Annotated in this window: 50 protein-coding genes and 1 pseudogene (1 of these 51 running past the window's edge); 25 read left to right on the top strand and 26 right to left on the bottom strand. The window is 61.7% G+C overall.

Annotated features, from left to right (window positions below):
* Both holA and CFR71_RS07865 read left to right on the top strand, forming a co-directional pair.
* A protein-coding gene (holA, locus tag CFR71_RS07870; RefSeq protein ID WP_110529698.1) for a DNA polymerase III subunit delta crosses the window boundary here: on the top strand, positions 1-507 show its 3' end. Its footprint begins 519 nt before the window's first position; only the last 507 of its 1,026 coding nucleotides appear in the window; the start codon falls outside the window, past its left edge; the stop codon is at positions 505-507.
* Positions 508-1,338: 831 nt separating this feature from the next.
* Positions 1,339-1,746 carry a hypothetical protein gene (locus tag CFR71_RS07865; protein ID WP_110529696.1) on the top strand — a complete coding sequence of 136 codons (408 nt, stop codon included), beginning with the start codon at positions 1,339-1,341 and terminating at the stop codon, positions 1,744-1,746.
* A gap of 339 nt (positions 1,747-2,085) precedes the next feature.
* On the opposite strand, the gene CFR71_RS07860 is transcribed toward CFR71_RS07865, so the two are convergent.
* Positions 2,086-2,625: a PadR family transcriptional regulator gene (locus CFR71_RS07860; RefSeq protein WP_110529693.1), complete on the bottom strand. Its 540-nt coding sequence runs from the start codon at positions 2,623-2,625 to the stop codon at positions 2,086-2,088.
* On the opposite strand from CFR71_RS07860, the gene CFR71_RS16465 reads away from it, so the two are divergent.
* From CFR71_RS16465 to CFR71_RS07850, 3 genes are all read left to right on the top strand, one after another.
* A complete protein-coding gene (locus CFR71_RS16465) occupies positions 2,575-3,048 on the top strand; it encodes a hypothetical protein (protein ID WP_165832054.1) in 474 nt (157 codons plus the stop codon). The two genes, CFR71_RS07860 and CFR71_RS16465, sit on opposite strands and share 51 nt — an antisense overlap.
* A 104-nt stretch (positions 3,049-3,152) precedes the next feature.
* Positions 3,153-4,094: a CPBP family intramembrane glutamic endopeptidase gene (locus tag CFR71_RS07855; RefSeq protein WP_165832056.1), complete on the top strand. Its 942-nt coding sequence runs from the start codon at positions 3,153-3,155 to the stop codon at positions 4,092-4,094.
* A gap of 262 nt (positions 4,095-4,356) precedes the next feature.
* Complete coding sequence (locus CFR71_RS07850) at positions 4,357-5,814, top strand: phosphomannomutase (RefSeq protein ID WP_207781341.1); 1,458 nt, start codon at positions 4,357-4,359, stop codon at positions 5,812-5,814.
* 117 nt (positions 5,815-5,931) lie between these two features.
* On the opposite strand, the gene CFR71_RS07845 is transcribed toward CFR71_RS07850, so the two are convergent.
* The 3 genes from CFR71_RS07845 to CFR71_RS07835 all read right to left on the bottom strand — a co-directional run bounded on the left by CFR71_RS07845 (position 5,932) and on the right by CFR71_RS07835 (position 8,290).
* Entirely contained in the window at positions 5,932-6,954 is a 1,023-nt protein-coding gene (locus tag CFR71_RS07845) for an MYG1 family protein (protein ID WP_110529684.1), read from the bottom strand.
* 90 nt (positions 6,955-7,044) lie between these two features.
* Positions 7,045-7,608, bottom strand: coding sequence for a methylated-DNA--[protein]-cysteine S-methyltransferase (locus CFR71_RS07840; protein WP_110529680.1), 564 nt, complete (start codon positions 7,606-7,608; stop codon positions 7,045-7,047).
* A gap of 133 nt (positions 7,609-7,741) precedes the next feature.
* Positions 7,742-8,290: a Dps family protein gene (locus CFR71_RS07835; protein WP_110529899.1), complete on the bottom strand. Its 549-nt coding sequence runs from the start codon at positions 8,288-8,290 to the stop codon at positions 7,742-7,744.
* Between the two features lie 341 nt (positions 8,291-8,631).
* Here CFR71_RS07835 and CFR71_RS07825 point away from each other — a divergent pair, with 341 nt between their 5' ends.
* The gene (locus CFR71_RS07825) at positions 8,632-9,234 is read left to right on the top strand and encodes a cupin (protein ID WP_110529674.1); all 603 of its coding nucleotides are present in this window, start codon (positions 8,632-8,634) and stop codon (positions 9,232-9,234) included.
* Positions 9,235-9,250: 16 nt separating this feature from the next.
* On the opposite strand, the gene CFR71_RS07820 is transcribed toward CFR71_RS07825, so the two are convergent.
* Positions 9,251-10,162 (bottom strand): LysR family transcriptional regulator, encoded by a 912-nt coding sequence (locus CFR71_RS07820; protein ID WP_110529671.1) that lies wholly within the window; start codon positions 10,160-10,162, stop codon positions 9,251-9,253.
* Between the two features lie 160 nt (positions 10,163-10,322).
* On the opposite strand from CFR71_RS07820, the gene CFR71_RS07815 reads away from it, so the two are divergent.
* Positions 10,323-11,096: an SDR family oxidoreductase gene (locus CFR71_RS07815; RefSeq protein WP_110529897.1), complete on the top strand. Its 774-nt coding sequence runs from the start codon at positions 10,323-10,325 to the stop codon at positions 11,094-11,096.
* Here CFR71_RS07815 and CFR71_RS07810 read toward each other — a convergent pair.
* On the bottom strand, positions 11,081-11,293 hold the full coding sequence (locus CFR71_RS07810) for a hypothetical protein (protein ID WP_133251102.1): 213 nt from the start codon (positions 11,291-11,293) through the stop codon (positions 11,081-11,083). The two genes, CFR71_RS07815 and CFR71_RS07810, sit on opposite strands and share 16 nt — an antisense overlap.
* 21 nt (positions 11,294-11,314) lie before the next feature.
* Here CFR71_RS07810 and CFR71_RS16460 point away from each other — a divergent pair, with 21 nt between their 5' ends.
* On the top strand, positions 11,315-11,473 hold the full coding sequence (locus CFR71_RS16460; protein ID WP_165829175.1) for a hypothetical protein: 159 nt from the start codon (positions 11,315-11,317) through the stop codon (positions 11,471-11,473).
* Positions 11,474-11,674: 201 nt separating this feature from the next.
* On the opposite strand, the gene CFR71_RS07805 is transcribed toward CFR71_RS16460, so the two are convergent.
* Positions 11,675-12,163, bottom strand: a complete 489-nt coding sequence (locus CFR71_RS07805) for a Spy/CpxP family protein refolding chaperone (RefSeq protein ID WP_239019192.1) — start codon at positions 12,161-12,163, stop codon at positions 11,675-11,677.
* Positions 12,164-12,398: 235 nt separating this feature from the next.
* Here CFR71_RS07805 and CFR71_RS07800 point away from each other — a divergent pair, with 235 nt between their 5' ends.
* Positions 12,399-13,340 (top strand): nucleoside hydrolase, encoded by a 942-nt coding sequence (locus CFR71_RS07800; protein ID WP_110529662.1) that lies wholly within the window; start codon positions 12,399-12,401, stop codon positions 13,338-13,340.
* A gap of 34 nt (positions 13,341-13,374) precedes the next feature.
* On the opposite strand, the gene CFR71_RS07795 is transcribed toward CFR71_RS07800, so the two are convergent.
* The gene (locus tag CFR71_RS07795; protein ID WP_110529659.1) at positions 13,375-13,863 is read right to left on the bottom strand and encodes a GAF domain-containing protein; all 489 of its coding nucleotides are present in this window, start codon (positions 13,861-13,863) and stop codon (positions 13,375-13,377) included.
* 160 nt (positions 13,864-14,023) lie between these two features.
* Between CFR71_RS07795 and CFR71_RS07790 the strand changes: the two genes are divergently transcribed.
* Complete coding sequence (locus CFR71_RS07790; protein ID WP_110529656.1) at positions 14,024-14,935, top strand: glycosyl transferase; 912 nt, start codon at positions 14,024-14,026, stop codon at positions 14,933-14,935.
* Positions 14,936-15,109: 174 nt separating this feature from the next.
* Here the strand turns inward: CFR71_RS07790 and CFR71_RS07785 are convergent, their stop codons facing one another.
* From CFR71_RS07785 to CFR71_RS07780, 3 genes are read right to left on the bottom strand one after another with little or no spacing between them, the layout of a single operon-like run.
* On the bottom strand, positions 15,110-15,370 hold the full coding sequence (locus tag CFR71_RS07785; protein WP_110529653.1) for a hypothetical protein: 261 nt from the start codon (positions 15,368-15,370) through the stop codon (positions 15,110-15,112).
* Positions 15,371-15,420: 50 nt separating this feature from the next.
* Entirely contained in the window at positions 15,421-15,576 is a 156-nt protein-coding gene (locus CFR71_RS16455; RefSeq protein ID WP_165829174.1) for a hypothetical protein, read from the bottom strand.
* Positions 15,577-15,608: 32 nt separating this feature from the next.
* On the bottom strand, positions 15,609-15,887 hold the full coding sequence (locus CFR71_RS07780; RefSeq protein WP_110529650.1) for a hypothetical protein: 279 nt from the start codon (positions 15,885-15,887) through the stop codon (positions 15,609-15,611).
* 137 nt (positions 15,888-16,024) lie between these two features.
* Between CFR71_RS07780 and arfB the strand changes: the two genes are divergently transcribed.
* Positions 16,025-16,447, top strand: coding sequence for an alternative ribosome rescue aminoacyl-tRNA hydrolase ArfB (gene arfB / locus CFR71_RS07775; protein ID WP_110529647.1), 423 nt, complete (start codon positions 16,025-16,027; stop codon positions 16,445-16,447).
* 169 nt (positions 16,448-16,616) lie between these two features.
* Here the strand turns inward: arfB and CFR71_RS07770 are convergent, their stop codons facing one another.
* The 3 genes from CFR71_RS07770 to CFR71_RS07760 all read right to left on the bottom strand — a co-directional run bounded on the left by CFR71_RS07770 (position 16,617) and on the right by CFR71_RS07760 (position 22,363).
* A complete protein-coding gene (locus tag CFR71_RS07770) occupies positions 16,617-17,306 on the bottom strand; it encodes a Fe2+-dependent dioxygenase (RefSeq protein WP_110529894.1) in 690 nt (229 codons plus the stop codon).
* Between the two features lie 48 nt (positions 17,307-17,354).
* The gene (locus CFR71_RS07765; protein ID WP_110529644.1) at positions 17,355-19,814 is read right to left on the bottom strand and encodes a TonB-dependent receptor; all 2,460 of its coding nucleotides are present in this window, start codon (positions 19,812-19,814) and stop codon (positions 17,355-17,357) included.
* A 344-nt stretch (positions 19,815-20,158) separates the two neighbouring features.
* Entirely contained in the window at positions 20,159-22,363 is a 2,205-nt protein-coding gene (locus tag CFR71_RS07760; RefSeq protein ID WP_206057830.1) for a TonB-dependent receptor, read from the bottom strand.
* A gap of 193 nt (positions 22,364-22,556) precedes the next feature.
* On the opposite strand from CFR71_RS07760, the gene CFR71_RS07755 reads away from it, so the two are divergent.
* Genes CFR71_RS07755 through CFR71_RS07745 form a run of 3 tightly spaced genes read left to right on the top strand, consistent with a single transcriptional unit; the run spans position 22,557 to position 24,624 of the window.
* The gene (locus CFR71_RS07755) at positions 22,557-22,904 is read left to right on the top strand and encodes a hypothetical protein (RefSeq protein ID WP_110529636.1); all 348 of its coding nucleotides are present in this window, start codon (positions 22,557-22,559) and stop codon (positions 22,902-22,904) included.
* Positions 22,901-24,367 carry a PepSY-associated TM helix domain-containing protein gene (locus tag CFR71_RS07750; protein ID WP_110529633.1) on the top strand — a complete coding sequence of 489 codons (1,467 nt, stop codon included), beginning with the start codon at positions 22,901-22,903 and terminating at the stop codon, positions 24,365-24,367. Before CFR71_RS07755 ends, CFR71_RS07750 begins: the two co-directional genes overlap by 4 nt.
* Positions 24,364-24,624, top strand: coding sequence for a hypothetical protein (locus tag CFR71_RS07745; RefSeq protein ID WP_110529630.1), 261 nt, complete (start codon positions 24,364-24,366; stop codon positions 24,622-24,624). Before CFR71_RS07750 ends, CFR71_RS07745 begins: the two co-directional genes overlap by 4 nt.
* A gap of 105 nt (positions 24,625-24,729) precedes the next feature.
* Here CFR71_RS07745 and CFR71_RS07740 read toward each other — a convergent pair whose 3' ends face one another.
* The 6 genes from CFR71_RS07740 to CFR71_RS16125 all read right to left on the bottom strand — a co-directional run bounded on the left by CFR71_RS07740 (position 24,730) and on the right by CFR71_RS16125 (position 29,443).
* Positions 24,730-25,716 (bottom strand): ABC transporter ATP-binding protein, encoded by a 987-nt coding sequence (locus tag CFR71_RS07740; protein WP_239020306.1) that lies wholly within the window; start codon positions 25,714-25,716, stop codon positions 24,730-24,732.
* Positions 25,717-25,733: 17 nt separating this feature from the next.
* Complete coding sequence (locus tag CFR71_RS07735; RefSeq protein ID WP_408891741.1) at positions 25,734-26,810, bottom strand: ABC transporter ATP-binding protein; 1,077 nt, start codon at positions 26,808-26,810, stop codon at positions 25,734-25,736.
* Positions 26,800-27,774: an ABC transporter permease gene (locus tag CFR71_RS07730; protein WP_207781339.1), complete on the bottom strand. Its 975-nt coding sequence runs from the start codon at positions 27,772-27,774 to the stop codon at positions 26,800-26,802. Before CFR71_RS07730 ends, CFR71_RS07735 begins: the two co-directional genes overlap by 11 nt.
* 13 nt (positions 27,775-27,787) lie before the next feature.
* Positions 27,788-28,792, bottom strand: coding sequence for an ABC transporter permease (locus tag CFR71_RS07725; protein WP_110529879.1), 1,005 nt, complete (start codon positions 28,790-28,792; stop codon positions 27,788-27,790).
* Complete coding sequence (locus CFR71_RS07720; RefSeq protein ID WP_133251101.1) at positions 28,792-28,977, bottom strand: hypothetical protein; 186 nt, start codon at positions 28,975-28,977, stop codon at positions 28,792-28,794. Before CFR71_RS07720 ends, CFR71_RS07725 begins: the two co-directional genes overlap by 1 nt.
* Positions 28,978-29,182: 205 nt before the next feature.
* Positions 29,183-29,443: a hypothetical protein gene (locus CFR71_RS16125; RefSeq protein ID WP_133251100.1), complete on the bottom strand. Its 261-nt coding sequence runs from the start codon at positions 29,441-29,443 to the stop codon at positions 29,183-29,185.
* Between the two features lie 441 nt (positions 29,444-29,884).
* Between CFR71_RS16125 and CFR71_RS07715 the strand changes: the two genes are divergently transcribed.
* The 3 genes from CFR71_RS07715 to CFR71_RS16450 all read left to right on the top strand — a co-directional run bounded on the left by CFR71_RS07715 (position 29,885) and on the right by CFR71_RS16450 (position 35,830).
* Positions 29,885-31,825 (top strand): CocE/NonD family hydrolase, encoded by a 1,941-nt coding sequence (locus CFR71_RS07715; RefSeq protein ID WP_110529875.1) that lies wholly within the window; start codon positions 29,885-29,887, stop codon positions 31,823-31,825.
* Between the two features lie 434 nt (positions 31,826-32,259).
* Positions 32,260-35,490 (top strand): TonB-dependent receptor domain-containing protein, encoded by a 3,231-nt coding sequence (locus CFR71_RS07710; RefSeq protein WP_239019193.1) that lies wholly within the window; start codon positions 32,260-32,262, stop codon positions 35,488-35,490.
* Positions 35,491-35,668: 178 nt separating this feature from the next.
* Positions 35,669-35,830: a hypothetical protein gene (locus CFR71_RS16450; protein WP_165832055.1), complete on the top strand. Its 162-nt coding sequence runs from the start codon at positions 35,669-35,671 to the stop codon at positions 35,828-35,830.
* Positions 35,831-36,436: 606 nt separating this feature from the next.
* Here CFR71_RS16450 and CFR71_RS07700 read toward each other — a convergent pair.
* The 3 genes from CFR71_RS07700 to CFR71_RS07690 all read right to left on the bottom strand — a co-directional run bounded on the left by CFR71_RS07700 (position 36,437) and on the right by CFR71_RS07690 (position 40,139).
* Positions 36,437-38,014: a serine hydrolase gene (locus CFR71_RS07700; RefSeq protein WP_110529620.1), complete on the bottom strand. Its 1,578-nt coding sequence runs from the start codon at positions 38,012-38,014 to the stop codon at positions 36,437-36,439.
* Positions 38,015-38,191: 177 nt separating this feature from the next.
* The gene (locus tag CFR71_RS07695; protein ID WP_110529617.1) at positions 38,192-39,082 is read right to left on the bottom strand and encodes a LysR family transcriptional regulator; all 891 of its coding nucleotides are present in this window, start codon (positions 39,080-39,082) and stop codon (positions 38,192-38,194) included.
* 142 nt (positions 39,083-39,224) lie between these two features.
* Complete coding sequence (locus CFR71_RS07690) at positions 39,225-40,139, bottom strand: serine hydrolase (protein ID WP_239020305.1); 915 nt, start codon at positions 40,137-40,139, stop codon at positions 39,225-39,227.
* Positions 40,140-40,367: 228 nt separating this feature from the next.
* Between CFR71_RS07690 and CFR71_RS07685 the strand changes: the two genes are divergently transcribed.
* From CFR71_RS07685 to CFR71_RS07650, 8 genes are all read left to right on the top strand, one after another.
* Complete coding sequence (locus tag CFR71_RS07685) at positions 40,368-40,838, top strand: DUF2946 family protein (protein ID WP_110529867.1); 471 nt, start codon at positions 40,368-40,370, stop codon at positions 40,836-40,838.
* Positions 40,839-40,990: 152 nt separating this feature from the next.
* Positions 40,991-43,231, top strand: a complete 2,241-nt coding sequence (locus CFR71_RS07680) for a TonB-dependent siderophore receptor (protein WP_239019189.1) — start codon at positions 40,991-40,993, stop codon at positions 43,229-43,231.
* Complete coding sequence (locus tag CFR71_RS07675; RefSeq protein ID WP_110529611.1) at positions 43,218-44,924, top strand: ABC transporter ATP-binding protein/permease; 1,707 nt, start codon at positions 43,218-43,220, stop codon at positions 44,922-44,924. Before CFR71_RS07680 ends, CFR71_RS07675 begins: the two co-directional genes overlap by 14 nt.
* 168 nt (positions 44,925-45,092) lie before the next feature.
* Positions 45,093-46,313, top strand: a complete 1,221-nt coding sequence (locus tag CFR71_RS07670) for an FAD-dependent oxidoreductase (RefSeq protein WP_110529607.1) — start codon at positions 45,093-45,095, stop codon at positions 46,311-46,313.
* Positions 46,314-46,327: 14 nt separating this feature from the next.
* Positions 46,328-48,739 carry a penicillin acylase family protein gene (locus CFR71_RS07665; protein ID WP_110529604.1) on the top strand — a complete coding sequence of 804 codons (2,412 nt, stop codon included), beginning with the start codon at positions 46,328-46,330 and terminating at the stop codon, positions 48,737-48,739.
* On the top strand, positions 48,736-50,019 hold the full coding sequence (locus CFR71_RS07660) for a serine hydrolase domain-containing protein (RefSeq protein ID WP_239020304.1): 1,284 nt from the start codon (positions 48,736-48,738) through the stop codon (positions 50,017-50,019). Before CFR71_RS07665 ends, CFR71_RS07660 begins: the two co-directional genes overlap by 4 nt.
* Positions 50,019-52,175 carry an alpha/beta fold hydrolase gene (locus CFR71_RS07655; protein WP_110529601.1) on the top strand — a complete coding sequence of 719 codons (2,157 nt, stop codon included), beginning with the start codon at positions 50,019-50,021 and terminating at the stop codon, positions 52,173-52,175. The genes CFR71_RS07660 and CFR71_RS07655 overlap by 1 nt, the downstream gene beginning before the upstream one ends.
* Before the next feature lie 313 nt (positions 52,176-52,488).
* The gene (locus tag CFR71_RS07650) at positions 52,489-53,670 is read left to right on the top strand and encodes a zinc-dependent alcohol dehydrogenase (protein WP_110529598.1); all 1,182 of its coding nucleotides are present in this window, start codon (positions 52,489-52,491) and stop codon (positions 53,668-53,670) included.
* A 107-nt stretch (positions 53,671-53,777) separates the two neighbouring features.
* On the opposite strand, the gene CFR71_RS07645 is transcribed toward CFR71_RS07650, so the two are convergent.
* The 3 genes and pseudogenes from CFR71_RS07645 to CFR71_RS07635 form a co-directional block, all read right to left on the bottom strand.
* Positions 53,778-55,163 (bottom strand): putative bifunctional diguanylate cyclase/phosphodiesterase, encoded by a 1,386-nt coding sequence (locus CFR71_RS07645; protein WP_239020303.1) that lies wholly within the window; start codon positions 55,161-55,163, stop codon positions 53,778-53,780.
* A gap of 15 nt (positions 55,164-55,178) precedes the next feature.
* A complete protein-coding gene (locus CFR71_RS07640; protein WP_239019186.1) occupies positions 55,179-57,212 on the bottom strand; it encodes a putative bifunctional diguanylate cyclase/phosphodiesterase in 2,034 nt (677 codons plus the stop codon).
* Between the two features lie 303 nt (positions 57,213-57,515).
* Positions 57,516-57,671 (bottom strand): annotated as a pseudogene (locus tag CFR71_RS07635) (IS630 family transposase); the annotation flags it as partial.

Below are 57,671 nucleotides of genomic sequence, written 5' to 3'. Positions count from 1 at the left end.
ACACGCGCCGAAGTGGAAAAGCTGTTCCTTTTCGCCGGCGAAGGTGGGCGCCTGACGCTGGATGACGTCCGCGCCAGCATTGGCGACGCGGCCAGTGTCTCCCTCGAAGATGCGGCCTTTGCCGCGATGGTGGGGGAGCGTGCCGCGGCCGACCTTGCCATTGAACGCGCCATGACGACGGACCGCATGACACCGATTGCCGTCGCGCGCGCCCTTCTGTCGCATATCCATCGCCTGCGCCGGGTGCGTCTGGCGATGGATTCGGGACAGGGCCGCGCCGAAGCGATGGCCGGGTTGCGACCGCCGGTTTTCTTCAGGCGCGCGGACGCATTCGGCCGCGCCGTTTCATTATGGAGCGCCCCCGCCCTGATGCAGGCGGCGGAGCAGACACAGCAGCTTGAACTGGCGTGCAAGCAGACGGGAAGTCCCGACGTGATCCTGTGCAAGCGCCATATCGCGCAACTGACGGCGCAGGCACGGATAATGGCGCGCCAGCGCCGGGGATAGCCCATATTGCGGCTTGCCCCCGTTCCCCCGGTTCGCTACACAGAAGCGGTGTGTCCGCGTAGCTCAGCAGGATAGAGCACAGGATTCCTGGTTTCAAATTGGGCGTCACGATGGGAAACCGCGTGGCGGATCTGCTCAAATTCGGGGAACGCTCTGGCAACGATGCCGTGCCGATCCCGAGCCAAGTCCGGCCCCGCGCCGGAAAGGTGTAGAGACTGGATGGGCAGCACCTACCGATCCCCCGTGGGTCCATGGTGAAGGGACAGTCCAGACCACGAACGCCATCGCATGATGGCGGCGGCGAAAGTCGAAGTGGGATGAATCCTGGGGCCGTGGGTTCGAATCCCGCCGCGGACACCACCAGTTCCGACATGTTTCCGGAAAAGCGGCCTGTTGACGCGGCGTATTACCATACATCCCGCGATCAACCCCATGATGCCGTCCGTTATCCTGACATCCGATTGAAAAACCAAAAGTTTTTGGTGAAGCTTTTTGCAAAAAGCTTCGAAAGGCGTCGCCCAGAAACTTTTATTGTTCATTATAAATGGTTTGATTTGAGGCAGTCTCCAAGCCCGTACTGATCATGCAAGGAGAGCGGGATATCCAGGCAAACGTTGGGGTACCCCGGTCGAATGGCCGCTTTATGACCACGCACCAAAAGAACCGGACCGTTCACTTATTTACCAGGGCCACCTGCCCAATAGATGCGGCACATGGGCGACCGTCATAAAAAAGGCCCGGCGGAAAACCGGGCCTTTCGTCTGGAAGACGGGATCAGTTGGAGCTGGTGGAGCTGCTGCTGGAGCTGTTGTTCTGGTTCCAGCCACCGCCGTGACGGTCGCCACCACCATGACGGCCCCAACCACCACCGTTCTGGCCACCACCGTTCTGGCCGCCATCACCCTGGCCTTCGCCGCCGTCGCGGCCACCATGGCGACCCCAGCCGCCACCGTTCTGGCCACCATCACCCTGGCCCTCGCCACCGTCGCGGCCACCATGGCGACCCCAGCCACCACCGTTCTGGCCGCCATCACCCTGGCCTTCGCCACCGTCACGACCACCATGACGGCCCCAGCCACCGTTCTGGCCGCCGTCATTCTGGCCTTCGCCCCCACGCTCGCCATGATGATGGCCATGGCCGCGATGTTCGCCCTGCTCGCTACCCTGACTCTGGTCAGAAGACTGGGCATGAGCCGCCAGCGGGAGGGAGGCGCCAAGGGCGAGTGCAAACAAAATTGAACGCTTCATGATATATCCTTTAAATCGACCCACAATACGTTGTGCCAGATGACTGAAAATGTAAGGTCGAATAGTGTAACAAACAGAATCAGAATATCTTTCACGGTGACAGTAAAAACTTTCCGGATGATAGATATTCCATAAAATGCACCAGCTATCGTTTATTGATATTCCGGAACATAACTGCCCCCCGCACGGAAGATCCGCCACTTCCGGTTCATGATTTCCGGAAGAAATGGCTTCCTGCATGACAAATACATGACGGTTACAGGACCGCTCCCGGTCCGGATGCGCTTTAGCGCGCCCGGACCGGGCGTATATATCCGGAAGGGGTCTATTTCAGAGCTGGGCGATCGCCCGCGCGGCCTCATCCAGCAGGGCTGCGATCTTTTCCTCGGCGGCCGCATCAAGACCACCGTTGCGCAGCCTCAGGCGCAGTGCGGTACGCAGGTTTTCCATGCCGCGCATAACCGGCATCGGGACATCCCTGCGGCCACCCCTGCCCTCTGCGGCACCGGTCGCGGCACGGGCCAGGATTTCATCAAGGGCCGTGCGACTGGCCTCAAGGAACGCCTCGCCTTGTGGCGTGATGTGATAGTTCTTGCGGCCATCGGCCTCGACCGCGCGGGCATAGCCGGCCTCATCCAGCCATGTCAGCGTGGGATAGATCACGCCGGGGCTGGGGGCGTAACTGCCACCGAATTTTTCCTCGATCATGCGGATCAGCTCATACCCGTAGGTCGGCTTTTCCGCGATCAGCGAGAGGACCAGCAGCCGCATCTCGCCATAATCGAACAACCGGTGGCGTCCGCCCCGGCGGCCACCGCCATGGTGCCCACCGCGACCGTGATGGCGACGGGGCCCTTCGGCACCGCCCATGCCTTCGGGGGAGAAAGTCTGGCGGTGACGACCGCCTGCGTGTCTGTTTCTGTGTTTCATGATTACCGATATAAATCCCGATATATCGTAAGTCAAGATATATCGGGATATATTTTTTTCCTGCCCGCATCATGGGGGCCGGCACAGGCCGACGCACCGGGCCCAATCCTGTGCCGGGGTAGAAAAGAAACTTCTTTATCCGTTCGTTTTGACTGTCATTCAGACCATGACGCTGCATGCCAGAAGGTCACGTCAGAAATCGTCCAAGAAACATCCGGTATTTCAAACGGGTTTTTGGTGAAGATTTTTGCAAAAAGCTTCAAGGAACGCCGCCTTTTTAAAAAAGGCGGCACCCAAAAACTTTTATTATTTTTCACTAATGTCTTATTTCCAAACAATCCCCAACCGACCAGAGTGTTTTGAACGGCAACGATTTCACCGTGGAATCGCAGGCGAAAAGAATAAGGGGACAGGCATCTTCCCTTTCGGGTCAAAGGATGCGCCGCCTGACAAAAGGAACATTCAGCATGAGCAACCTGCGCTTTGCATGGCTCCCTGCCCCCCGAAGCTGGCTTGCGCTGCTGTTCATTGCCACGGTCTATATCGGATTCGACCACCTCGCATTCGTCATCGACAGACCGCTGGCCAGAGCACTCGACCTTCACACGACAGCCCAGGACGAAATGGAGCTGTTGCCCTATGCGTTGCTGATGGTGGTCAGGTTACTGATGGACCTGCCTGTCGTTGCTGGCGTCTGCGCGATCGTGCAATCCCCGATAGCCGGTTTTCCGCTGGTCGGTCCCCGGATGGGAAGGCTGGCGGCCACCGGACTGGCAATCGGCCTGATCGTCATGGTCGGCGCGATCCTTGCAATCATGGCGACAGGAAACGCCAGTGTCGCGATATCAGCACAATCTCCCCTGTCCGCCCTGTCATATGGCAGCGGCTGGCTGGTCTTTGACCTTATCGGCGCGACGGGCGAGGAACTGTTCGGGCGGGTCGCCGTCCTGCTGGTCGCGGAGCGCTTCGTCGGGCGTTACGGTGCGGCGATCGTCTCCGGGCTGATGTTTTCCGCCCTTCACCTCGGCAATCCCGGGGCAAGCCGGATCTGGCTTGCGCGCCTGTTCTTCCAGGGCGTGCTGCTGGCCTATGCGGTGTACCGGACAGGGTCGGTCTGGTGGTCCGTTGGCTATCATACCGGCTGGAACTGGGCGAGTGCGCCGCTATTCGGCGCGGCCGGCAGCGGCTATCTCGATCAGGGACATATTCTGGACTTCATGCCAACCGGGTCCAGCCTGATGACCGGGGGCGCGGTAGGGCCGGAAGGAAGCATATTCGCCTTCGTCGCCATGCTCTGCGCTTTCACGCTGCTCGTAGCCACGACCTCCGGCCGCAGTCACCCGCACGGCAGGGCCTTTGGGGGAGGGAGCGTCCCCGTTCAGAAAGCAGCGTTCCCTGAGGATTCGTGAAAACCCTTCGCCGGAAACGTTCTTATGACCGCAGGATGTTTCGTGCGCGATCCTTGGAACGGGCTGTGGCTGACAGGTAGAAATTCAGGAGATACGGACAGAACGGCTCCTCTGGATCGGAACACGCGCAAAGGGTCATCACCATGTGCATCTTTATAGAATGAAATGGATTTTCATAAATATGCCGTGTGGGAAGATGTGATAAAATCCCCCGCACGGCATAAGCAGGATGAAAGAAACGCTCATGAAAATAGCCCAATGGATGGAGCAGTCGGGTGTCGCCTTTGGCACCAGCGGTGCGCGCGGCCTTGTTTCCGCAATGAAGGATTCCGTCTGCTTCGCCTATACGGTGGGCTATCTCAGACATCTGGCGGGGCTTGGGGAATTCGCGCCGGGCACGCAGGTCGCGGTGGCGGGTGACCTGCGCCCCAGCACGCCGCGCATCCTGCGGGCCTGCGTCGCCGCCATCGAATACATGAAGGGGGTGCCGGTCTTCTGCGGTTATGTCCCGACCCCCGCGCTGTGCCTGCACGCCTTTGCGCGGGGTATTCCCTCGCTCATGGTCACGGGCAGCCATATCCCGGCCGACCGGAACGGGATCAAGTTCAACCGCGCGCGGGGGGAATTCCTCAAGACCGATGAAGCCGCCATGCGCGAACAGGACGTCGAACTTCCACAGGGATGGTTCGATGCGGATGGCGCGCTCACCGCGCCTGTCGAGCTTCCGGAAAAGACCGATGTCGTCCCCGATTTCGTCGCGCGTTACCGCGATTTTTTCGGGGCGGACGCCCTGTCGGGCCTGACGCTTGGCGTCTATCAGCATTCCGCCGTGGGACGCGACGTCCTTGTCGAAATCGTCGAGGCGCTGGGCGGCAAAGCCGTTCCGCTGGGCCGCAAGGACAGCTTCATTCCCGTCGATACCGAGGCGGTCCGCCCCGAGGATGCGAAGCTGGCGCGTGAATGGGCGGCCGACGGGAAGCTGGACGCCATCGTGACAACGGATGGGGATTCCGATCGTCCCCTGCTGGCGGATCGGGCCGGAAACTGGCTGCGTGGGGACGTTCTGGGCATTCTGGCCGCGCGTTTCCTTGACGCGGCTGCCGTCACCACCCCCGTCAGCAGCAATACCGCGCTGGAAAAATCCGGCTTTGCAAAGGATATCCGCCGCACCCGCATCGGCTCCCCCTTCGTCGTCGCCGCCATGACCGAGGCGGCGGATGCGGGATTCGTGCCCTCCGTCGGTTATGAAGCCAATGGCGGCTTCCTGCTTGCCAGTGATGTAAAGCGTGGGGAGCGGACACTTGCGGCCCTGCCCACGCGCGATTCCATCCTGCCGATGATCTGCGCGCTGGTCGCGGCCCGCAGGGAAGGAAAGGACCTCGCGGGCCTTGTCGCCACCCTGCCGCAGCGTTTCACGCTGAGCGACCGCCTGGTGGAAATGCCCACGGCCCGAAGCAGGGCCCATATCGAGAAGCTTGCCGAAAACCCGGCCCGGGGCGCCACGGCGCTCGGCTTTACGAAGTCCTGCGGCAACCTGTCCCACGTGGACCATACCGATGGCCTGCGCATGACATTCGACAGCGGGGAGGTCATTCACCTGCGCCCGTCCGGCAATGCCCCGGAACTGCGGGTGTATGTGGAGGCCGACAGTCCCGAACGCGCCGCTTCCCTGCTTGCCACCGGCATTGAGGCCGTCGGCGCCTGGCGCGACGCGTCGTAATGGCTGGCGCGATGCCTGTTCCCTGCGCTGACGGGGGCTGGCGTCGCGAAGTCCCCTGATCGCACGGATCAGGGGCAATCCCCCGATCCGCGCGATCAGGCCGGTCGGGGACTGATGTTACGCGCCCTTGAGGGACTCATCGATCTCCAGCGCCAGACACGCCATTTTCAGCGCGCCTTCGCGGCTTCCCGCGCCACAGATGAACCGCGCGGGATGGGCAAACACGGCGTCGGGCACGCCCGACACATTGGCGAGGGCCTCGCCTTCCAGTCCACGCCATGCCTCGGGCAATGAAACGCGCTGCCCGAAATCGCCACGGACGGGCGGGACCGCCTTTACGTTCCAGCGGCCCGATCCCGCCGGCGACACCACATAGACGACGGGCAGGTCATGCTCGAAAATCACCTTTTCGGTGGGCATGCCCGTATCCATCACCAGAATGCGCTTGTCCTGCGCCGCTTCATAAGCCGCGAGCACCCGGTCCGTCGCCTTGAGGCTGGCGCGCACGCGATCGACCGTGTTCACCAGATGCGATGCGACCGCCGCCGCCGCGTTCGCGAAACCCAGCGTCTCGCGCGCGCGGGCTTCCTGCGCGCCATACAGTTCGGCCGCGTCCCATGTCGGGCGGCAGGCCGACACGATATCCGCCAGCGACAGTTTCTCCAGCTTCACGACGCCATTGTCGTCCTGGTCGATCGGCAGGACCATCGACCGGTCAACGGCCTGCCAGATGGCCCCGGCCACGCTGTCCTCCACCGGGGTGCCAAGGATATTGCGGATCGCGGCGGTGCCGTAATCCTTCCACAGCAGGCCCGCCGCGCTGAAGGGCGTTCCGTCCTCGCGCAGGGGCTTGTCCTTCATGTGGTGGTCGTAACGTCCCTTTGCCGGGTCATAGACCCCGCCGACGTCAAACACGATGTCCGCTTCCCGGATGCGTTCGGGGGAACGCGTCCGTTCGAAGCCGAGCCTGTCCGGCGTCCCTTCGCCCAGCACGCGCCCGCGCAGGTCGCCACCGGGCGCCAGTGCGTAATGAAGGATGACGTAGCCCAGTGTCTCGTCAAGGTGGAAGTTCCCCGAATGGGTCAGAGCCCTGACGGGTGCGTTCCCGTCCCCAAGACCAACGGGGGTGTACTGTGACATGTGAAGACCTATCAACGAACAAGAATGGATTTCCAGCAGCGTCCCTCATGCCGCAAAGACCGCCACAAGACAATCAGCCCTGTCCGCGAATCAGCCGCATTCCTTCATGCCGGCCGCCTCGCGTTCCAGCAGCGCCTGCTTGCGCGCCACGCCCCAGCGATATCCCGACAGCGTGCCGTCGGTGCGTATGACACGATGGCACGGGATGGCAATCGCCAGCGCATTGGCCCCGCATGCCCGCCCCACCGCGCGCACGGCCCGTGGCGCGTCAAGCCGCCGCGCAATATCGGCATAGGTAAGGGTGCTGCCTGGCGGAATGGTGCGCAGGATATCCCAGACCCGCTGCTGAAAGGGGGTGCCGCGCATGTCGAGTGGCAGATCGGGCACGGGCGCGGCCCCGTCGCCCATCGCATCGACATACGCGCCGACGCGCTCCAGATACAGGCGGGCCTGTGGGTCATCGTCCGTCAGTTCGACACCGGCAAAGCGGGCCCGCAGGTCATGGGACAGCGTATCGGCGTCATCGCCCATCATGATGGCCACGACCCCCCGTTCCCCCGACACCAGCCCCAGCATGCCAAGCGTGCATGGCGCCATGGCCATGCCAAGGCGTTCGCTCCCGGCTGAAACGCCCCGTAAGCGCGCATCCGTCATGAATCCCTCCCCTCGCCTCGCGACAGCATCGGGATGGATCCATGGCCCGACGGCTGGCGCGACAGGTGTCCATCCTAGACGCAATTATCCCCGGCCACGACAGGTATCGGCGTGAGAATTCTGAGAGCAGGGATCAGCTATTGCTGCCAAATGCCGGACGCGTCGCCTCGAACAGGAACCATGTGCGGCGTTCGGTTTCGTCAATCCACACTTCCAGCAGGCTGGCCGTGGCGACGTCATTGCCTTCGTCGCACAGGGCATGAACCGCCCGCATGCGGGTAGTCAGCGCCAGATTGTCCTCCCGCAGTTCGGCCAGCATGTCTTCGGGCGTCACATATTCGGCGTCATTGTCCGCAACCTTCGTCAGGCGGCTGATCTCGCCAATGGAATGCAGCGTGGTGCCCCCGATCTTGCGCGCGCGTTCGGCCATAGGGTCGGTCATCGCAAAAATCTGGTCGCCCTGTTCATCCAGCAGCAGGTGATAGTCGCGGAAATGGCGGCCACTCATATGCCAGTGAAAATTCTTCGTCTTGATGTAAAGGGCGAAAACATCGGCCAGGGTCTCCTTCAGCCCGGCGGCGATATTCCTTACCGCATCCTGTTTCAGGTCCGTCGGCGTGCCGAGATAGGTCCGCACATGGGCCTCGCCTGCCTTCATCGCGGCCGTCTTGCTGCCTGTCATCGCAATCTCCATCAATGTTACGGTCTTTGTGGGATACGCAGGGCCCCGATATTTCCGCCACGTCCCGCGCGGGCATGCGTGGGAACAGGCGGGATGGAACTTCCCTTTCGTTCCATGAACGGGAAAAATCCTTTGTCAGGGCCGGGTTCCGGGGGGAACGTCATGTCGGGGAAACGCCATGCGGGGGCTGACGGTTCCCCCTGATGCAACCGCCCGCGCCGGCAGGCGTCGATATCCATGAACGCCCCGCAGGGAATATCCCCCGAATATCTCCGGATATCCCCCGTGAAACGGCCCCGGCCCATCGCACTTGGCCCATTGCATCGGAAAGGAATGTCACAATGACCCTGCAACGTCGGCAGTTCCAGGCAATTCTGGGCATGCTGGGGCTGGTGCTGTGTGGCAGCAGCGTCCGCATGGCACGCGGGGCCACCAGCCGGAACAGCCCCGATTCCTTCATGCTGCCGCCCAATGGCTGGGTTCCGAACAATGCGCACCTGCCGGTCCTGCATTACCGCAATGGCTTTCCCACCCATGGCAGCGACCCGGCATCGGGGATGGAGGCGCTGTTTACCGCCAATGGCTGGCCCCCGCGCTGGCGATGGGGGGTTTACGATTTCCACCACTATCACAGCACCGCGCATGAGGTTCTGGGAATAGCAACAGGGTCCGCGCAACTGCGCCTTGGCGGCCCGGATGCCCGTCTGGTCACGGTACGCGCGGGCGATGTCGTCGTCCTGCCGGCCGGCACCGGCCATAAGAACGAGGGGTCGAGCGATGATTTCCTGGTGGTGGGGGCCTATCCCCCCGATCAGGATTTCGACCTGCAGCGCGGCCCGATCCCGCCTGCTGCGATCACGATCATGAATCGCCTGCCATTTCCCCCGACCGACCCGGTGCAGGGCCGGGATGGCGCGCTGCCCCGCCTGTGGCGGACGGGATGATACCACGCGTTGGCCTTCATCCCGCCGGCGGCCGGACGCATCCGCGCAACACCTCCTCCAGCCAGTCGGCGAAAACCTGCATCTTGCGTGAAAGATGCCTGCGATGGGGATAGAGCAGCGTCATGGGCAATGGCGGGGCGCACCACTGCGACAGCACCTCCACCAGTTCGCCACGGCGCAGGAGGTCAGCCACGTCATAGGCGGGAATCTGTATCAGCCCCAGCCCGGCAAGACAGCAGGCAATGAACGCCTCGGCGCTGTTGACGGTCACGCGGCCGGACATGGGCAGTGTGCGCGGCATGCCGCCTTCCATCCATTCCCATGCCTCGACCCGCGCGGTGGAGGGCGACGCGTAACGGACGGCCATGTGCCGCGTCAGGTCGGCAGGCACCCGCGGCACGCCATGGCGTGCCAGATAGGCGGGAGAGGCCACATTGACCAGCGGCAGTTCGCCCAGCGCGCGCGCGATCAGTCCGGAATCCTCCAGCGGGCCGATCCGCAGGACACAGTCCACGCCATCTTCCACCAGGTTGACGGCCCTGTCAGTCACGCCAAGCTCGATATCGATGCCCGGATAACGGTCCAGGAATTCCGGCAGCATGGGCGCCACCAGCAACCTGCCGATCCGGCCGGGCAGATTGACGCGCAGCAGGCCGCGCGGGGTGTTCGCGTCCTGCCGGAACAGGTTTTCGGCCTCCTCCACATCCGCGATCAGGCGCAGGCAATGTTCATAGAACGCCATGCCATCGGCCGTGGGCGTGACGGAACGGGTCGTGCGGGCCAGCAGGCGGACACCCAGCCGCCCCTCCAGTTCCTGAATGGCGGTGGAAACCGTCGATCGCGGCAGCTTCAGCGTCCCGGCCGCGCGGGTGAAGCTTGTCGTCTCCACCACGCGGGCAAAAACGCGGAACAGGTCGATCCGGTCCATTTCCTTTATCCCTCCCGATCACCGACATGGCGATTTGTTCGTTATCTACGACATATGTTGTCGGAAAAGGCTCCTTTATGTGGATATCGCAAATGATATCTTTCGTTCATGACATCCGTCACCAGCGGGTCAGCATCGGAAACGAATGAAAGGCACCATCATGGCCAACCACCGCATTCACGGAAAAACCGTCCTGATCGCGGGGGGCGCCAAGAACCTGGGCGGACTGATCGCGCGTGATCTGGCGGCGCATGGCGCAAAGGCCATCGCCATCCATTACAACAGTGCCTCCACCAAGGCCGAAGCCGACAGGACGCTCAGCGACCTCAAGGCTGTGGGCGTGCAGGCCGTGGCGTTTCAGGCTGACCTGACCACGGCCGCCGCCACTGCAAAACTGTTTTCGGATGCGGTCAATGCCATCGGACGCCCCGACATCGCCATCAACACGGTGGGCAAGGTCCTGAAAAAACCCATCAGCGAGACCAGCGAAGCCGAATTCGACGAAATGTTCGCGGTCAATACCAAGGCAGCCTATTTCTTCATCAAGGAAGCGGGCATCCACCTCAATGACAATGGCAAGCTGCTGACGCTCGTCACCTCGCTGCTGGGGGCCTATACGCCGTTTTATTCCACCTATGCCGGGTCGAAGGCGGCGGTGGAACATTTCACCCGCGCGGCGTCAAAGGAGTACGGGGCACGCGGCATTTCGGTCAATGCCATTGGCCCCGGCCCCATGGACACGCCGTTTTTCTATGGACAGGAATCGAAAGAGGCCGTCGCCTATCACAAGACAGCCGCCGCCCTGTCCGCGTTCAGCAGGACCGGCCTGACCGATATCGAGGATATTGCACCGCATGTCCGCTTCCTGGTGTCCGAAGGATGGTGGATGACCGGGCAGACCATCCTCGTCAACGGTGGCTACACCACCAAATAGGCATCCCTGTCCCCCGCGCCCGTGACCTGCGGGCGCGGGGCCCCTTTCGGGGCGAGCGGGACTCCCGTCCTGACTTCCATCAGCACCACTGCAATGGAGCGCACGCCTGCGGACCATGCGGTGGTGCTGGCGCGTACGCCACCATATTTGCGCATCCCGATCAGGCCCTTTGTCCTGTCACGGCCTGCAAAGCACATCAGCAAACGGATTTATGTGTCATGTTCGATAATATCATGAATATCGACCCAACCGTGCCCCTGAATGGCTTTCGGGGCATTGCCGGGCATGAACCGCCCTTCGCGGTCCGCCCCCGAACAGGTGGCCGACCTTCGGCCGAGATGTTCCTGATCGGGCCGCTGCCTTATTCCAGACGGTAGAATACAGCGCCTGCCATCCCTTCGGGGTGCCCTTCCTGCCTCCACTCCCTGTCGGCGTGGCCTATGGGATGAATGGCGGGATCATCATCCATGGCCGGACGCAGGGCCAGCAAACAGAAATGGCGCCGGTTGGGGACAACCGGCGCCACTGTCAGGTGGGAAGCGGAACCCTGCGGCCCGTTTCCCGATGCTGGGAGATGGTTATTTCTGCGGCGCGGGGGGCGCCATCAGGGCATGGAGCTGTTCATGCAGGGCATCGATCTTGTCCTGACGGTCCTTGATCTGCGCCAGCTGTTCCGGTGTCAGGATATCGTGGATCTTGACTTCCATCTCCAGACGCCGTGCCTCGCGCTTCTGGCGCAGGGCATCCAGCTGCTGCTCGATCGAGGTCAGGCTGGCCTGATCGACCGTGCCGGGGGTGGACAGCACGGTGCGCAGCTGCGTGCGCAGGGTGTGTTCCTGTTCCATGTCGGCATGGAAATCAGGATGCGGGCCATGCATCAGCGCCGCCAGTTTCTTGTGCTGGGCGGCGGTCAGGGTAATCCCGCGCAGCGACAGGATATGCGGGCCATGGTGGTGACCGCCCCCGCCCCCACCGCACCCTTCGCCCGGCGGGGGAGCATCGTGCGCCAGCGCCGCGTGACCCGCAGTTCCGGCGAGACCGGTCATGACGGCAGCGGCAAGAAGCATTTTCTTCATCATTTCTGACTGAGTCCTGAATATTAAAATGATGTAATCAGCGTCATGTCATGCGCCTTACATTTACGGTTATATGAAATACCACCCGTCAGAATACGGCATCTGTTCTACGAATTGTAACATGTATATTTCGACATGAACCAGCATGTCTGGATAACGTCATTTCTGGCGCCTGCAATAAATATGTCATAGTGTGATTACAGTAGTTACGAGGCACGCGGACCACATGACAGCGCACAGGATCATCATCGATACCGACCCCGGCGTGGATGACGCGATCGCCATCATGCTGGCGCTGGCGTCCGACAGGCTGAAGGTGGAGGCCCTGGTCACCGTCGCGGGCAACGTGACGGTTGAACAGACCGCGCGGAACGCATGCATGATCCTTGAACTGGCGCAACGCACGGACATACCCGTCCATGCCGGATGCGCGCGCCCGATCGGACATACCCGCGTCAGCGCCAGCCACGTCCATGGAGTCACGGGCATGGATGGCCCCGACCTGCCGGCCCCCACGATGCCGGTCCAGCCCCGCCACGGGGTCGATTACCTGATCGATGCCATCCGTGACGCCCCGCGACACAGCCTGCACCTTGTCATGCTTGGTCCCATGACAAACCTCGCGATGGCCCTGATAAAGGCGCCGGATATCGCTGCACGCCTGCGCGGGGTGGTGGCGATGGGCGGCGCGCGGTGCGAAGGGGGCAACATCACCCCAAGCGCCGAATTCAACTTCTACGCCGATCCCGAGGCCGCCGATATCGTCCTGCGCAGCGGCATCGCCCTGACGCTGCTGCCCCTCGACGTCACGCACCAGTGCCTGACGACGCCCGCGCGCCTTGCGCGGCTACGTGCGCTGCCGGGCCGGTGCGCATCGGCGGCTGTCGCCATGCTGGAGGCATCGGGACGCTTTGACCTGAACAAATACGGGTGGGCAGGCGCGCCCCTGCATGACCCGTGCACCATTGCATGGCTGCTGCAGCCGGACCTGTTCGCCGGGCGGCAGGTCAACGTCTCGATCTCGCTACATGACCCGCTGACGCGCGGCATGTCCGTGGTGGACTGGTGGGATACGACGGACAGGCCCGCCAACGCCCTGTTCATGCACGATGCGAACGCGGACGGGTTTTACGACCTGCTGACGCGCCACCTTGCCCGCCTGCCCTGATGCTCCCCTGCCCGCGCAGACATAGGGCAAGGCATCAGGGCGTCGCGTCACCACAGGCACGGACATACAGGGACGCCACCTGCTCAATCAGCTTCGCATGCGCAGGGGTAAAGCGCGCGACATGGGGACTGTCGATATCAATCACCCCCAGTACCTGTCCCGCCCGCATGATCGGCACCACGATTTCCGAACGCGACGCCGCATCGCACGCGATATGGCCTTCGAACTGATGGACATCCGGCACCACGATGGTCGCGCGCTGCCGGGCCGCCGTGCCGCAGACCCCTTTTCCCATATCGATGCGGGTACAGGCCACGCGCCCCTGGAACGGTCCCAGCACCAGCTGCCCGCCGCGCAGGAAATAGAAACCGGCCCAGTTGATATCCGCCAGCCCCTCGAACAGGATGGCCGCGATATTCGCGGCATTGGCGATCGGATCGCCCTCCCCTTCCATGACGGCGGCGATGGACGGGACGATATCGTCTTCCCCCAGGCGGGCGGATGTCCCTGTTTGAACTGTCATCAGTGCGGTTCCTGTCATAATCATGCACGCCCGGCAGGATAGCCGGAGGCGCGGGGATGGGCCAGCAGGGGACGGCCCGTTTCCCTGCCCGGAAGATGCCTGTATGCTGATCCTGTCCGTCCTGTCATGACCGGCCGGCGGGCAAGGCAGGAGTACCGGGTTGCGCAAGGTTATCGTCACGGGATGTGACAGCGGCTATTTCCCCCTGGTCATCGAACTGATCCAGTCGATCGGAAACCGGACGGACGCGGCCTTATGCGTCCTTGATGCCGGGCTGACTCCGCAGCAGGCGCGCACGCTCCACGATCTGGGGGTGATGGTCCGCATCCCCCATGTCCCGGACTGCGCGCCGTCATGGCGGGTGCGCCGTCGCCCCACCCTTGCCATCAACCTGTCCAAGCTGTGGCTGGACCGCCTGTTGCCGCAGTTCGACCTGATCCTCTGGATTGATGCCGACGCATGGGTGCAGGACATCGCCGCCATCGAACATATGTTCGACGCCGCGCGCGGGGGCGGGATCGCCATTGTTCCTGAAATCGGCGCGAAAATCGCGGACCTGTTCGCGGTCCGCTGGATCTGCCCCGGCTGGATGCAGGTCCGTTCATTCCTGTACAAGAACGCGCGCAAGGCCCGCCTGCCATTTGCCATACGGCGGCGGATCGGGGCCAAGCCACTGCTGAATTCCGGGGTGATGTGCATCCACCGCGACGCGGCCATCTGGCCGGTACTGCGCAAATGGCAGGACACCATCATACGCCGTGGCGGCGCGCTGTTCACGCAGGACCAGCTCAGTATTGCGCTTGCGGTCTATATCGACGGCGCCAGTGTCGTCTTCCTCGACAATTCGCACAATTATATCGGGCCATGGCTGCTTGATGAGGAACGCGGCAGCCTCGTCAACCTGTTCTATCCCCATGACCCGGTGGGAATCGTCCACCTTGTCTCGCAGGCGCGGCTGAGGGAATCGCTGTCCAATACCCTGACCGTCCCGACGCTGTCGGGCGGGCAGGCGGCCGTCAACCTGCGGTTTGGCGGGATGCGGGCCTTTCGCGAGACGTCCCTTACTGGCTGAATGCCGCGCGGAGGATTGGATCTACCTGAAAAGACAGGCCCGATAATGCCCTGAAATCATAAAAGTTTCTGGTGAAGCTTTTTATAAAAAGTTTCATAAGACGTCGCCTTTTTAAAAAAAGGCGACACCCAAAAACTTCTATTTTTTATCAGGAGGCTGTTTGCAGGCTGCCCCTTACGACGCTGCCTTGTCCTTGATGGCCTTGTCCTTGAGCACCGTATCCGCCGCATCGCGCAGCTGACGCGCCAGATGCCGCGCCTGTTCGGGATGAAGGGCGGTCACCACGCGGCGGTCGCCGGATTTGAGGTGTTCGGGGGAAGTCGCCATGAAAAGGTCGAGGATCACCACGGAATCCTGCACCGCCTCCGCGCCGCAGCTTACGGTCGGATAGACGACGACATTGCCGCTGGAATCTTTTGTGTTTTCGTCAGACATGGATGTCCTGTCCCTGGAGTTGAAGGTGGGATTGGGAATTGAAGGAGGCTTCAGCGCACGCGCTTTTTCTGGGCCTGTTCCTGACGGAGCTGCGCGCTCTGCGCCTGGATGGTTTTCTGCGCCGCGGCCAGCGCGTCCCTGAGCCGCGCCAGCTCGGCCTTCAGTGCGGCGATTTCAGCGCGCAGGGCGGGGGGATGATCGTCCATTCGTCACAACCTTTGCATACGGGAAGGGGGCGCTATTGGGTGGCAAACCGCGAACGTACCTGATCGAACAGCGCACGGGCCGCCATATCCTTCGGATCGGTATGTTCCATCAGGTGACGCATGCGCGCGGCGATGTCTTCGGCATGCACCGTGCCGGAATCAACCAGCATCTGCATCAGCTCCATGATGACAAGCTGCTGCGCGGCGATCATCTTGACCACCGGCATCACCTTCTTCTGCGCGGACTGTTCCGCCGCCTGCGCCAGAAGCTGCTGCAGCTGTTCGGTTTCACTGTCGGTAACCTGTTCCATGTGTTCCTCCCGCCATGTTCTTGGTTATTCACATGGTGGTCGTATCCACGTCGGCGGGCAATGCCCGTCATGCGGGGAAGGTATCCGCAAACCGAACATCTGTCCCACATGATGGCGGGAATATGCTACACGCGGCCATGGCGTACCATGTCCTTCCCGATCTTGTTATCCATGACGATGATATTGTCGTGACCTATATCCATGCCTCCGGCCCGGGGGGACAGAATGTCAACAAGGTCGCGACCGCGGCCCAGATCCGTTTTGATGCCGCGCGTTGCGCCACGCTGACCTCACGCCTGCGCGCGCGGCTGCGGCTGCTGGCTGGCAGCCGCATGACACGCGATGGCGTCGTCATCCTGACGGCGCAGCGCTTCCGCAGCCAGTCCCGCAACCGCGAGGATGCGATCGAACGCCTGCTGGACCTCCTGCGGCAGGCCGCGCATGTGCCCACCCGCCGGATCGCCACCCGTCCCTCCCGCACGCAGCGCCGTCGCCGCATGGATGACAAATCCCGCCGCGCGCGGATCAAGCAGGGACGCGGCCGCCCGTTGGCGGAATGAAGCCTGCCCGCTGGGCAAGGTCGTGAAGATACTCCCCGGGAAGCTTTTTCCCGAAAACGTCAGGGGAACGCCGCCTTATTTAGACAAAAGGCGGCACCCAGAAACTTCTGTTATCCTATCGACATATTTTACAGACCCTGCCAAGGGGTGCGTTCAAGCAGGCCCGATGTCACAGGATGCACCACTGCCGCATCAGGTTGTGATAGATGTTGGTCAGCCCCAGCACGGACGGGTCATGATCGCCCAGCCGTTCACGCAACGTGATGGTCTGCAGGTCCAGATCGAAAAGGATGCGCCGTCGCGTTTCATCGGCGACCATTGACTGTGACCAGAAAAAGGCCGCAAGGCGCGACCCGCGGGTCACGGGGGTCACGCGGTGCAGGACCGTGGTGGCATACAGGACCAGATCGCCCGCCGGCAGCTTGATGGCCTGTTCCCCGCCCGGTTCGGACATGATGAGTTCGCCGCCGTCATATTCGTCCGGGTCGGACAGGAACAGCGTGGATGACACGTCCGTGCGGATGCGGGTATGGATGCCGCCGGCGAAAATCCCCCGGATCGCATTATCGACATGCGCGCCAAAGGACATCCCGACGTCATAACGGTTGAACAGCGGCGGACTGACCCGGTATGGCAGCACGGCGCTGTTGAACGTTGCATTACGGCCCAGCGCCTTGAGCACGATTTCCCCCAGTTCACGACAGGCGGGGGAATCCTGCGGCAACTGGCGGTTGTTCTTGCTTTTGGCGGACTGCTGCCCCGCCGTTTCCCGTCCGTCGGTCCATTGCGCCGTCCGCAGCGCCGTCTGGCACCGCGACAGTTCATCTGCATTCAGCAATGCGGGCACGTGCAGCAGCATTCCACTTATCCCCGTGTCGGCCGGGCCCGTGCGATACGGGCCCATCCCTCAGTATTGGGCGGACAGATTAAACAGGAAGGACCGCCCGATGGAAGGCGTCACGCGGTTGGAAAACAGGCTGCCGTAATTCAGGCGGTTGTCGAGGTTGTATCCATTCATCGCCACCTTCCAGTGATTGTTGAAACGATGCGACACCATCGCGTCGAATTCCACCGTAGCGGGCGCGCGCGCCGTGTTGGCCTGATCCAGCCATACGCCCTGCCGCCATGTCAGGCCACCGCCGATCGTCATGTTCCAGGGCCGGCGCGGGGCGATTTCATAGGATGTCCACGCGGTCGCCTGGTTATGGGGCACGTACTGGATCTGTCCCCCCTGCTTGGAAGATGCCGATCCTGCCTTGGTGATCGTGGGGTCATACAGCGCATACGTGCCATAGAACATCCAGTTGGGCAGGATGTTGCCCGAAATGCTCAGCTCCAGCCCTTGGTTACGTTCCTGATCACTTGTGGCGCTGATGTCGCCGGTGGAGGGATCGGTCTGGATCGAATTGCTCTTGTCCAGGCGGAACAGCGCGGCCGTCATGCCGATCCGGTCGTGAAAAGCGCTGTATTTCGCGCCAATTTCATAAAGAGAGCTACGTTCCGGCGCCGCACTCTGGTTCTTGGCGTTCATCGGTTCGGAACTGTTGGTGACATACATGCTCAGCGGCGTGGTGGATTGCGACCAGTTGAAATAGACCATCAGGTTGCTGCGCGGCGTGTACATGACGCTGACGCTGGGATTGAAGGTGGTTTCGTCCTGCCCGTAATGCACGTCGGGATATTTCGCCGTATCGCCGCCCGTAGCACTGTAATGGCTGTTCCAGTTATCCCAGCGGAAACCCGCCTTGACCGAAAGGTAATCCGTCAGCCAGACCTGATCGGACAGGAAGAAGCCGACATCAAGGGCATCGCTGTCCTTGTAACACTTCTTGCCAACACCACTGATGTTCACAAGGCGGTCGGGATACTGGTTGCAGTCGCCCAGCGTCAGGCCGGGCACGTACATCGACGGGCTGAGCAGGCTGGTGCTGGGGCGGTTGCTGCCATAGGCATAGTTCTGGCGATGGTCGGTCACATATTCGATGTCGAAACCGCCGATGATTTCATGCCGGATGCGCCCGGTGCGGAAACGCGCGATCCCTGAAAAGACATCCTGTATGGACCAGTCGCTCTGCCGGTAGGGCTCTGGCCCACCCACGCCGCCATTACGCGCGACCTGCGCTGCGGCAGGGTTGGCGGAAAACAAATCGGCATTACAGGTTGCCGACGGCACACTGCCATTCATCAGGTTGTTGTTATACGCAGTCGTACCCGCCGCCATGGACGAACATGCCTCCTGCGAGGCGGAGAAATACCGGTGATAGATCCCGCCGCGCATGTCGTTGTAAAGCGTCAGGATCGGGCTGACCTTTGCCGTCAGGCGGCCGGTGATCATGTCATCGCTGGTATTGTCCTGGTCATAGGTCGTACCATACCAGTTGGTACGCTTTACCCCGTATTCCGTTGCAGGCAGGCCAACCGCCGCCCCCGGCTTGTAGACGACGGGCACGCCGTAATCGGGGATGCGGTTATCGTTCTGATGGAAATATTCCAGAACGAATGACACCTTTTTCCCAAGGCCAAAGGCAATGGAGGGCGCGATGCCCCAGCGATGGGAATAGATGTAGTCGCGGCCGACGACATTGTTTTCATTTCCCATGCCGGTCAGGCGAAAGGCGATGCTGTTGGTCAGCTGCTGGTTGATATCCAGCGTGCCGCGATAATAGGACCCGCTGCCGCCCGAGAAATTCGCCTGATAGAAATTGCCCAGCTGCGGGCTCTTGGTCACGATGTTGATCGCGCCGCCCGTCGTGCCATTGCCGAAAACCTCCGACGACGGCCCCTTGATGACCGAAACATGGTCGTAATCGAAACTGTCGCGGGTATAGACACCAAAATCACGCAGCCCGTTTTCATAGATGTCGTTCTGCGCCTGAAACCCACGGATAAGGAACTGGTCCCCCGCCATGCCGCCCTCGCCCTCGCCGACCGAGGCCGTGATGCCCGGCACGTTTTTCAGCGCCTCATCAAGGGATTTGACGTTCTGCTGCTGCATCAGGACCTGCGGCACGACGTTGATGCTCTGTGGCGTATGCATCGCGTCGTGCGGCATGCGGCTCAGCCCGACCGACTGCTTCAGCGCATTCATCGGCGATGCCGTCACCGTGGTGTAATCGTGCCGGTGATCGGAAATGATCCCCGACGCATCTTCCTGCGCGGCCGCGTCCCGGGATGCCGTGTCATGGGGCGTCGTGGTGGTGGCCGCAGCCCTGGCCTTTCCTGCCGACGTCGTGGGGGACGTGCCTGACTGCTGCACGACAGTGGGGGTTTCTTCCCCCGTGGCGGCGGCATGCGCCCCGGACGAACAGGCAAGCGCCAGCGTCGCTGTTGCAACGGAAAATGGTCGGAGACGGCGGGGTGGGATCATGGGGGGTCATCTTTTGTAGTTGCGACTGATTCTTATTTCTCCCATTAATGAAACTGATTTTGATTCGCAATATCAAACGGGCGAATTTTTGGACAATCCGCCTTCTTCGCGTCCCTGTGACGTTTTTGCCGCATGGGAAAAGGCATGAAGGATGCCGTCCCGCCGGACAGGCGATCCCGCGCGGCAACGGCCCGTATGCCGCGACACGAACCCGTTGATCTGGATATTCCCTGAAAATGGCAAACGTTTCTGGGCGCCGCCTTTTTCAAAAAGGCGGCGTTCCCTGAAGCCTTTCAGGTAAAAAACTTCACCCGGAACTTCTCCATGATGTCAGCAGCCAGCCCTTACAGATCGGCGGTAAAGGAGAACTTGAACGTCCTTGGCAGGCCTTCAAGCAGGTAGCCGTTGAAAGAAGACGACCAGTACCGGGTATTCGCAAGGTTATCGACGCCAAAGCGCAGCGTCAGGGGCTTGTGGTCGGCAACGAAGGTATAGCGCGCCGCCAGGTCAAAGCGCGTCCAGACCGGCAGGTGCATCGTATTGGACGTATTGACCATCTGCTTGCCCGTGTTGACGACGCGCCCCACGACCGTCGCGCCCTTCAGGAACGGCAGGTCATATTCCAGATTTCCGTTGATGGTATAATTGGGAATCCCGATCGCGGTATGTCCGTTCTGCAGCCCGCCCGCCGTGCGTCGCAGGTCCGCGTCGATGACCGTGCCGCCACCGTTAAAGCGCAGGCCCGGCAGGATTTCGCCATTGATGTTCAGTTCGATGCCACGGTTGCGCTGCAGCCCGTCCTCGACAAAGATCGACTGGCCCGTATTGCCGATGGCCTGCGAATATGAATTGGGCTGCGAGATTTCGTAAACGGCAAGGGACGCGCTGAAACGCCGGGTTTCATACTTGGCGCCCACCTCGTACTGGGTGGATTTGTAGGGGGCGAAAATCTGTCCCTGGTTGATCGTATCCGCCGGCGCGGTCTGTCCCTGCGACAGGCCCTCGATCCGGTTGAAATACAGCGCAGTCTGTCGCGTGGGATGGATCACCAGCCCGACCACGGGGGTAATGGCGTCCTGATCGTAATGGGAATTGATGGCGCCACGGCCCGATGCGGCGTAATCATATCCGTTGATCAGCATGTTCTGGTAACGAAATCCCCCCGTCAGGGCGACGCGGTCGTGAAAGAACGACATCGTGTCGGAAAAGAACAGGCTGTACAGCCGCGTGCGGTTGATGGGCTGCGGATTGGCGACGTCCCCGCCGCTAAAGGTATTGGCAAGCGGCGAGATGTAGGGCGTGTTGTAGATATTCGTCGTGGCCGAGGTCAGCGCCATGGAATAGGCGGTATCGGCTTCTTCCCACAATGAGGATCCGCCTGCATTGATTTCATGCCTGACGGGGCCGGTCCTGAAATGCGCCCGCACGCCCGCGCGCGTGCTTTCGTTCGTCTGGTTATAGGGCACGTACATGCTGCCGATGGTCGCCGCCCCGGTGATCGCATCGGTAACCGTCGGGTTTGCGTATTCGCCCTTCTCGTTCCCGCCAAGGCCACCGAACGCGCCATAGACCGTGATATGCCTGGAAAAGTCATGTTCGATATTGAGCATGCCGAAAATGTAGTTCAGGTCGTTATAGGCCCAGCGTTGCCCGAAATTGTGCGACGGCGCCGCCGCGCGCGGCACCGAGGTCACGCCCGGGCCAAGGAAGATGGCCGGCCGCCCCCCGTTGACGCCCTGATTCTGGTAATTCATGTCCAGCGAAATGCGGGTGTCGTCATTATGCCAGTCGAAATCGGCCCCCACGGCGGCGGAATGGCGGTATTCATGATCGATCGAATCCTCGCCATCCTGTCCCGCGACATTCAGGCGAAAGCCGAAGGCCTTGTCCCGCCCGAAACGACGGCCGAAATCCACGCTCCCTCCGCCCAGGGCATTGCTGGTGTAATCACCCGTCACGCGGGTAATCGGGGTCTTGGTCGCGTGCTTGAACATCAGGTTGATGTTGCCGCCGATGGCAGACCCGCTGGGCGCCGCGCCATTGAGGAACGCGCTGGCCCCGTTGAGCACCTGCACCTGATCATATAGCTGCGGCGAGACAAGCTGCCGCGGCGTGATGCCGTACAGCCCGTTGATCGCCACGTCATCGCCATCGACGGGAAACCCGCGGATCACGAACATCTCCGAAAAGTTGCCATAGCCATAGGTCGTGCGCACGGACGGGTCGTTTTCCAGCACCTGCCCCAGCGTCTGCGACTGCTGGTTGAGGATCAGGCTGGAGCTGTAGCTGCGGATGTTGAAGGGCACATCAAGCCCCTTCTTGTTCCCCAACGCCCCGAGCTGGCCGCCGCTTGTCACCTCCATCTGGTTACGGCGGCTGGCGGTGACGATGATTTTCTCGTCCTTCGCCTGCGCGTCGGCCTGTTCCGGCCCGGAAGCTTTCTGTGGCCCGGGGGTTTTCCGTGACCCGGGGGCTTGCTGCGTTCCGGTCCTTTCATCGTCCGCGGCGAATACCGGCGCCATCGGCGAAAGGCTTCCCATGACGATCATGACCGCCAGCGCCACGACAGTCTTCCGGCGGACAGGGATCTGGCATGCACATAACATTACGAAAAGCCTTCGGATAAAAGCGGTTGGGGAGTGGGTGATATACGCAAATGCGATTAAATCGCAACATCCGGCCCGGCATCGCCGTATTTTTTTCGCATCCGGCGACATTCTGTGGCATGAAGAGCACATGCAAATGCGTCGCATTTATTTCTCAATATGTAACAGAAGACCGCAACTGACGCGCGACAGGGCGAAACGCCCCCCCACCCCTGCCATTGGCAGGGTCCGCGCCCTGTCGATCAGTTGCCTGCTTTCCTATCTGGTCGCGCACCTGCTGGTGATGGATATCGGCCGGATGGTTGCGCGCCATGGGAACGGGACGCTTCCCCCGGATGCGACGCAGCTGGGTTACATGATCGCCATTGGCTGCCTGCCCCTGCTGATCCTGACCTGTTTCGGGATGTGGGTGCGTTATCGCGGGATCATCGCCGTCGGGATACTGGGCGCGGTCGCCGCCCTTGCCGGAACGGCCCTGCCATGACGCGCGAAACCCTGCGCACACGCATGGGATGGCTGCATGCCTGGGTGGGATTCGTGTGCGGGCTGGCCCTCGTCTGCATCTTCGCCACCGGTACGCTTGCCGTTTTCGATACGGAAATCACCCGGTGGATGCAGCCTGAAATCCCGGCCCTTGCCAACGCGCAGCCCACCGACATCGCCCTGGACAGGGCCAGCCGGATGGTGCGTGACCAGCAGGCGCGTGGCATGCCAGCCTTTCTGGTCCTGCCCTCCGCGCGTTCGTCCGTGCTGGAAATCCTGCATTACGACGGCCATGAATTTGTCGGCGACATCCTTGACCCGCGAACGGGGGCGACAATCCCCGCGCGCGCCACGGCAGGGGGCAAGTTCTTCTACGACTTCCATTATTCCCTGCGCGGTGGAGGCGTGATTGGCGTCGGCCTGGTCAATGTCCTTGGCACGGGACTGCTGGTTGCGGTGGGGGCGGGCATCGTGATCCACCTGCGCGCGCTGCTGCCGGATCTGGTCATGCTGCGCCTGTCGGTCTCGCGCATCCGGTCATGGCTGGACGCGCATCTGCTGGCCGGTGTCCTGTTCCTGCCCTTTACCGTCATGATGGGCTATACCGGCGTCCTTGTTCATGCCGACAGGATCCTTCCGGCCACGCCGCTGGCAACGATTTTCCGGCATGACGCCGCCCCGGCGCGTCTGCCCGCCTCCCCGCCGGCCCTGTCGCCCGTGCCGCCCTTGCGGCCCCTGCTGGAAACCGCGCGCCTGCGCCTTGGCGGACGGGACTGTGGCTTCATCCTGTTTTCGCCCGATCGCCTTGGCATCTTCGCCAGCGATGCCTCAAGCCCGTTCATGACGCGCGACCATGTGGATTTCGGCCTGCCTGACGGGCGGGTGCTGGGTACGACGATTACGCGCGGACCTGTCGCGACAACCCTGCAACTGATGCACGGCCTGCATTACGCGCGTTTCCTCCCGCTTTCCCTACGCTGGCTGTATTTCTTATCCGGCCTGTGTTCGACAGCGGCGATTGCAAGCGGCATGGTGCTGTTCCTGATGAAACGCCGCCGCAAATCAGGCCATCGCGCGGCTTTCCGCATTGCCGAAGGGCTGTGCATCGCCACGATAACGGGCCTGCCGGTCGGCATCCTGTCCTTCCTGTGGGGCAACCGCCTGCTGCCCGCGACCCTGACCGGTCGGGAAATGCTTGAAATAGACGTGTTCTTTTTCATCTGGGCCGTCTGCGGGCTGCATGGAATTATCCGGTCATGCACCACGTCACCCCTGTCGGGATGGCGTGAACAGCTTGTGGCGACAGCGGCGCTGGGATGTGGCCTGCCGCTGCTCGATGCCGTGGGCGACGCGACCGCGTGGCGGCAGTGGTCCGGCATCCACGCGGGTATTGATGGCATGGGGGCGCTGTTTGGCGTGGTCGCGGCCTGCGTGGCGCGTCACATGAAGGACAGGGCCGCATGACGATCCTCATATCCCTGCTGTCATGGACTATTGCCCTGTCCTGCCATGCGTGGCTTCAACCCGCGCGGTATCACCTGCCGCCGGTATCTCGCCCCATCCAGATCGCGATGCGGATCGTGCGCGTGATCGCCCCCATGCTTGCGCTGGGCGTGGCGCTGACCGCCGGTCCGGTGGCGGGCGTGCTTGTCTGGTGCGCGACGTTTTCCATCGCGGGAATGGCTGTCGCCATCGTGGTGGAACGGCTTGCGCATCACTGACGATGGCTCTGGTGAAGCTTTTTGCGGAAAGCTTCGCAAGACGCCGCCTTTTTGAAAAAAGGCGGCACCCAAAAACTTTTACCGTCTTTTACCAACGGGCAACAGCTACGCCGGGCCATCCAGCGGGAAATGACAGGCCACCTCATGCCCCTGCCGCACCGGACGCAGCACGGGTTCGTCCACACGGCAGCGATCCTGTGCATAAGGGCAGCGCGTATGGAACCGGCAGCCTGACGGACGCGCGACCGGGCTGGGGATATCCCCCCGCAGGGGGATCGCGCGCATGCCCCCCACAATGGGCCGCGGCACGGCAGCGGTCAGCGCGGCGGTATAGGGGTGGGCCGGATGGTGCAGCACACTGTCCGTTTCCCCCAGTTCGACAACCGCCCCCAGATACATCACCGCCACGCGCGTGGAAATCTGGCGCACCACCGCAAGGTCATGCGCCACGAAGACATAGGTCAGCCCCAGTCGCGCCTGAAGATCGACGAACAGGTTGACAATCTGCGCCTGCACCGACACGTCCAGCGCCGAAACGGGTTCATCCGCCACCACCAGCCGCGGCGACAGGGCCAGCGCACGGGCGATATTGATACGCTGGCGCTGTCCCCCGGAAAATTCATGGGCGTAACGCTCCAGCGCCGTGCGTGGCAGGCTGACCAGTTCCATCAGTTCATGCAGCCGCGCGGTAATGGTCGCGGCCGATCGCCTGCGCCCATCGGCATCGGGATGCACGCGCAGCGGCTCCGCCAGCAGGTCGCCAATGCGACGCCGGGGATTGAGCGACGCATAGGAATCCTGAAACACCATCTGCATGCGCTGGCGCAACGGACGCATGGCACGTTCGTTCAGCGAGGTGATATCACGCCCCTCGAACAGGATCCGGCCTGACGAGACATCCATCAGGCGCAGCAGGCAGCGCCCGAGGGTGGATTTGCCACATCCCGATTCCCCCACCAGCCCGAGCACTTCCCCCGGCATGACGGAAAGGGAGACGCCATCCACCGCCCTGAGCATCTGGCCACGGGACAGGCGATAGGCCTTGCGCAGGTCCCGCACCTCCATCAGCGGAGCGGCCGTCCCCTGCGTCATGCGGGATGGATCCGCGTTCATGCCGGCCCCTGCTGCGGGGTGGAAGGCGACGGGCATCGCGGCGGCAGGGGCCGGCCCTCCGTCGGCAGGACGCATGCGGCGGCCTGGCCCGGCCCGACCGGCACCAGTGGCGGCGGCGCGGGGCGGCAGCGTTCATGCACGTATCGGCAACGCGGGCCAAAGGCGCACCCGACCGGCCGTTCAAAGGGGGCAGGCGGCACGCCGGCGATGGTCGGCAGCCGTTCGGGGCGCGGCCCGTCCAGCGGCGGTATGGAATCAAGCAGCGCCGCCGTATAGGGGTGCCCCGGCCGCGCGAACAGCGCCCCTGTCGGCCCGGTTTCGGCGACGCGCCCCGAATACAGCACCAGCGTGCTGTCACAGGTTTCCGCCACCACCCCCATGTCATGCGTGATCAGCAGGACCGAGGAACCGTGCCTGCCGCGCAGGGCGCGGACAAGTTCAAGGATCTGCGCCTGCACCGTGACGTCAAGCGCCGTGGTCGGCTCATCCGCGATCAGCAGGACGGGATTGCACGACAGCGCCATGGCGATCATCGCGCGCTGGCGCAGCCCGCCCGAAAGCTGGTGCGGGTAACATCCGGCCGTGCGGACCGGGTCGGGCACCCCCATTTCCCCCAGCAGGCGCACCGTGCGGGCACGGGCCTGCCTGCGTGAAATCCGCTCATGCGCGCGGATCTGCTCATCAATCTGCCATCCGATGGTATAGACCGGGGTAAAGGCCGTCATCGGATCCTGGAAAATCATGGCGATCTGCCCCCCGCGCAGGCGGCGCAGCTCCCTGGGCGCAAGGCCCACAAGTTCCTGCCCGCGAAACAGGGCGGATCCGGCAATCCGCACGCCCGGACTGTCGATCAGGCCCATCAGCGCCATGGCCGTCACGGACTTGCCCGACCCCGATTCCCCCACCAGTCCAAGGATCTCACGCTCCTCCAGGGTGAAGGAGACATGTTCGACAATCGGGATCATCCGTCCCGCCGAAGGGAAGCTGACACACAGGTCACGCACCTCCAGCAGAGGCGCGCGGGCGGAGCCATTGCCGGACATCGCATCAGGGGACATCCTGCTACCGGGCATCGCGCATCCGTGGGTCCAGAAAGACATGGATGACATCGACCACCGCGTTGGCGATCACCACGAACACTGCCGAATACATGACGCACGCCATGATGACCGGCAGGTCGAGGTTGTTGAGCGCCTGATAGGTCAGGTGCCCCACGCCTGGCAGGCCGAACACGACCTCCGTCAGCAATGCGCCGCCGCCCACCAGCTGCGCGAAGTCCAGCCCGAAGAGGGAGACGAAGGTAATCATGGACATCCGCACCCCATGCCACAGCAGGATACGCACGGGCGACAGCCCCTTGGCGCGGGCGGTGCGCATGAAATCCTCGCCCGACAGCGCCACCAGATCGGCGCGCAGGACGCGGCTGTAGATGCCGATGAACATGACCGCCAGCACGATCCACGGGATGACCAGCGCGCGGAACCATCCCAGCGGGCTTTCCCCGAACGGCACGTATCCCAGTCCCGGCACCCATGAAAACAGCCATGTATCGTGATACCGGCTTTGCGTGACAAGGTTGGTCACCTGCCCCAGCCAGAAGACCGGCATGGAAATCCCCACCAGTCCCAGCATCATGAGACCGCGATCCACCCATGTATCCTTCATCGCCGCGGCCAGCGTGCCCATGATGATGGATGCCACGACCCAGATCACCGCCGCCCCACAGACCAGCGACGCCGTCACCGGGGCCGCGCGCGCGATTTCAGGGACCACCAGTTCGCCCCGGTCCACATAGGAGGCAAGGTCGCGCGTGATGAACAGCTTTTTCATCATCGTTGCGTACTGCACCGGCAGGGACCGGTCGAAGCCGTATTCCCTGCGTACTTTTTCCATGACCTGGGCCGAGGCGTTGCGTCCCGCGATCCGGGCGGTGGGATCGGCGCCCGGCGTCGCGAAGAACACCATGAACACCAGCGCCGAAATCCCGAACAGCACGAACACCGTCTGCCCCAGCCGGCGCAGCAGGGCGCCCATCATGACCGCGTCCCCATCATGACGAACGCCGCCCGGCGTCGCGCACGTCCAGCGCGTCACGCAGCCCGTCGCCAAGGATATTGAGCGCCAGCACGACCACCACGATGGCAAGCCCCGGCGCCACCGCCACCATGGGACGGGTATAGATCAGCCCCTCCCCGTCCTGAATGATGGTCCCCCACGATGCCGCCGGCGCCTGCACCCCCAGCGAAAGGAAGGACAGCGCGCTTTCGGCCAGCAGCGACAGCGCCATCAGCAGCGGTCCCAGCATCACCAGCGTGGTGGTGACATTGGGCAGGATGTCGCGCAGGACAATGCGCCAGCGCGGCACCCCCAGGCAGCGCGCGGCCGTGACGAATTCCGCCCCCCGCAACGCCATGACCCGCCCCCGGATGGGTCGCGCGGCATAAGGCATGTAAACCAGCGCGATGATGAAGACAGGGATGAACAGGCTGTCCGCCCGCACGACAAAGGGCCCCAGCACCAACCCGTGGCTCACGGTGACGATGGAAAGGGAAATGGCGAACAGATAGACCGGGACCGCCCACATGATATCCATCATGCGCGACAGCACGGCATCCACGATGCCCCCCGAAAAACCGGCGATGATCCCCGTCGTCGCGGCCAGCACAAGGCACAGCACCGCGGCACAGGACGAGATCAGCAGCGAATTGCGCCCCCCGTACAGCAGCCGTGAGGCCAGGTCGCGCCCCTGGCTGTCGGCCCCCAGCAGGTAGGAAGCCCGCCATGTGGGGCCGATGGGGCTGAGCCCGAGGTGAAGGGGATTGTCATTGGGCTGCATGATGTCCACCTCGCGTCCGTCAAGCATGACGCTGCCCGCCACGTTGGAGACGAATGGATCGGTCCGCGCGACATCGCGGGCATATAGCGGCGCCAGCAGGCAGGCGAGCGTCACGAGCAGCAGCGTCGCCAGCGCGATCATGGCCGAACGGTTGCGCCCGAGCGCGCGGATCGCCTGCCGCCACGGTCCCGGCGGCGGAGAGGACGCCATGCCCGCCATCACCATCCCCGCATGCGCGGCCCGGGCGCGCGGCAGGGCGCGTCATGCCCCGGACGGACGGGAAGCTGGCGGGTATCCTTCATGACAGCAAAGGGCACGGCGGCCTCATTCCGGTTGATGTCATCGCCCGCATGGCGCCATGGGCTTTCCGTAATGGGGGCGCCTGACGTCCATGTGACGTGCATGCGGGCATCAGGGCCAGGATGGCAATGGTCGGACAGGGTGGTCACATTGCCGGAATAAAGGCGGATGCCCAAACATGCAAAGCCCGCGTGCCACACCCCCCTTTGCCCACTTCGCCTGACGTGATCCCTGTCCCATGGCCCGGACATCGCGGCCGGAGCAGGACGATTTTCATTCTTTCCATGCGTCATCTTCGACAAACCGGAATCATCCCATCTTTTCCCGGGTAGTATATGAAAACAGCTCGCTGATGAAAAATAACAGAGTTTTCCGGATGCTGCCTTCTTTCAAAAATCCGGCATTCATGGACGCTTCCTGCAGCAGGCCTTGCCGAACCTCCTCCATGATGCGCGGGACGCTGGCATGGATACCTTCTGAAACGGCCCCTTCGGGATCAGGGAAGGTTTTTCCAATACGCGCCTGCGTGTCTTGGCGGACACGGACACATGACGGACACTCTGGGGTCAAAGGCGCGTTTTCATTCCATGCATTATTGTTCCTGCCCCTTAAACAAAGGTTATGGGTGGACCACCTTTTGATAATTGACGACAATACATGCGTGAAACGATAATCCGGCCTGCCTCCATCTCGACATGGAATGCTTCCGCACCGGAAATCCGGGTGCAACGAAGAGGGAGCACCAACTTATGTCATCCCCATACCATCCGCGGCATGACGCGACCCTGCTGGCGGGGACGTGGTGTCGTGAAAGCATGAAACCGTCGGGCCGGTGCCGGAAATCCCCCATGACTGCGATGTTCGGGATCCGGTGACGCCATCCCTCCCGATACAGCCCGGCGGAAGATCGGGGGGCTTTTCGTGCTTCCTCAGATAAAGGACAATTCCGCTTCCCCGGCCGTTCTGCCGGTACGTGACGGAATTTCCGTGGCATGGATCCAGAAAAAGAAAATGCAGAAATCCCTTCTCCTTACGGCCTGTCTTCTCCTCTCCTGCGCATCGGCCATGGCGTCTCCCGCGCCAGAGGGAATCCCGGCCGACATGCCACAGGATTTCCACGCAAGCGACAGCAGCTTTGACTATGTCCGCCGCAATGTCATGATCCCGATGCGCGACGGGAAAAAGCTGCATACGGTCATCATGATCCCCAAGGGCGCGCATGGCGCCCCCATATTGCTGACCCGCACGCCATACAACGCGGATGAAATGGTCACGCACAATATCAGCGGGCATATGCGCTCCGCCCTGCAGGGGTATGACAACATGCCCGACGTGATCGCGGATGGCGGCTATATCCGTGTCATTCAGGACGTGCGCGGCAAATACGGTTCCGAGGGCAGCTACGTCATGAATCGCCCCCTGCGCGGCCCGCTGAACAAAAGCACGGTCGATCATGCGACCGACACGTGGGACACCATTGAATGGCTTGTCCACAATGTTCATGAAAGCAACGGGAAAGTGGGCATCATCGGCGTATCCTATGACGGGTTTACGTCCATGATGGCGCTGTTCAACCCGCATCCCGCGCTGCGTGCCGTCGTGCCCATGAATCCCATGATCGACGGATGGCGTGGGGATGACTGGTTCCATAACGGCGCCTTCCGCCAGCAGATGCTGCCCTACATCTATGATCAGGACGCCACCCGGAGCAACACCGCCAAATGGTGGAGCAGCTATCACGATGATTACAACCTCTACCTCGACGCCGTTTCCGCCGGTGCGCTGGGCAAAAGCCACGGCATGGACCAGATCGGATTTTTCAGGCAGATCCTTGCCCATCCCGCCTATGATTCCTTCTGGCAGGACATGGCGGTGGACCGGCAGATCGCCGGATATGGGCTGAAGGTCCCCACCCTGCTGGTCCACAGCCTGTGGGACCAGGAAGACATCGTCGGCGCGATCGGCACCTATTACGCGCTTCATGACAGGGCGGATTCCCGCGACAACCTTTTCCTTGTCATGGGGCCATGGAACCATGGCGGGGAAATCCGGCAGGCCAGCACGATGGGCGCGGTGCGGCTCGGCTCCGACACCGGGGCCTATTTCCGCACCCGGATCCTTGAACCCTTCCTGGCCCATTACCTGAAGGACGACAGTTCCGTCCCGCTGCCCGCGCATGTGACCGCCTTTCGCTCCGGCAGGAACGAATGGGAATCCGCCGACAGCCTGCCGTCACAGGCCTGCAGCCCCTGCACGACGCTCTATCTGGGGGCGGGGCACACGCTCGGCCTGACAAAAGCCGACAGCGCAGCAGGAACGGAGGAATATGTGTCGGACCCGTCGCGTCCGGTGCCCTACCTGCCGCGCACCATTGAACCGATCGCCCATACGCCCGTTTCCGCATGGCCAAACTGGCTGGCGAGCGACCAGAGGGAGGCCTCCGGCCGCACGGATGTCGCGACCTTCACGTCCCCTGTCCTGACGGCGCCGCTGGATATCCAGGGACTGCCCGTCGTCCATCTTACGGCCTCCACCACGGGCACGGACGGGGATTTCGTCGTCAAGCTCATCGACGTGTATCCCGATGAGGTTCCCGAACAGCCTGAGATGGGCGGATACCAGTTGATGGTCAGCGCGGACATCCTGCGCGGCCGTTATCGCAGGAGCATCGAGCATCCCGAACCGATCCCGGCCAATACGCCGCAGCTTTACAGCTTTGCCCTGCCGGTCGCCAACCACACCTTCCTGCCCGGCCATCGGGTCATGATACAGGTGCAGTCAAGCTGGTTTCCCCTTTATGACCGTAATCCGCAGACCTATGTGGACAATATCTTCCTTGCCCCGCCAGCGGCCTACAGGCCCGCGAAAATCAGCATAGATCTTGCCAACAGCTGGATCGATGTCCATTCGACCTCATCGGCGGCCAATCCCTTCGCCTCCCCCCGGCCCTGATGGCAGGCGGGATCCGCCTGAAACGCGAAGGCTGATCCGTCCCGGGACGCACGGTCCCGGGATGCGCGCATTTCCCGCCATTTCCCAGAAATGCGGCGGATCCCATGCAATCGACCCGAAAATCCGGCCCGCCACGCCGTCATGCCAACCCGCCGGCATCGTGGATTTTTCCTATCTGCAAAGATTTCCCCTGCTTTCCTTTCCATCTCGATCAGGTGATCTCTAAACCACAGGTTAATTCTTCCGCATGTTTTAGAAATCGACAAAAGACCACTCGGAATGGGATCGTAATGAAGGCGAGGTAGACCTGTGTTGGTGGCGATGATTTGCCAGCGGTCGCCGTGGTGAAATGCGGAGTTTTAGAAATGAGCACTGGCCTTCCATCTATTCGAAGGAAACGTAGGGACGTTCCATCCAGACCAAGCTTGAAAACGGTGCTGCTGATTGGCGCGGCAGTGACAATTGCGGGCTGGAGCATCGATAGTACAGAGGCTGCCACCAGCTCCACATCCCATGGCTCTGTCGTTCCGGCCAAGAGCAAGAAGAAAAAAAGCACCTCGACCTCCAGGACCGCCACCTCCTCGTCCACCACCCAGACGACATCGGGCACGGCGGGCACCGCGGGTACCATCACGGCCACCGGCCAGACGACGACCACGACAACCCAGAACGCCACCACGATCCAGCAGGCATCGTCGAGCACCGCGGCCGCCGGCCGGAGCGAAGACATCACCGTCACCGGCACCCGTCTGTCGCAGACGCGGCTCAGTAACGTCACGGCGGGCACCACGCTGGATGCCAAACAGCTCCAGGCACGTGGATATTCCAACCTGGGCCTGGCGCTGCTGCGTGAAAACCCGGCATTTTCCGTCCCGTCCAACAGCCCCGTCGGATCGCAGGGATCATGGGGCGCGGGACAGACCTTCAGCGGCCTGCTGGCCCTGGGTGACCAGCGCACCCTGACACTTATCGACGGCATGCGCATGGTCGGCGGCGCCACGGCGTCGCTGTATGGCGCGGGCAGCGGTTCGCAGGTGGACGTCGGCACCATCCCGACCTCGCTGGTGAAAAAGATCGACACGCGTTACGGCGGCGCGGGCGCGGCCTATGGCGCCGATGCCGTGGCGGGTGTCGTCAACTATCAGCTTGACGATCATTTCAAGGGCATTGATTTCAACGCGCAGGGCGACTGGACCCAGAAGCTCGACGGGGGACAGGAAAAGGTCTACCTGAAATACGGCACGGGTTTTGACCATGACAAGGGCGGCATCGTCTTTGACGTGGAATATCGCAACGCGGATGGCCTGGTTTACAATGACCGTGCCAAAAGCATCGGCAGTGAGGCCGAGACCTATCTGTGGCCGGCGCTGACCAGCAATTCCCCCTATTATTACACGCTGACCAAGAACGAACGTTTCAGCCAGCTGAGCGCAACCGGCATTCCGCTTGTCAATGGTGAGCTGAATCCTTCCTATTTCGGGCAGGCATCCGGCGGCATCGCGGCACCCGGCGGGGGCGTCCTGCAGTTCAGCAAGGACGGCAAATCCCTTATCCCGCTGACGGGAACGGTCACGCGCAGTAATTATTACACCGCAGGCGGCAATGGCCTGTCCTTTGAAAATTATGACCAGCTTTATACGCCGCAGACGTCGCTGAACCTGACGACGCTGGGACATTATGACTTCAACCGCCACCTGCATGCCACATGGCAGGGCTGGTACCAGCGTGGCGAGGCCAAGAGCTCCGTCAACCAGGGGCTGTACTATTCCGCCACGTTCGAAGGCGATCCGCTGACGCGGGCCAACTTTGACGCCGATCCGCAGGATTACGTCAACGGTAACCTGGTCTTAAGCACGGCCAACCCGTACCTGACCTCGGCCGAGCGGACAACCATCGTCAATTCCCTCAAGGCCGCCGGACAGCCGACGGATACGTTCTACCTGTCGCGTGCCAACCAGGATTTCGGGGAAGGCGCGTTTACCACCACAAACCAGATGTATCGTTTCCAGGGCGGCCTGAACGGTGATTTCGAGGCGGTGGGCCGTCGCTTCGACTGGAGCGTGAAGGGCGAATACAGCGAGTATCTGAGCAACACCAGAACCCTGATGGTGGACACGAACAACCTGATCAACGCGCTTGATGCCGTGACGCTGCCCAACGGCACCATTGGCTGCGCGCCGGGTTATGTCAATTCCACTGCCAAGACCCGCAGCGAGACCTGCGCGCCCCTCGATGTCTTCGGGCGCAACCAGGAAAGTGCCGCGGCGCTGAAATACATCACGTCATGGGTCAACCCCAGCAACACCAACAAGCAGCTCGACGTACAGGCGGAAATTCACAGTACCGTTGTCAAGCTGCCCGCAGGCAATGTCCGGTGGGACCTTGGTTACGAACATCGCTGGGAATCCTATAACTTCGATGCAGGCAGCATCCTGAACGGTGAAGTGCTGTCCGATGGCAGCCGCCGTCAGTATGGTGATGAAATCCCCACCCCGAACACCAACGGGGCTTACGGCACGCACGAAGTCTTCGGGGAACTCGATGTTCCGATCGTGTCACCGGAAATGCATGTGCCGGGTGCCTATCATATCTCGGCCACGGCAAACGGACGCTACATCCACAACAGCATGACCGGCAGCTACTGGACCTATATGTTCGGTGGCAGCTGGTGGCCCACCCGGGATTTCGGCTTTAGCGGAAATTACGCACAGTCCGTTCGTAACCCGTCCGTAACCGAACTGTTCTCCCCGACAAGCCGCGTCAACAGCATGGCAAGCGACCCGTGCGCCCAGGAAGATATCGCCAACGGCCCCAATCCAGCCGTTCGTGCCGCCAACTGCGCCAAACAGGGCATTCCGAAGGGATTTGTCTCCAACATCGTCAACTATGGCATTTACGGAACGGATGGCGGCAATTCGCACCTGCAGAACGAAGTCTCCCACAGCTATACCGGTTCGCTTCACTTCATGCCGCATTTCGTCCCCGGCCTGCAGGTGGACGCTTCCTTTGTTGACGTGACGATCAGCAATGAAATCGAGGATCTGGGCATCAGCGACATCATGAGCGCCTGCTACGATTCAAGCTCGTTCCCCAACAAGTACTGCAGCATGTTCACCCGCGACCCGACCACCCACCAGGTCACGAACTATCAGGAAGGCTTCGTCAATATCGCCAACCAGCATATGCAGGCCCTTGAAGGGAAACTGAACTACTTCATCCCGATGTCGCGCTTCGGACAGCGGTTTGCCGACTGGGGATCGTTCAATATCGGCGTGAACTATAACCACTATGTCAAGAATACCCAGACGTTCCTCGGCACGACCTATCCCGAGGTTGGCAGCACCAGTTCGCCCAAGGATTCCTTCACGGCCAACCTGGATTATGTGCGTGGCCCGCTTTTCGTGCAGTGGCAGACCATCTATTACGGTCCGTCCAAGTTTAACGTGACGGCCAGCCAGTACGCGGAAACGTTTAACAGCCGTCCGGACTTCTTCTACTTCAACACGACGATTGGCTATAAAATCACGAAGAACCTTAACCTCAACTTCATGATGAACAATGTTTTCAATGCGCTTCCCAAAGGCGTGGGAACGGTGGGCCTGACACGTTACTATGACGTCATCCTGGGCCGTTCCTTCGAATTCTCGGCCGGGGTTCACTTCTGATTTTCAAGACAGGCGGTCCGGCTTCCTGAATACTGCCGGACCGTATTCCCCATCATTACAGAAAACCGTGCCCGCCACTGGAAAGATTCCGGTGGCGGGCACTGTCATATCCGGCCTGGAAATCATCCCCCGTCTCCTGCTTTGTGACCCCAATATCCGGTCAGGAGCAGGCGGGAAAATGCCCGATATTCCCGCCCATGTTCAATGCCACGACGAAGAAGAGGCGGAAAATCAGGCATGCGCTCCCCCAACACCCATGACCTGCCTGTGGTGTATCACCCTGCGCGACCCGCTTATTGCCTGTGACATGTCGCGCAAATCCCGAGAAAGTTTTTGGTGAAGCTTTTTTCAAAAAGCTTCGAAAGACGCCGCCTTTTTGAAAAAAGGCGTCACCCAAAAACTTTTATCATTTTCATCAACGGATTGTTTTCAGATGACATGGCCACCGAAAGGGTTTCACGGGCCTGCCGACCCTCCATCCTGAATTCCGGCCGGATGGACAGGAACCTCTGCAAACATGTCCCACGTCCACAAAAAGATTGTCCATCATCCGCCAGAAGGAGTTGATGAGACAGCTTGTGATGGATGAAATGATTATTCGGGGCACTGACACAATGCCAACCATATCGCGCTGTCAGCGCGGATCAGGCAGTCCTGTGCCTGTAAAAGTCAGGAAAGCGACAGGATCGGATATCCTGCATGACCTTATCCATGGGACCAGCAATCAGGCAGGGACACCACGGCGCTTCCCTGCTCCTGTCCGGACTGCATCGTGGCGGATCTGGCGATAGCGGGAATGCAATTACGGATTGCATCATACCCCCGCCCCATGCATGCAGGAATGACTGCCGGGAACATCCCATGAATGTCCCGACCATCATTTCATATTACTGGAAATATGGGCACCAGTCCGGAACAGGCAGCTTCCGGACTGGCATTTTCGATATCAGGGCTTGTCGGATATCTTCTTCGGATGCAGGTCCTGGGCATCGAAACTGAAGTCGGATCCCACGACACGCATCGATATGCCCGTAACCTTGCCATCCATGTCGCGCTGAAACTGCACGTAGCAATCGTCCCCCGCATCCTGCGCGCGATCGTCCCACCGCACCACGAACAGATCATGCGGCAATGCGGAGAGGTTGCCAGCAAGTCCCGGCGAGTTGTCAAAAGAAAGACGAAGATCGTTGCCTTTCTGCGTGACATGGATATTGCCGCGCCAGTCATCATGATACAGCCCGACATAATCACGCTGTGCCTGCGCCGACAGATGAATGAACGGCCGTGCCGGCGACCCGGGGCCGGTTGTCGCGGCAGCCTTCGCCTGCTCCGCGTTGTTGTCGTCTTCCTGCTTTTTCCAGTGCGCAAGCCAGTCCGCGCTTTTCCCGGTCGTGACCAGTGAATTCAGCGTCGTCTGGATGACAAAGCTCGGACGGTAATCGTCATGGTTCGTCAGGACCACGATCCCGGTTTTCATTTCCGGCAGGAACGAGACATAGCTGACCATTCCGTCGATGGTTCCCGTGTGCCAGACACGCTTTTTGCCGAAAAAGTCCTCCATGAACCAGCCATAGCCATAGGCGCGGAAATGTCCCTGCGTCGCCTCCGCCGTGTCCGGCAGCGGCAGCAGCGCATGCGGCGCCCAGACCTCGTCACGCTGCGCGGTGCTGATGATGGTCTTTCCTTCCGGCGTCTTGCCGCCATTGAGGTACATCTGCACCCAGCGGGTCATGCCATCCACACTGCACCAGATACCGCCCGCGGGCGCCACGACAGGCAGGCTGAGCGATGCGCGGTCCGGCAGGTCGGGACTGTTGCCCTCGCCCGTTGCGACATCCGTCTCCCCCTTGACGGGCGGCGTACTCTGGCAGGCGGGCAGGCCCGCTGCGTCGATCAGGCGCGACTGCACGAAATTTTCCCAGCTGGTGCCGGTCATTTTCTCCACCAGCGCGCCCGCGACCACGTACAGCAGGTTATTATAGGCGTAATTCGCGCGGAACGGCGCGGTAAACGGCATGTAGGGAAGGGCCGCCAGGATTTCCGGGCGGGTGAAGTTGCTGTGGGAAAACAGCATCAGATCGCCCGCGCCCAGCCCCATGCCGCTGTGATGGGTCAGCAGGTCGCTGATACGGAAATCCCGCGTGATGAAGGGGTCTGCGACACGGAATTCCGGCATATGGTCGATGACCCGGTCATCCCATTTCAGCTTGCCCTGATCGACAAGGAGCGCAAGCGCGGTGGTCGTGAATTCCTTGGTGTTGGAGCCAATGGCGAACAGGGTGCGGGTATCGACCTTTTCACTGTGCGCGTCCTCGCTGCGGCGGCCATACCCGCGCGAGAACACGACCTGCCCATCATGGACGACCGCGACGGCGATCCCGGGCACATGGAACGCATCGCGGGTGCGTTCGACAAGGGTGTCAATCTGTTCCGCCGTCAGGCCGGCAGGCAGCGCGGGCGCCGCGCATGCGGGCAATGCGACAAGGGGAGCGGCAAGGAGAGAAAGCGCCCCCACTCCCCCCATGTAACGAATGATCCGTCCTGCAAATGACCTGTTCACTACTCTGCTGTCCTGCTCTGCTGAAAAACGAAAAGATGCCGGACATGGCACTCCATTGTGGCAAGCAAAGCATGAAACGTCCCCCGCTGTCCCATAACGAGATGCAATCCGTCCTTAACCTGGGGTATAATTCCCCGCCCTTCAGTCCTGCAGACGCTGGAGGTCGACATCCAGCTCCGTCCGCAAAAGCGACAGGATATCGCGCGAAATATGCGAAAGCGCGTAATCCGCGCGGAACAGCACGGTGCATGCGACATGCAGCGGCGGGGTAATCGCATGGGGTTTTGACAGGCCGGGATGATGCAGCGCCGTCAGGGCATCGACAATCGAACATCCCGCCCCAAGCCGCACCAGTTCCGCCGCCATGTAATGCGTGCGCACCCGCACCGATGGCGCCGCGCAGACCCCCGCCTCCTCCATCGCCATGTCCAGCAGCCGGGCGGTGGGGTCATTCTCGCTCAGGCCGATATACCGCGTCGGGTCGATCCGCTCCAGCATGACCGGGCCATCGGCGATTTCCCCGTCAATCAGCAGGAGGGGCACGTCCGCGATATGGTGGGAACCGACCCCGTCGCAGGCATAATCGCCAAAGACGATCCCCAGGTCGAGGTCATGGTTGAGGATGCGCGATACGATTTCGGTGCCATGCAGGGTATCGATCGTCAGTTCGGTGCCCGGATGGCTGGCGTGGTACCGCTGGATCACCCGTGGCACGAGACTGAGCCCGAGGCTGGGCACGCAGCCGATGCTGATCGTATGGCCGTCACGGGCATAGCGCAGGTTGTCGGTCAGGCGCTTGAGGTCCGACAGCTTGCCGAAAATCGTGTTCACGTGGGGCAGCATGATCTGCGCCTCACGCGTGGGGACAAGACGCCCGCCCGTACGCTCGAACAGCGCGAACCCCAGGGACTGCTCCGCATACCGCAGCACCTTGCTGGCGGCGGGCTGCGAGACATGCAGCACTTCCGCCGCACGGCGCAGCGATCCCGTCGTCATGATCGCATAGAAAACTTCAATCTGACGCAGACGCATATCCCGCGTGCCCCCTGTCTATGGCTGGCATGCGATGGCGTACCCGTTACGCCATCCATAAGAAACCGCGGCTTCACGCGGCCCGAACCCACGATGGTTCCCTTCCGGGGCCATCGCGGTCCCGGTCAGGCGATCAGACTTGTCAGCCGTTTCTGGACGGGTGGACGAAACTGTCATGAACCTGTCGGGAAATCGTGTTGAGCACCCTGATCCCCGCTGCCTCGTCAAGAAGGGATTTCGTCAGCATTACAAGGATATAATGCCGTCCATCGGGCAGGAAGACGATCCCCGCGTCGTTGCGCACGCCATCGACCCATCCCGTCTTGTGCGCGACCGGGGTGCCGGGCGGCAGGCCCGGCGGGATCATGTCGTTGAATTTCTGTCCCTTCATGATGTCGATCATCGCCTGGCTCTGTGCCGGTCCCACGATGTCGCCGTGGTCGAGCTTCTGCAGGAACAGGCCCAGCCCCCGCGCCGACACCTGGTTGTGGATCCCCTGGCTGTTGGCATCATAATCCTCGATCATCCGGCCGAACCTGATGCCATCGAGGTGCTGGACCGCCACGATGGCCCGGACATAGGGAACGCCGATGCGTTCGATCATCAGGTTCGTCGCCAGGTTGCTGCTGTACTGGATCATCACGCGCAGCAGTTCGGAGACGGCGACCGGCCTGCCAATCGCGGCATAGAGCGGGTCGTAGGAATCTTCCTTCTGGTCCAGCGCGAAGCTTCCTGTCCCCACCAGGGAATGGAAGCGGTTATGCACGACGATCATGTCCTGCGGGTGCAGGGTTCCCTTTGTAAAACTGTCATAGGCGGCATCCATCACGAACAGCTTCATGGTGCTGGCCGCGTCGATGAAGTCGTCACAGTTCAGGCAGACCTGCGGCGGCTGTCCCGACATTGCCGCATAGACGGCGAAATGACCGGGCTGTCCCTGTATGGTTTTCGCAATGTCATCCGACAGTGTCGCGCCATGGGCCTGGGTCATCACGCACGTCCCCATGATCATCAAAGTCGCGACACCGCGCCGCAGCACTGCACCAACCCTGAACATGGGCATTCCTTCTCCCAGACAGGCCCGCCGTGACGGGGCCATGCCGCCGGTCCGGACATGAACGGGACCGTGGCTGGGGTCACTCTTACACCATTCCGCCTTCGACACAATGCTTTCCCTGATGGCATCACCCCATCCCGAAATCCCGGGCCATGGCAGGATTTGACAAGCGTCCCCTTGTGGCGGAAACTGGCGGAAATTCGTGAAAAAGGCATATCTTTCCGGTTCATGGCGCGCGTCCCTCACCCTGTGACATGCCCGGCCCCAGGCCGGTGGCTGATTGTCGCGTGCACGCTTCTGGGCTTTGTGGGGCAGCTGCTGATCCTCAACCAGGCCCGGCCGGGGGAAATGCCCCGCGCCACGATTGAACGCCTGATGGGCATCGACATCGCGTCAGGCCCCGCCATGGCGGACTGTGCACAGCAGCACGGCCCGGCCGCGATGGTGATGGCAATGGGCGGCCTTCATCACGCCCTTTTCCACGAAAGCGGGCATGACACGTCCCATCACGACCATGACGGGTCATGCGCGTTGTGTCCGCTGCTGCATCTTCCGGCCATGGCGCTGGCGGCGCAGGCCTTCGTGCCACTGCCACCGATGCCATGGATGCGTCCCCACTGCCGTCCGGGACAGCCGCGTGGCCCACCGGCCATTTCGCCCGGCGTCCCCCCATCACGCGGTCCTCCGCCTGCTGCCTGAACCCTAGCGCCAGCAGGAAGCGGCAGGACTGTCCCATCCGTTCCGCCACCCGGCGCGATATCCCCCGGTATCGCGCCAGACGGTAATGGAGACATGAAAACGCGCATCCATTCCCTGCTGGCTGGTTTTCCGTCAGTTCAGGATCGTAATTCATGTCGCGTTTTTCCAGGGCGGCCACGCGCTGGGGGATCGTCATATGGGGATGCATGATCGCCCGTGATGCGTGCGCGTCCATTTCCCCCGACCTTCGCCAGACCCACCGCCCGGCCGTCGCCTCCGCCCGGACGGCACCCATCCCGGCCCCGGCCCGCAAGGCGCAAAAAGCCATGGCCGACGTGCATGATGGCAGCGAAAACATAGAGGTTCGCGCGAACCGCGGGTCCTATACGGCGCCCACGTCCGACGTGTGGGGAAAATCCGCCGTGGCGCTGAAGGACATCCCGCATTCGATTTCCGTCATCACGCAGGAACGGATGCAGGATTCCAACATGCTGACGATGACGGACGCGATGCGGCAGGTAAACGGGATCCGTGTCCTGCCGGGATCGACGGCGAACTCCAATTTCTATTCCCGTGGCTACCAGCTGACGACATCGCTTGACGGCACGCCCAATGCGGCGGGGACGCTGAACAACGCATCGTTCGACCTGTCGATGTATGAACGTATCGAGGTACTGCGCGGGTCCGCCGGCCTGTTGCAGGGCGCGGGCGGCGCGGGCGGCGTGGTCAACGAGGTGACCAAGAAACCGGGGCGGGATTTCAGCGTCAGCGGGGCCGCGACGATCGGCAGCTTTGACAATTACCGTGCCGATCTTGACCTCAACGTGCCGCTCAACCATTCACGCACGTTGCGGTTCCGGACCGCCGACCTGTTCGAGGACAACGACTTTTTCTACAACTATTCCCATTCGCGCAAATGGCAGGCCTATGGCGCGCTGGAATGGGACATCACGCCGACGACGACCTTCCTCGTCTCCCACGCGGCGCAGCAGCAGGACATCACCGCGCCCTATTACGGGCTTCCCGTCACGACGGATGACACGCTGTGGTACGGCGGGCGGTCCGCCAACCCGTCGCAGCCATGGGGATACAGCAACTACATGACGCAGCAGACCATCGTGTCGCTGTCGCAGAAACTGGGCAGGGACTGGACCCTGACCGCGCGCGGCACGTTCTATGACCAGGGCTATGACATGCTCTATAACGAACCGTGGACCACCATAAACGCGAAAACCGGCCTGCTGACCTATGAAGATCAGGGCATCGCCGCGCAGCGGGGCAGCAGTTCCTCACGCTCGGCCGACATCTATGCGACGGGCGCGTTTCGCCTGCTGGGCCGGACGCATCATATCCTTGCGGGTTTCAACTATAATTCCTACGACCAGTACGTGGCCTATGCCAATGTAAGTGGCAGCGGCGTGTACCCGGACATCAGCATCAACAACACCGCCGCCGTTCCCGCCCCGCCGCCCGGCAGCATCAGCTATGCCCCCTCTTCGGGCGGGGCGGAAGGCAGCGACGATTTCGCTTATCAATGGGGGTTTTACGGGCAGCTGCGGCTGGAACCGGTCCGTCACCTGTCGCTGATCCTGGGGGGACGGATCTCGCGCTTTTCCGAACATTCCCGCGACGCCTATCCCTCCCCACGGGGGCGGTGGTCGACGGAGTCGGACATCCATGCGCAGCTGACCCCCTATCTGGGGGCGGTGTACCAGATCACGCCAAACCTGTCGTGGTATGCCAGTTACGCCAGCATCTTCACCCCTTCGGTGGGGGATCTGCGATATCATGGCGGCGGGATCGCGCCACAGGTGGGCAACCAGATCGAAACCGGGTTCAAGGGCGGGTATTTCCAGGGACGCCTGAACATCTCCGCCGCCCTGTTCCGCATGGAAAGCACCAACCAGCCCCTGTCGGACCCGCAACATATCGGGTTCTACATCACGACCGGCCCCATACGCCGGCAGGGGTGGGAGGCTCAGGTCGATGGCGAAATCCTGCCCGGCCTCAGCGTCTCGATCGGCTATACCTATCTGGATACAAAGCTTTCCAACCCGTCCTCCCCTGATTTTGGCGGGGCATTCTCGCCACATCACATGTTCAAGTCATGGGTGCATTACACGCTGCCCGGCGGCCGGCTGAAGGGGCTGAGCCTGGGGGCCGGCATCGATGCCAGCAGCAACCTGCGCGGTGGCTACCCCACCACGCTGCAGGGCGGGTACATGACCATCGACAGCATGATCGGCTATGCCATCAACAGGAACCTGCGGCTGCAGCTCAATGCGAACAACCTGACCGACCGTTATTACTACGAACGGGCCAGCGGCGTGTGGCAGTTCAATTTCCCCGCGGCCCCCCGCAACTTCATGGCGACCTTCCGTGCGACGTACTGATCCCCCTCCCCGCCATTCCCTTTCGGACTGGTCGGTCCTGTTCCCTTACTGGCGGTCAGGGGAAAAATGGATACCGCTGGCGATGCTGGGGGGCATTGTCGGCCTGTCCTTCGTATATGTCCGCATGGCCGTGTGGTTCGGCATGTGGAACCAGCAGTTCTTCGACGCCATGTTCGCCTACCGGATCGGGACATGCCTGCGGCTTCTGCCGACCTATATCGCGGTCTGTATCCTTTCCAGCGGCTGCTACGTCTTTCAGACCTACCTGACGCAGGTCCTGTCCATGCGCTGGCGCCTGTGGAACACACGGGTCTACCTGCGCAGGTACCTATCCGACACGGCCTATTACCGCATGGAACATGGGGGCGGACGCGACGACAATCCCGACCAGCGTATCGCGGACGACCTGTCGCAGATGACGATCCTCAGCCTCCGCATGGGGCTGGATGGCATTCAGGCCGTGACAACCCTGCTGTCATTTTCCATCGTGCTGTGGAACATTGGCGGCGCGTTCGATTTCACATGGATGGGACACCATTTCCACCTGTCGGGCTACCTTCTGCTGGGCACCGTCGCGGCAACGCTCGTGGCTTCGTTCCTCATGGAGAAACTTGGAAGCCCCCTGATCGAGGCCGATTACCGCCAGCAGCATGTCGATGCGGACCTGCGCGCGGCCCTTGTGGACGTGCGGCGCAATTCGGAACAGATCGCCTTCTACCGTGGCGAACAGGCCGAAGATCTGCGCCTGTCCCATTACCTGGCGAACATCGCGCGTAACTGGCGCAGCGTCGTGACCTATACATGGCGGGCCAGTTTCGTCGGCGACCTGTTCAATGGCACGGCGTCAATCATATTATGGGTGCTGCTTCTGCCGAAGCTTCTCGCGCATGCCCTGACTTTTGGCGAATATTCCCGCATCAACGCGGCGTTCATGCAGGTCAGGCGCAGCCTGCAATGGTTCATGAGCAACTATACCGACCTCGCCACCCTGCGTTCCGTCCTGCAGCGCCTGCATGAATTCGAACACGCCGTCAGCCAACCCGCGCCCCATGACATCGTGCGCATCGATACCGCCGCGCCGGGGATCGACATCACGAACCTCGTCATCGACCGTCCCGACAATACCCCCCTGCTCACCATCGCGGAGCTGCATATCGGACAGGGCGAACGCTGGATGGTCCGTGGTGCTTCGGGGACGGGCAAAAGCACCCTGCTGCGGGCCATGGCCGGACTGTGGGAATACGGGCATGGCACCATCGCCTTTGACATCGGGCATGCCATGTTCCTGCCGCAACGCAGCTATCTTCCGCCCGGCACGCTGCGCAGGGTGCTGGATTACCCCTTTTCCACCCGGCACGAGGACGCATATTACGCGGCGGTCCTGCAGACCCTCAATCTGGGTGCGTACATTCCCCGGCTGGACGAGGACGCCTGCTGGGACACCATCCTTTCCCCGGGCGAGGCACAGCGCGTGGCGATCGCGCGGGTCCTTCTGTCACGCCCGGCCATCCTTTTCATGGACGAGGCGACCTGCGCGCTGGATGCGGAAAATGAACGCAATGCCTATGCCGCCCTCCTTGCGGCACTGCCGCGCACCACCATCGTCAGCGTCGCCCACCACGAGGGACTGCGCCATTTCCACCGGCATGAAATGACACTCAGTGCCACAACAGGAAACATCACGATAACGTAACGGAGTGAAACAAATGGTCGATTTTGCAATCCCTTAACCATGGGTTATGGGAAGACAGCGTTTTTAAACTGGCCTGACATGGTGTCTGTTTTTAGATTTTCAGACGAATAACACCATAAAAACATTACCGGCGTCTGCACGGTAATGCCAATCCAAAGGTCAGGGACGATGCCGGCACAACGCAATATCACGGTCATAGGCGGTGGCGTCACGGGATTGGCCACGGCCTATGCCCTGTTGCGCGACGGACATCAGGTCACGCTTGTCGAGCGGCACGACGACGTGGGGATGGAGGCAAGCTTTGCCAACGGCGGACAGCTGAGCTACCGCTACGTCCATCCCCTGGCGGACGCGGGCGTGCCACGCGACGCGCTGGCGTGGCTGCTGCGGGCCGGTTCCCCGATTTCACTGCGCCTGCGCGCCGACCCGCACCAGTGGCGGTGGATGCTGTCGTTCCTGTGCGCGTGCAATGCGACCACCAATGCGAAAAACAGCGCGGTCCTGCTGCAACTGGCCCTGCGCAGCCAGGCGGGCCTTGCGCAGTGGCGCACGGACGGGCTGAAGGACTTCCTGTGGCGGCAGCCGGGCAAGCTTGTCGTCTATCGCAACGCGGCGAAATTCCGCAAGGCCGCGCGCAACGTCAGCAATCCCGAACTGGAACAGGTGCTCTCCCCCCGCGAATGCGCCAGGGTGGAACCCGCCTTCGCCGCCCTTGCGCCCGATCTGGCCGGCGGAATCTTTTCGCCCGCGGACGAGGTGGCGGACTGTCATCTTTTCTGCCTTTCCCTGCGCGACGCCATGGCCGCGATGCCCACGTTCCGGCAGGTCCGGGGCATCGCCAGCCTGAGCGCGGCCACGAACGGCCGGTGCGACGTGCTGGTGGACGGAAGACCGCATGACACGGACCTTGTCGTGCTGGCCGCAGGCGAAGGGTCGCGCCACCTTGCGCGGCCGCTCGGCTTTGACCTGCCGCTTTACGGGCTGAAGGGATACAGCCTTACGGTGAACTCACGCGCGGGCACGATGCCGGATGTCAGCGTCACGGATTATGACAACCGCGTCGTCTATGCACGGCTGGGCGACGCGCTGCGTATCGCGGCCATGGTCGATATCGGCGCGCGTGACGCCAGCGTGGACCCGCGCCGCATCGCCCGACTGCGGACACTTGCGGCACAGACCCTGCCGCAGGCCGGCCCATACGAAACGGCGCGGCCATGGGCGGGACTGCGCCCGGCAACACCCACCGGGGTTCCCATCATCGCGGGCACGCGTTATCAGAACCTGCTGTTCAATGTGGGACAGGGTGCGCTCGGCTTTACGCTTTCGGTCGGTTCGGCATTGAAAATCTGCGACCTCGTACGCGGCGACAACGCCCAGGGCGCCGCCTGAGAGGAGAGCAGGGCATGCACGATATCAGATGTGGCCGCCGCCACCTGCTGCTGGGGGGCGCGGCCAGCCTGATCGGCCTTGCCACCACGCCCGCCATCGCGCGCGCGAAACGCAGCCGCACGGTGGTCGATGGGCTTGCGGGGCTTGGCGCCCCGGTCGAGGTCCTGGAGGATCGCTGGGGCGTGCCGCATGTCCGGGCCGCCAGTATTCCCGATGCGTTTTTCGCCAATGGTTTCCTTGTGGCGCGCGACCGCCTGTGGGAACTGGATTTCGGCCATCGCCAGTCGCTCGGCCGCCTTGCCGAAGTCTTCGGGGCGGATTTCGTGGAGTCCGACACCGCCAGCCGCCTGTTCCTGTTCCGCGGGGATGCCGCGGCCGAACTAGCGCGCTTTTCCCCGCAGGTGCAGGACTGTGCACGTGCGTACGTGGCGGGCATCAACGCATACCTGGCCCGGCTGCGGGCCGATCCCGATCTCCTGCCCCCGGAATTCCGGATTTTCGATTACAAGCCGCTGGACTGGGACGTGCTGGACCTGATCCGCATCCGGGCCGAAGCGACAGGCAATACGGAGGCGGAAATCCGCCGCGCCCGACTTGCGGCACAGGGGGGGCTGGCGCTTGATGGCCTCGTCATACCGCTACAGCCCGCGCATGACCTGTCCGTACCGAACGGTCTGGACGTGCATGCCGTCTCGGAAAAGGATCTGGGGCTGTTTGGCGTCCTGCAGAACCCGCCGTCACTGAGCAGGGCGGCCCTGCCTGACGATACGCGGCACAGGCGGATGAATTCCGGCAGCAACGCATGGGTCATCGCCCCGTCGCGCACGGCCACCCGTCGTCCCATCCTTGCCAATGACCCGCATCTTGGCTTTGGCATACCGGGGCCGCGATATGTCATTCACCTCAGCGCGCCGGGGCTGGATGTCATCGGCGGCGGCACGGCAGGAATGCCCGGCGTGATGCAGGGCCATAACGGACATATCGCCTTTGGCCGGACCAATTTCCACATCGATCAGGAAGACCTGTTCATCCTGCGCACCCACCCCGCCCATCCCGACCGTTATTTCCATGACGGCGCGTGGAAAAGCATGGAGACACTCCATACCCGCATCGCCGTGCGGGGCGAGGCCGATCGTGATGTCACCCTGCGCTATGCCGCGCAGGGGCCGGTGGTTTCCACCGATCCCGCCCGCCATCGCGCCACGGCGGTCAGCGCGACATGGCTGTATCCGGGCGCGAACGGCCTGCTGGTCAATATCGGCCTGAACCTTGCCCATGACTGGGACACGTTCCGCGAGGCACTGCGTGTCCATACCAGCCCCACCAATTTCACCTATGCCGACACCACCGGCAATATCGGGTGGCAGGCGGCGGGCGGGCTGCCGTCACGCGCGGACGGGCATGACGGGCTGCTGCCGGCGCCCGGCGATGGCCGTTACGACTGGAAAGGGCTCCAGCCGCTCGAAATGCTGCCGTCCACCTTCAATCCCGCCCGGGGCTGGTTCGGCACCTCCAACGAAATGAACCTGCCCCCCGGTTATCCGGCGCAGGAACGCCGCGTCAGTTTCGAATGGCGTGACGCCTTTCGCTACAACCGCGTGGCCGAGGTCCTGCAGGCCCTACCACGCGCCAGCGTGGCGGACTGCGTGGCGCTGCAGCATGACACGTTTTCCCGGCTTGCGCTCGATGTGGTGGGATTGCTGCCCGCCGTGCCCACGGACCTTGCGCAAGAGGCCGCCATGCTGCGTGGCTGGAATGGCCGCGTCGAGGCCGACAGCCCGGCCGCCGCCCTTTACGAGGTCTGGTGGACGCACCTTGAACGCGCGCTTTACGCCCTCCTGATCCCGGCGCACCTGCGCGACATCCTGCCCGGCCCCATTGATGCCGCGGTGCAACTGGCCCTGCTGCGCACGCCCGACGCGCGTTTCGGGACGGCGCCGGTGGCTGTGCGCGACACCATGATGGTCGATGCGCTGCGCCAGGCGGTGGCCGAACTGCGGCAGCGACTTGGCCCCGTTCGCGCGGCATGGCGCTGGGGGGCGCTGCATACGATCACGCTGCATCATCCCCTGGCGCACATCCCTGATATTTCCACGCAGTTTCCGCAGATCGGTGGCGCGACAACCGGCACGGGCGGGGATTCCTATACCGTCATGGCGCGGTGGTACAATCCCCTCTCGAAACATCACGCCCCCTATGTCGCCACGGGCGGCGCAAGCTACCTGATGGTGTGCGACGTGGGGGCATGGGACAATTCGGTCTTCCTCAATTTCCCCGGACAGTGCGGCGATCCGCATTCCCCCCATTACGCGGATTTCATGCCCGTATGGCTGAAGGGACAGATGCAGCCCCTGACCTTTTCCGCCCATCGCGTCAGGGCGGCGGCCGTCGGGCGCGTGACATTGCAGCCGGGAGAAAAATCATGAGGATGGCTGTCCTTTTCACGGCCATGGCCTGCGTGATGGCCTGCGCCCCGGCCGTGGCGGCGCAGGCGCGCGGCCACGCGCAGACGGATGCGGCCATGGACGCCATCGTGGCACATGGCGAAAGCCACCCCCTGGCCGCGATCGCCGCCGTGCGCATGCATGAAGGACGGATTGCCTACAGCTATTATGGTGGCTTCGCCCGCAGGACGGAGCACGGCGACGTGCCGGTGGGGCCTGATACGCTGTTCCGCATTGCCTCGATCTCCAAGCTTGTCACGACCATCGGCCTGATGGAACTGGTTGAACAGGGGCGCATCTCCCTTGACGGGGATATCTCGGACTATCTTGGCTTCCGGGTGCGCAACCCGGATTTCCCCGATGCGCCCATCACCGTACGGATGCTGCTCAATCACACCTCCACGCTGGCGGATGCAAACGGATACACACTGCCGCCCGACCACAGGGTCGCGGAACTGTTCGGCCCCGACCGCAAGCCGGGAGACGTGGGGTATCACTTCACGCACGGCGCGGGACACAGGCCGGGAACGTGGTTCGAATATAGCAATCTCGGCTTCGGGCTGATCGGCACCATCATCGAACGCGTCAGCGGCGAACGCTTTGACCGTTACCAGCAGGCGCATGTGCTGACGCCGCTGGGCATCGATGGGGGCTACAACGTTACGGAACTGCGCCACCCCGAACGGCTGGCGACCCTTTATACGGATTCTTCCGCTGGTTATGCCGCGCAGGTGGATACCCTGCCGCCCAAAGGGTGGCCGGCCCAGCTGGTTTCCCGTTATGTGGTCGGGTCCAACGGCACGATATTTTCGCCGCAGGGAGGATTGCGGGTTTCCATCGCGGGCCTTGCCCGGCTGGCGCGTTTCATGCAGCAGGGCGGAACGCTGGAGGGGACGCGGCTTTTGTCCACACGCAGCATCCACCTGATGGAAACGCCCACATGGCAGTATGACGGGCATGACGGAAGCTGCCCCTATCCCATCGCCAGTTACGGGCTGGGAATGATCCAGCTGACGGGCGGCAAGGATCCCGATGGACGTCCGACCGCGCCCTATCGCGGGTATCATGGCCACCTGCGCGGACATCTGGGCGATGCCTACGGGCTGCATTCGGGTTTCTGGTACGATACGGCGAATGGAGATGCATTCGTGTTCGCGGCGGACGGATATCCCGATGATGACAGCGCGACGCCCGGCGCCTACTCCTCCTTCACGCGGGTTGAAGAACAGATTTTCACGACACTGGCCGGAGCCGCACGATAATGGTCCCTTCTTTCTTCGCACACGGGCTCCTGCGGCGGGCCGGCATCGGCATCCTGGGCGGTACCCTGCTGGCGGTCCCTGCTTTCGCCGCGCCGCAGGCCGCGACACAGGGAAACATGCCGCCGGGAAATACGACGCAGGCAGATACAGCGCAGGCAGGGGACGCCGCCCTTGAAAAACGCCTCTCCGCGCTGCTGGCGATGCCCTTTGCGTCCGAGATGACGGCGGCATCACAGGCCCCGCGCATCGCGTGGGTGGAGCGGCGTGAGGGGGCGCGCAACATCATGCTGTCCGACAGGGGGCAGGCCCCGCGGCGCATGACGGATTATACGCGCGATGACGGCACCGATCTGTGGGGGCTGGCGCTGACGCCCGATGGCCGTACCCTCGCCTATGTCGAGGGGGGGGACCCGGAGTTTCCCAACGATGCGCCCCCCAATGCCGGGCGGGCCGTCTTCGCGGGGAAACAGACCGTCCACCTCATCCTGCCCTCGGGGCGCAACCTTCCGATGGGCGAAGGACATTCACCCGTCTTTTCGCCAGATGGCAGCCATCTGGCCTTCAGCCATGGCGGCACGCTGATGGTTGGGCGCACCGGAACGACCCCCGTTGCCGCCTTTACGACGCCGGGGGTCATCACCGGACTGCGCTGGTCGCCCGATAACCGCCGCATAGCCGTCGAGGTCGACCGTGGTTCCCATGGGGTCATCGCCCTGTGGGATATCGATGGCAGGGCCACGGACATCAGCTTCATCCCGTCGGGCCTCGCCAGCGATGTGCTGCCGGTTTTCTCCCCCGACGGACAGTCCGTGGCATTCGTGCGCAAACAGGAGCCGGTCTTCAATACCGACCCGGACAAGGGCCGTTTCTGGTCGATACATGTCCATGACATCCGGACAGGGACCGAGCGCGTGATATGGACCCCGCCACAGGGAAAGGGATCGCGCTTTGCCGCACCGGAAGGGGGGATGCTGTACTGGACGGCGGATAACCAGCTGCTTTACCCGTGGGAGGGCAGTGGCTGGATGCGCGTGTGCGCCATGCCAGCCACCGGAGAGGGCGCGCCGAAATGCCTGACCCCGGACGGGGCCGAGGTTTCGTCCTATCATCTCTCCAGTGATGGAAAGAACCTTCTTTATACGGCCAATGCCGGAAATGCGGACCTGTGGCGGGCATGGTCCCAGCCACTGGCGGGCGGCGCGGCCACGCCCCTGACGCAGGAGGATGAGGAAGTCACCGAGCTGTTCACGGCAGGCAGCGATGTCGCCGTCATGGCGACCAGCGTGACGCAGACGGCGCATCCCGTGATGTTCGATCACGGAACGCGACAGGTGCCGGTAACGCCCGCCCTGCCCCCCGGCATATCGTTCGTCACGCCGCAGAACGTGCGATTCCACAGCGCCGACGGGCTGGACCTGCATGGTCAGCTGTTCGTGCCGCCTGATGATACGTCACGACGTCATCCGGCGCTGGTCTTCGTCCATGGCGGCCCACGGCGCCAGATGCTGCCGGCATTCAATGCGATGGGATATTATTCCAATGCCTATCTGATGAATCAGACACTGGCGGCCGAAGGATATGTCGTGCTGGCGGTCAATTACCGCAGCGGCTCCGGCTATGGCGAGGCCTTCCGCAATGCCCCTGACACGGGAGAGGCAGGCGCCAGCGAATATCGCGATGTTCAGGCCGCCGCCACATACCTGCAGCACCGTGACGACGTAACGCCGGAGCGGATCGGGATCTGGGGCGGAAGCTGGGGCGGATACCTGACGGGACTGGCGCTGGCGCGTAACAGCGACATTTTCGCGGCGGGGGCGGATTTCCATGGCGTCCATGACATGACCGGCCCCGATCATCCCGGCCTGTCGCCACAGCAGAACCGTGAGGTCCATGAGACGGAATGGCGTTCCTCCCCCATCGCGGACATACAGCACTGGCGCGCGCCCGTCCTGCTGGTGCATGGCGATGATGACCACAATGTCGAGTTCGAACAGTCAACGCTGCTTGCCCGCATGCTGACGGCGCAGGGCATCCCCTATGAGGATCATGTCTTCCCCGGGGAACGTCATGCCTTCCTGCGCACTTACGACTGGCTGCATGCCTATCTGTGGATGGACCATTTCTTTGGACGCACCCTGAAACAGGCACAGAAGTAGAGGATTGTCCGGAAATACCGCGTTTATGGAATAACGAAAATTTCTAGGTGTCGCCTTTTAAAAAGGCGACACCTTTCAAAGCTTTTTGAAAAAAGCTTCACCAAAAACTTTTACACGTTTCCCGAACATTTACCGGGATGCTTCTGAAGCGGTTCCTTTCTGACAGGTAACCGTGATTTCCCTTCCTGCTGATAACGATCCGTGCCGGGTCATGCGCAAAATCGCCCGGTCCGGTTTTTGGAACGGACAGCAGGAAAACTCTGCGCGGCGGTGCGCGTCTGTCTCATATCACCGCTGAGCAGGACATCCTCCCATGAAAGCACTGACCTGGCAGAAAAAGGGCAAGATCACATGTGAAAGCGTGCCTGATCCTGTCATTCTCGACGGAGGCGATGTGATCATCAAGGTGAGCGCATGCGCCATATGTGGCTCCGACCTGCATCTGATGGACGGCATGATGCCGACCATGCGCTGTGGCGACATCCTTGGCCATGAAACGATGGGCGAAGTGGTCGAGGTCGGAAAGGACATCACACGCCTTTCGGTGGGAGAACGCATAGTCGTTCCCTTCACCATCTCCTGCGGCGCATGTCGGCAGTGCAGATGGGGGAACTGGAGCTGCTGCGAACGCACGAACCCCAACGGGCGGCAACAGGCTGAAACCTTCGGATATCCATTATCCGGCCTGTTCGGGTATTCCCATGTCACGGGTGGTTTCGCCGGCGGCCAGGCGGAATATCTGCGCGTTCCGTATGCTGATATCGGACCGATCGTGGTGCCCGAAGGGCTGGAGGATGAACAGGTTCTGTTCCTTTCGGATATTTTCCCCACGGGATATCAGGCCGCCGAAAACTGCGACATCACGCCGGAATCCGAAAAGACCATCGCGGTCTGGGGATGCGGGCCGGTCGGACAGATGGCGATCCGGTCATGTTTCCTGCTGGGGGCGAAACGCGTCATCGCCATAGATGAAGTGCCGGAACGACTGGCGATGGCGCGCGCGGGCGGGGCCGAAACCATTGATTTCAGCCATCAGAACATTCAGGAAACCCTTGTCGACATGACGGAAGGGCTTGGGCCTGACGCAGTTATCGAAGCCGTCGGGATGGAAGCGCATGGCGCCGATACCATGATGCAGAAAGTCGGGTCGGCGCTGCTGTCCGCCACGACACTGGAACGGCCATTCGCGCTCAATCAGGCCATTCTGGGCTGCCGTCCGGGTGGTATTCTTTCAATGCCGGGCGTCTATGCCGGGGCGCTGGGACCCGTCATGGTCGGAATACTGATGAACAAGGGCCTGACCCTGCGCACCGGTCAGACCAATGTGCAGAAATACCTGAAACCGCTGCTGGAACGGATCAGGAATGGGGAAATCGACCCCTCTTTCGTCATCAGCCATCGTTCCGCGAACCTTGAAGATGGCCCGGCGCTTTATGAAAAATTCAGGGACAAGAAAGACAATTGCACCAAGGTTGTCTTTCGTCCCCATGGCTGAAGAAGACCGCAACCAGAACAATGATTTTCCAAAAATACTAGAAAACGCCGCCTTTTCAAAAAAGACGGCGTTCGTGGAAGCCGGCGCGTTCCGTTCAGGCTGGGTGGTTATTTTGATTTCGGCTGACCTGATGGCGCCTGTTTCTGAACCTGTTTCTGGGTCTGGGCTTTCTGCATTGCGGGCATGATTTTACGCGGCTGCCTGTACCATGTTTCAAGATCCTTGGGCGCCATGGGCTTGGCAAACAGGTAACCCTGCATGACATCACAGTGCAGGCTTTCCAGAAGTTCATACTGCGCTTCGGTTTCCACCCCCTCGGTGATGACCGTCATGCCCAGACGATTGCCAATGCCGATCACGGCGGTGGTCACGGCCTGCGCATTCGCATCATGTTCAAGATTCATGATGAAGCTGCGATCGATCTTGATTTCCGTAAGCGGCAGGCGCGTCAGCCGCGACAGGGATGAATACCCCGTTCCGAAATCGTCCATGGAAAGACCGACATTCAGGGCACGGATGGCATGCAGGACATCCATCGTGTCCTTGATTTCATCCATCATGACGCTTTCGGTTATTTCCACCGTCAGCCGCGTCGGCGCGATACCGAACTGCGTCAGAAGGTTGGAAATCATTTCCGGCAGCTGGCGCTTGCGGAAATGCCCGGCTGACAGATTGACGGACACGGCCGGAACGACGATGCCATCGCGGTCCCATTTGACAATCTGGCGACAGGCTTCTTCCAGGCACCACGCGCCAATAGCCTCGATCTGTCCGGTATCTTCCGCCACCGCGATGAAGCGTGAGGGGAAAATGTTACCCAGATGGGGATGATGCCACCGTGACAGGGCCTCCACACCGTACAGAGCCCCCGTTTTCGCCTCGACCTGGGGCTGGTAATGCAGGTTCAGCAATCCCTTGGCCAGGGATTCACGCAGGGCGGAACCAAGGACCAGAATGGCGACAGTATTGGGGACGAAATTTTCAACCTCCCGACAGACCAGATCACACATGTCCTGAATCTGCATCTCGGTCGAAAGGGACTGGAATACCGTGTTCTGGAGGTCCAGCAACTTCTTGCGATAGTTTTCCTCCATCACGTCCTTGATGGAGGCCAGATAGTACTTCTTCCCGTCATCGCCCATCTTGCATGACGACAGGGTCAGTTCGCCGGTAATATGATCGCCGTCCTTGTTCTGGAATATTATTTCCCGTGGCGCCCCGACAATGGTGTTGATGCCTGTCTCACGGTTGCGATTAATGTAATCGTCATGCTTGTGCCGGATTTCTTCCGGAACAAGCATCTTGACATTATGGCCAAGAACTTCGTCCTGCGTATATCCCCACAGCCTTTCCGCGCCCTTGTTGAAAAGGACAATATCATTTTTATCGTTGATCACGACGACGGCCTCGGTCGTGTCACGAAGCAGACGCAGCGCCGCTTCGCCTGACAGGGTCGGCTTCTTGGATGGCTGGGAAGGAAGAAGTTCATTCATGATTGATGGGCCACTTCACAATTGGGCAGTTACGGTGGGTTGGTCTGCGTCAGGTGGGCAGGCGGGAGGGGAAGATTTGGCAGGCTGCAATCCCAGCGTCTCGGGGCTTGCGGGACGGCCCAGCAGAAAGCCCTGCCCCGCCACGCAGCCCTCGCCTTTGAGGACTTCAAGTTGCCGTTGTGTTTCAATTCCTTCCGCCAGTACGGAAATGTTCATGGTACGGCCAAGGGCAAGGACCGAACGGACAATGGCCGCCGCGTCCGAATTGGTTTCGACGCCCTGCATGAAACTGCCGTCAAGCTTGATCCGGTCAAACGGGAAAGACCGCAGCGTATCGATGGACGAATACCCCGTCCCGAAATCATCCAGCGCGATCGAAACACCCAGTTCCTTGATCCGTCGCACGATTTCCAATGCGCGTTGCTTGTCATCAATAATCGAGGTTTCTGTCAGTTCCAGTTCCAGGCGCTCGGGCGGCAGACCCGTGCTTTCCAGCGTTTCCTTGACCAGCCGGGACAGATCAGGGTGAAAGAACTGCACCGGTGACAGGTTTACCGCCAGTTTATAGGAATGATCCCAATGGGCCGCCTGCGCGCAGGCTGTCCGCAGCACCCACTCGCCCAGGGGAATGATCAGTCCGTTTTCCTCGGCCACGGGAATGAACTGGGCGGGCGGAACCTCACCACGTTTCGGATGATGCCAGCGCAGCAGCGCTTCGTAGCCAAAGATCTCGCCAGTCGCTATGGCCGTCTGCACCTGATAATGCAGCGACAGTTCGCCTTTTTCCATCGCGGTCTTGAGATCCGCCGCAAGCGCGCGCGCCTCACGGACCGTTTCATCCATGGACGGTTCGTAATAGGCGACAGTCCGTACCGGGTCCGCCTTGGCGCGATACATCGCAAGATCCGCGCGCGTTACCAGCGTTTCCTTGTCGGTCGCATCTTTCGGGAACAGGGCCAGCCCCACGCTGCCACCCGTTGTGACTTCGTAATCCTCAATCGGGATGGGCAGGTTGATGGCTTCCTCGATCCGGGCGACAAAAGCATTCAGCTCTTCGGGATCACTGGTCAGGTGAACGGCCGCGAATTCATCGCCACCCAGACGGGCCACGAATTCCCTTTTCCCCAGCATTTCGGTAAACCGGTTGGCAATGGTAACCAGAACGGCATCCCCTGCGGCATGCCCCCTGACATCATTGATTTCCTTGAATTTATTAAGGTCGATGCCAATCAGCGCAAACTGCGTCCCATCCTTTTTGGCATCTTCGATCACCTGATCCAGATGCTCGTTGAAGCTGATGCGGTTAGGCAGCGACGTCAGGGCATCATGCAGGGCCATCTGCCGCAGACGCTCATAAGATTCCGCACGGGTCGCGTCATCGATTGAAAAGCTGTTGCCGCCTGTCGCGACAAGCAGAAGGGTCATAAGGGCCAGGGCAACCCCAAGCACGACCGGCGCATTGCCACTCGAAGCAAGATCATGGGGCAATCCGGTCATATGCATTGCCGACATGCCGACAAAATGCAGGCCGGCAATGGCTGCGACAAACAGGACCGTTGCCAGAAGTTCGCGATGCCGGTTCCCGCTGCGCAGAAGACATTGAAACGACAGGACGCCAAAACCTATGCCCGACAGCAGCGACAGCGCGATTGTCGACATGCTCCACGATATGTGTTCTTCGAATTCCACGGCGTACATGCCGGAATAATGCATGCCGGCAATAGCCAGCCCCAGCACCGCCCCGCCCAGCGCCGGCCCCATGCGGTTATGACTGGTGGTGGCGATAACGGTTGCCGCCAATACCCCCCCGACCGCGATGAGAAACGAAAGCAGCGTGAGCGGAATGTTCAGGAATCCGGCTACGTCGGGCATATAGGCCAGCAACGCCAGGAAATGGGTACACCATATGGTAGTCGCGCCTGCTGCCGCGCATTGCAGATACCACGACTGGTTTTGCCGTCCTGCGGTCGCAGCGATACGCGCCACGATACGGACAGTGATCCATGAACCCGCAATACAGACGATCAGGGCAGAAATCAGAAGGGGCATATTGGAGTCCGCTATCGTTTCAAACACTTTTATCATGGCGAAATTCCATGGGCGAACACACGCAAGAGCATAAATGCCCATTTCCTAGGCAAAGATTCCCATGACGCCAAGCGACATCTATTCACATTACTGATATGCAGATAACAATATGCAGATATATGTTGCTTTCCGACCAATGCAGCAAAGCGGGCGCATACGTGGTTAAATGACAATTGTTACAACAAACGTCTCTCCTCTCCGATTGCAGATAAGGTTGCGTTAAGACAAATCAAAAAGCGGTGATGTTATACCAACCGTTGATTGCTATAACCCATGAGCCCAATTGCGCAGTCCGATTGACATGATGCGCCATGGTTGATTGACGAGCTGGTTCCAGGCATGGCAGGCGATATCAACGATATCGTCATAGGTTCTGAAGATCCTGTTTGAGAGCCATGTATTGCGCAGGAACTGCCAGAG

This window comes from Novacetimonas pomaceti (assembly GCF_003207955.1).
Taxonomy (GTDB): Bacteria; Pseudomonadota; Alphaproteobacteria; order Acetobacterales; family Acetobacteraceae; genus Novacetimonas; species Novacetimonas pomaceti.
The sequence above is the reverse complement of the archived record's forward strand: the minus strand, read 5'-3'. Positions and strand labels throughout refer to the sequence as shown.

Bases quoted from the DNA above. Each gene is read 5' to 3' on its own strand.
- CFR71_RS16465 (WP_165832054.1), top strand. From the start codon at position 2,575: ATGGTGCCCACCGCGACCGTGATGGCGACGGGGCCCTTCGGCACCGCC.
- CFR71_RS07860 (WP_110529693.1), bottom strand. From the start codon at position 2,625: ATGGGCGGTGCCGAAGGGCCCCGTCGCCATCACGGTCGCGGTGGGCAC.
- CFR71_RS07855 (WP_165832056.1), top strand. From the start codon at position 3,153: ATGAGCAACCTGCGCTTTGCATGGCTCCCTGCCCCCCGAAGCTGGCTT.
- CFR71_RS07850 (WP_207781341.1), top strand. From the start codon at position 4,357: ATGGAGCAGTCGGGTGTCGCCTTTGGCACCAGCGGTGCGCGCGGCCTT.
- CFR71_RS07845 (WP_110529684.1), bottom strand. From the start codon at position 6,954: ATGTCACAGTACACCCCCGTTGGTCTTGGGGACGGGAACGCACCCGTC.
- CFR71_RS07840 (WP_110529680.1), bottom strand. From the start codon at position 7,608: ATGACGGATGCGCGCTTACGGGGCGTTTCAGCCGGGAGCGAACGCCTT.
- CFR71_RS07835 (WP_110529899.1), bottom strand. From the start codon at position 8,290: ATGACAGGCAGCAAGACGGCCGCGATGAAGGCAGGCGAGGCCCATGTG.
- CFR71_RS07825 (WP_110529674.1), top strand. From the start codon at position 8,632: ATGACCCTGCAACGTCGGCAGTTCCAGGCAATTCTGGGCATGCTGGGG.
- CFR71_RS07820 (WP_110529671.1), bottom strand. From the start codon at position 10,162: ATGGACCGGATCGACCTGTTCCGCGTTTTTGCCCGCGTGGTGGAGACG.
- CFR71_RS07815 (WP_110529897.1), top strand. From the start codon at position 10,323: ATGGCCAACCACCGCATTCACGGAAAAACCGTCCTGATCGCGGGGGGC.
- CFR71_RS07810 (WP_133251102.1), bottom strand. From the start codon at position 11,293: ATGTGCTTTGCAGGCCGTGACAGGACAAAGGGCCTGATCGGGATGCGC.
- CFR71_RS16460 (WP_165829175.1), top strand. From the start codon at position 11,315: ATGTTCGATAATATCATGAATATCGACCCAACCGTGCCCCTGAATGGC.
- CFR71_RS07805 (WP_239019192.1), bottom strand. From the start codon at position 12,163: ATGCTTCTTGCCGCTGCCGTCATGACCGGTCTCGCCGGAACTGCGGGT.
- CFR71_RS07800 (WP_110529662.1), top strand. From the start codon at position 12,399: ATGACAGCGCACAGGATCATCATCGATACCGACCCCGGCGTGGATGAC.
- CFR71_RS07795 (WP_110529659.1), bottom strand. From the start codon at position 13,863: ATGACAGTTCAAACAGGGACATCCGCCCGCCTGGGGGAAGACGATATC.
- CFR71_RS07785 (WP_110529653.1), bottom strand. From the start codon at position 15,370: ATGTCTGACGAAAACACAAAAGATTCCAGCGGCAATGTCGTCGTCTAT.
- CFR71_RS16455 (WP_165829174.1), bottom strand. From the start codon at position 15,576: ATGGACGATCATCCCCCCGCCCTGCGCGCTGAAATCGCCGCACTGAAG.
- CFR71_RS07780 (WP_110529650.1), bottom strand. From the start codon at position 15,887: ATGGAACAGGTTACCGACAGTGAAACCGAACAGCTGCAGCAGCTTCTG.
- arfB (WP_110529647.1), top strand. From the start codon at position 16,025: ATGGCGTACCATGTCCTTCCCGATCTTGTTATCCATGACGATGATATT.
- CFR71_RS07770 (WP_110529894.1), bottom strand. From the start codon at position 17,306: ATGCTGCTGCACGTGCCCGCATTGCTGAATGCAGATGAACTGTCGCGG.
- CFR71_RS07765 (WP_110529644.1), bottom strand. From the start codon at position 19,814: ATGATCCCACCCCGCCGTCTCCGACCATTTTCCGTTGCAACAGCGACG.
- CFR71_RS07760 (WP_206057830.1), bottom strand. From the start codon at position 22,363: ATGATCGTCATGGGAAGCCTTTCGCCGATGGCGCCGGTATTCGCCGCG.
- CFR71_RS07755 (WP_110529636.1), top strand. From the start codon at position 22,557: ATGCGTCGCATTTATTTCTCAATATGTAACAGAAGACCGCAACTGACG.
- CFR71_RS07750 (WP_110529633.1), top strand. From the start codon at position 22,901: ATGACGCGCGAAACCCTGCGCACACGCATGGGATGGCTGCATGCCTGG.
- CFR71_RS07745 (WP_110529630.1), top strand. From the start codon at position 24,364: ATGACGATCCTCATATCCCTGCTGTCATGGACTATTGCCCTGTCCTGC.
- CFR71_RS07740 (WP_239020306.1), bottom strand. From the start codon at position 25,716: ATGACGCAGGGGACGGCCGCTCCGCTGATGGAGGTGCGGGACCTGCGC.
- CFR71_RS07735 (WP_408891741.1), bottom strand. From the start codon at position 26,810: ATGCCCGGTAGCAGGATGTCCCCTGATGCGATGTCCGGCAATGGCTCC.
- CFR71_RS07730 (WP_207781339.1), bottom strand. From the start codon at position 27,774: ATGATGGGCGCCCTGCTGCGCCGGCTGGGGCAGACGGTGTTCGTGCTG.
- CFR71_RS07725 (WP_110529879.1), bottom strand. From the start codon at position 28,792: ATGGCGGGCATGGCGTCCTCTCCGCCGCCGGGACCGTGGCGGCAGGCG.
- CFR71_RS07720 (WP_133251101.1), bottom strand. From the start codon at position 28,977: ATGCACGTCACATGGACGTCAGGCGCCCCCATTACGGAAAGCCCATGG.
- CFR71_RS07715 (WP_110529875.1), top strand. From the start codon at position 29,885: ATGCAGAAATCCCTTCTCCTTACGGCCTGTCTTCTCCTCTCCTGCGCA.
- CFR71_RS16450 (WP_165832055.1), top strand. From the start codon at position 35,669: ATGCCCGATATTCCCGCCCATGTTCAATGCCACGACGAAGAAGAGGCG.
- CFR71_RS07700 (WP_110529620.1), bottom strand. From the start codon at position 38,014: ATGGGGGGAGTGGGGGCGCTTTCTCTCCTTGCCGCTCCCCTTGTCGCA.
- CFR71_RS07695 (WP_110529617.1), bottom strand. From the start codon at position 39,082: ATGCGTCTGCGTCAGATTGAAGTTTTCTATGCGATCATGACGACGGGA.
- CFR71_RS07690 (WP_239020305.1), bottom strand. From the start codon at position 40,139: ATGTTCAGGGTTGGTGCAGTGCTGCGGCGCGGTGTCGCGACTTTGATG.
- CFR71_RS07685 (WP_110529867.1), top strand. From the start codon at position 40,368: ATGGCGCGCGTCCCTCACCCTGTGACATGCCCGGCCCCAGGCCGGTGG.
- CFR71_RS07680 (WP_239019189.1), top strand. From the start codon at position 40,991: ATGTCGCGTTTTTCCAGGGCGGCCACGCGCTGGGGGATCGTCATATGG.
- CFR71_RS07670 (WP_110529607.1), top strand. From the start codon at position 45,093: ATGCCGGCACAACGCAATATCACGGTCATAGGCGGTGGCGTCACGGGA.
- CFR71_RS07665 (WP_110529604.1), top strand. From the start codon at position 46,328: ATGCACGATATCAGATGTGGCCGCCGCCACCTGCTGCTGGGGGGCGCG.
- CFR71_RS07660 (WP_239020304.1), top strand. From the start codon at position 48,736: ATGAGGATGGCTGTCCTTTTCACGGCCATGGCCTGCGTGATGGCCTGC.
- CFR71_RS07655 (WP_110529601.1), top strand. From the start codon at position 50,019: ATGGTCCCTTCTTTCTTCGCACACGGGCTCCTGCGGCGGGCCGGCATC.
- CFR71_RS07650 (WP_110529598.1), top strand. From the start codon at position 52,489: ATGAAAGCACTGACCTGGCAGAAAAAGGGCAAGATCACATGTGAAAGC.
- CFR71_RS07645 (WP_239020303.1), bottom strand. From the start codon at position 55,163: ATGAATGAACTTCTTCCTTCCCAGCCATCCAAGAAGCCGACCCTGTCA.
- CFR71_RS07640 (WP_239019186.1), bottom strand. From the start codon at position 57,212: ATGCCCCTTCTGATTTCTGCCCTGATCGTCTGTATTGCGGGTTCATGG.